The 47,021-nt window shown below is 61.5% G+C and carries 36 protein-coding genes and 1 pseudogene (1 of these 37 cut by a window edge); 24 read left to right on the top strand and 13 right to left on the bottom strand.

Annotation, left to right across the window (positions count from 1 at the left end; genetic code table 11):
• Window positions 1-411: 411 nt before the first annotated feature.
• Window positions 412-627, bottom strand: coding sequence for a hypothetical protein (locus JKG68_RS07270; RefSeq protein ID WP_202057458.1), 216 nt, complete (start codon window positions 625-627; stop codon window positions 412-414).
• Window positions 628-766: 139 nt separating this feature from the next.
• Here JKG68_RS07270 and JKG68_RS07265 point away from each other — a divergent pair, with 139 nt between their 5' ends.
• The 3 genes from JKG68_RS07265 to JKG68_RS34495 all read left to right on the top strand — a co-directional run bounded on the left by JKG68_RS07265 (window position 767) and on the right by JKG68_RS34495 (window position 3,106).
• On the top strand, window positions 767-1,018 hold the full coding sequence (locus tag JKG68_RS07265; RefSeq protein WP_202057456.1) for a DUF6894 family protein: 252 nt from the start codon (window positions 767-769) through the stop codon (window positions 1,016-1,018).
• Window positions 1,019-1,767: 749 nt separating this feature from the next.
• Window positions 1,768-2,262 (top strand): c-type cytochrome, encoded by a 495-nt coding sequence (locus JKG68_RS07260; protein ID WP_202057454.1) that lies wholly within the window; start codon window positions 1,768-1,770, stop codon window positions 2,260-2,262.
• Between the two features lie 673 nt (window positions 2,263-2,935).
• Entirely contained in the window at window positions 2,936-3,106 is a 171-nt protein-coding gene (locus JKG68_RS34495; RefSeq protein ID WP_312890744.1) for a type II toxin-antitoxin system Phd/YefM family antitoxin, read from the top strand.
• Window positions 3,107-3,412: 306 nt separating this feature from the next.
• Here the strand turns inward: JKG68_RS34495 and JKG68_RS07250 are convergent, their stop codons facing one another.
• The gene (locus JKG68_RS07250; RefSeq protein WP_202057452.1) at window positions 3,413-4,312 is read right to left on the bottom strand and encodes a LysR family transcriptional regulator; all 900 of its coding nucleotides are present in this window, start codon (window positions 4,310-4,312) and stop codon (window positions 3,413-3,415) included.
• Between the two features lie 151 nt (window positions 4,313-4,463).
• Here JKG68_RS07250 and JKG68_RS07245 point away from each other — a divergent pair, with 151 nt between their 5' ends.
• The 9 genes from JKG68_RS07245 (at window position 4,464) to JKG68_RS07205 (ending at window position 15,105) form a co-directional block, all read left to right on the top strand.
• A complete protein-coding gene (locus JKG68_RS07245) occupies window positions 4,464-5,804 on the top strand; it encodes an ABC transporter substrate-binding protein (RefSeq protein ID WP_202057451.1) in 1,341 nt (446 codons plus the stop codon).
• Window positions 5,805-5,868: 64 nt separating this feature from the next.
• Window positions 5,869-7,428 (top strand): argininosuccinate lyase, encoded by a 1,560-nt coding sequence (gene argH, locus JKG68_RS07240; RefSeq protein WP_202057450.1) that lies wholly within the window; start codon window positions 5,869-5,871, stop codon window positions 7,426-7,428.
• 4 nt (window positions 7,429-7,432) lie between these two features.
• Entirely contained in the window at window positions 7,433-8,491 is a 1,059-nt protein-coding gene (locus JKG68_RS07235) for an ABC transporter ATP-binding protein (protein ID WP_202057448.1), read from the top strand.
• Window positions 8,484-9,380 carry a carbohydrate ABC transporter permease gene (locus JKG68_RS07230; RefSeq protein ID WP_202057447.1) on the top strand — a complete coding sequence of 299 codons (897 nt, stop codon included), beginning with the start codon at window positions 8,484-8,486 and terminating at the stop codon, window positions 9,378-9,380. Before JKG68_RS07235 ends, JKG68_RS07230 begins: the two co-directional genes overlap by 8 nt.
• Window positions 9,377-10,279, top strand: a complete 903-nt coding sequence (locus JKG68_RS07225) for a carbohydrate ABC transporter permease (RefSeq protein WP_202057446.1) — start codon at window positions 9,377-9,379, stop codon at window positions 10,277-10,279. Before JKG68_RS07230 ends, JKG68_RS07225 begins: the two co-directional genes overlap by 4 nt.
• Before the next feature lie 36 nt (window positions 10,280-10,315).
• Window positions 10,316-11,422 (top strand): mandelate racemase/muconate lactonizing enzyme family protein, encoded by a 1,107-nt coding sequence (locus JKG68_RS07220; protein WP_202057445.1) that lies wholly within the window; start codon window positions 10,316-10,318, stop codon window positions 11,420-11,422.
• Window positions 11,423-11,430: 8 nt separating this feature from the next.
• Complete coding sequence (locus JKG68_RS07215) at window positions 11,431-12,678, top strand: MFS transporter (RefSeq protein WP_202057442.1); 1,248 nt, start codon at window positions 11,431-11,433, stop codon at window positions 12,676-12,678.
• Between the two features lie 129 nt (window positions 12,679-12,807).
• Window positions 12,808-13,947: an NAD(P)/FAD-dependent oxidoreductase gene (locus tag JKG68_RS07210; RefSeq protein ID WP_202057440.1), complete on the top strand. Its 1,140-nt coding sequence runs from the start codon at window positions 12,808-12,810 to the stop codon at window positions 13,945-13,947.
• A gap of 774 nt (window positions 13,948-14,721) precedes the next feature.
• On the top strand, window positions 14,722-15,105 hold the full coding sequence (locus tag JKG68_RS07205; RefSeq protein WP_202057438.1) for a hypothetical protein: 384 nt from the start codon (window positions 14,722-14,724) through the stop codon (window positions 15,103-15,105).
• Between the two features lie 18 nt (window positions 15,106-15,123).
• Here JKG68_RS07205 and JKG68_RS07200 read toward each other — a convergent pair whose 3' ends face one another.
• From JKG68_RS07200 to JKG68_RS07180, 5 genes are all read right to left on the bottom strand, one after another.
• On the bottom strand, window positions 15,124-15,507 hold the full coding sequence (locus JKG68_RS07200) for a hypothetical protein (RefSeq protein WP_202057436.1): 384 nt from the start codon (window positions 15,505-15,507) through the stop codon (window positions 15,124-15,126).
• Between the two features lie 732 nt (window positions 15,508-16,239).
• Window positions 16,240-16,884, bottom strand: a complete 645-nt coding sequence (locus tag JKG68_RS07195; protein ID WP_202057434.1) for a hypothetical protein — start codon at window positions 16,882-16,884, stop codon at window positions 16,240-16,242.
• A gap of 59 nt (window positions 16,885-16,943) precedes the next feature.
• Entirely contained in the window at window positions 16,944-17,825 is an 882-nt protein-coding gene (locus tag JKG68_RS07190; RefSeq protein ID WP_202057432.1) for a hypothetical protein, read from the bottom strand.
• A gap of 188 nt (window positions 17,826-18,013) precedes the next feature.
• On the bottom strand, window positions 18,014-18,493 hold the full coding sequence (locus tag JKG68_RS07185) for a hypothetical protein (protein ID WP_202057430.1): 480 nt from the start codon (window positions 18,491-18,493) through the stop codon (window positions 18,014-18,016).
• 73 nt (window positions 18,494-18,566) lie between these two features.
• Window positions 18,567-19,400 carry a P-loop NTPase family protein gene (locus JKG68_RS07180; protein WP_202057428.1) on the bottom strand — a complete coding sequence of 278 codons (834 nt, stop codon included), beginning with the start codon at window positions 19,398-19,400 and terminating at the stop codon, window positions 18,567-18,569.
• A gap of 519 nt (window positions 19,401-19,919) precedes the next feature.
• Between JKG68_RS07180 and JKG68_RS07175 the strand changes: the two genes are divergently transcribed.
• Window positions 19,920-20,417, top strand: coding sequence for a hypothetical protein (locus JKG68_RS07175; protein ID WP_202057427.1), 498 nt, complete (start codon window positions 19,920-19,922; stop codon window positions 20,415-20,417).
• A 4-nt stretch (window positions 20,418-20,421) separates the two neighbouring features.
• Here the strand turns inward: JKG68_RS07175 and JKG68_RS07170 are convergent, their stop codons facing one another.
• Window positions 20,422-20,841 carry a hypothetical protein gene (locus JKG68_RS07170; RefSeq protein WP_202057426.1) on the bottom strand — a complete coding sequence of 140 codons (420 nt, stop codon included), beginning with the start codon at window positions 20,839-20,841 and terminating at the stop codon, window positions 20,422-20,424.
• Between the two features lie 805 nt (window positions 20,842-21,646).
• Here JKG68_RS07170 and JKG68_RS07165 point away from each other — a divergent pair.
• The 4 genes from JKG68_RS07165 (at window position 21,647) to JKG68_RS07155 (ending at window position 26,505) form a co-directional block, all read left to right on the top strand.
• Complete coding sequence (locus JKG68_RS07165; RefSeq protein WP_202057425.1) at window positions 21,647-22,630, top strand: hypothetical protein; 984 nt, start codon at window positions 21,647-21,649, stop codon at window positions 22,628-22,630.
• Between the two features lie 320 nt (window positions 22,631-22,950).
• Entirely contained in the window at window positions 22,951-23,082 is a 132-nt protein-coding gene (locus tag JKG68_RS34210; RefSeq protein WP_281399089.1) for a hypothetical protein, read from the top strand.
• Window positions 23,083-23,192: 110 nt separating this feature from the next.
• Window positions 23,193-24,236 carry a DUF4357 domain-containing protein gene (locus JKG68_RS07160; protein ID WP_202057423.1) on the top strand — a complete coding sequence of 348 codons (1,044 nt, stop codon included), beginning with the start codon at window positions 23,193-23,195 and terminating at the stop codon, window positions 24,234-24,236.
• A gap of 100 nt (window positions 24,237-24,336) precedes the next feature.
• Window positions 24,337-26,505: an AAA family ATPase gene (locus JKG68_RS07155; protein WP_202057421.1), complete on the top strand. Its 2,169-nt coding sequence runs from the start codon at window positions 24,337-24,339 to the stop codon at window positions 26,503-26,505.
• Window positions 26,506-28,474: 1,969 nt separating this feature from the next.
• On the opposite strand, the gene JKG68_RS07150 is transcribed toward JKG68_RS07155, so the two are convergent.
• The gene (locus JKG68_RS07150; RefSeq protein ID WP_202057418.1) at window positions 28,475-29,152 is read right to left on the bottom strand and encodes a LuxR C-terminal-related transcriptional regulator; all 678 of its coding nucleotides are present in this window, start codon (window positions 29,150-29,152) and stop codon (window positions 28,475-28,477) included.
• Between the two features lie 1,650 nt (window positions 29,153-30,802).
• Complete coding sequence (locus JKG68_RS07145; RefSeq protein WP_202057417.1) at window positions 30,803-32,593, bottom strand: SWIM zinc finger family protein; 1,791 nt, start codon at window positions 32,591-32,593, stop codon at window positions 30,803-30,805.
• Between the two features lie 974 nt (window positions 32,594-33,567).
• On the opposite strand from JKG68_RS07145, the gene JKG68_RS07140 reads away from it, so the two are divergent.
• Window positions 33,568-34,491 (top strand): DUF1190 domain-containing protein, encoded by a 924-nt coding sequence (locus JKG68_RS07140; protein ID WP_312890743.1) that lies wholly within the window; start codon window positions 33,568-33,570, stop codon window positions 34,489-34,491.
• Window positions 34,492-34,825: 334 nt separating this feature from the next.
• Here the strand turns inward: JKG68_RS07140 and JKG68_RS34655 are convergent.
• Window positions 34,826-34,966 (bottom strand): annotated as a pseudogene (locus tag JKG68_RS34655) (integrase core domain-containing protein); the annotation flags it as partial.
• 807 nt (window positions 34,967-35,773) lie between these two features.
• Window positions 35,774-36,880 carry a GGDEF domain-containing protein gene (locus JKG68_RS07135; RefSeq protein ID WP_202057414.1) on the bottom strand — a complete coding sequence of 369 codons (1,107 nt, stop codon included), beginning with the start codon at window positions 36,878-36,880 and terminating at the stop codon, window positions 35,774-35,776.
• Window positions 36,881-37,492: 612 nt separating this feature from the next.
• Between JKG68_RS07135 and JKG68_RS07130 the strand changes: the two genes are divergently transcribed.
• Window positions 37,493-38,227 (top strand): LuxR C-terminal-related transcriptional regulator, encoded by a 735-nt coding sequence (locus JKG68_RS07130; protein WP_202057406.1) that lies wholly within the window; start codon window positions 37,493-37,495, stop codon window positions 38,225-38,227.
• Window positions 38,228-38,398: 171 nt separating this feature from the next.
• Here the strand turns inward: JKG68_RS07130 and JKG68_RS34205 are convergent, their stop codons facing one another.
• The gene (locus JKG68_RS34205; RefSeq protein ID WP_281399086.1) at window positions 38,399-38,530 is read right to left on the bottom strand and encodes a hypothetical protein; all 132 of its coding nucleotides are present in this window, start codon (window positions 38,528-38,530) and stop codon (window positions 38,399-38,401) included.
• A gap of 1,815 nt (window positions 38,531-40,345) precedes the next feature.
• Between JKG68_RS34205 and JKG68_RS07125 the strand changes: the two genes are divergently transcribed.
• From JKG68_RS07125 to JKG68_RS07105, 5 genes are all read left to right on the top strand, one after another.
• Window positions 40,346-41,992 (top strand): PilZ domain-containing protein, encoded by a 1,647-nt coding sequence (locus tag JKG68_RS07125; RefSeq protein WP_202057405.1) that lies wholly within the window; start codon window positions 40,346-40,348, stop codon window positions 41,990-41,992.
• A 218-nt stretch (window positions 41,993-42,210) separates the two neighbouring features.
• A complete protein-coding gene (locus tag JKG68_RS07120; RefSeq protein WP_202057399.1) occupies window positions 42,211-43,629 on the top strand; it encodes a glycosyltransferase in 1,419 nt (472 codons plus the stop codon).
• 56 nt (window positions 43,630-43,685) lie between these two features.
• On the top strand, window positions 43,686-44,573 hold the full coding sequence (locus JKG68_RS07115; RefSeq protein WP_202057395.1) for a polysaccharide lyase: 888 nt from the start codon (window positions 43,686-43,688) through the stop codon (window positions 44,571-44,573).
• A 173-nt stretch (window positions 44,574-44,746) separates the two neighbouring features.
• Window positions 44,747-45,121: a hypothetical protein gene (locus JKG68_RS07110; RefSeq protein ID WP_202057393.1), complete on the top strand. Its 375-nt coding sequence runs from the start codon at window positions 44,747-44,749 to the stop codon at window positions 45,119-45,121.
• A 1,744-nt stretch (window positions 45,122-46,865) separates the two neighbouring features.
• Window positions 46,866-47,021, top strand: partial view of an RES family NAD+ phosphorylase gene (locus tag JKG68_RS07105; protein WP_202057391.1) — the beginning only. The gene runs 267 nt beyond the window's last position; 156 of the gene's 423 nt are visible here — the first part of the coding sequence; the start codon lies at window positions 46,866-46,868; its stop codon lies beyond the right edge, outside the window.

Here is a 47,021-nt window from a genome sequence, read left to right as displayed (position 1 = left end):
CCTCCAGTTTGCAGCCTTGGATCAAATTTCGACTGAAGCGGGAATCCCTCAGGTCACCTGAATGTCCACACGCCTTAGTTCGTGGGCTACCAGAGCCAGGCGCGAGGCTAGGGCCTCTTCTGCCTGGGCCGTATTCTCCAGAGCTGTCTTATAATCGAGGACTGCCCGTCTCATTTCAGCAGGGTCTCGCATGCCGATGTCTCCTACCGTTGAGCGACCGTCAACTGTGGGGACCACAAGGGCCGGAGAAGGGGCTCAGCAACAACCCCGCTAATAACGGCGAAGGAGGCCAGGATGAGCCCGATCCGTCCGTAAAGTGCAACTCGATCCTTGTGAGGCATAAGGCTCTCCAAGTGGTACACAGGAGAGAGAACGTAGCTGGGTGCGAGCTGGTTGCCAATACGGCCTAGTCTAGGTGGGCTCGGCTCTGCGGCTGGTGCGGGCCAGGGGGAAGGGGATCACAACGCCTGCCACTTTGGGTGCCGGCATGGGCGCGGGTTCGTCCCGTCCAGCCCGCGCCATCGACAGCGCAAGCGTCATCCCCTGCCCTATAGCCTTTGCCAGATCCATGCGGTCGGCATTGATCGAAAACACCCGCTCATAGGCGCCATCGGGAGCGTTCAGCACCAGGTGCAGGCATGGGGGCCGGCAAGAGAGCCATTCTCTTCCCCATATGAACAAGGATGGTGCGTGAACCATAACCAAGGAAAAGAAATGAACGCTTTGCTGCCTCCAGACTTTTGTAGGAGAAGCAGGGGTACTCCTCATGGCTTCACGCTACTACTTCAATCTCACTGATGGTGATGAAGTAATCCGTGATGACGATGGCATCGAAGTTCCTGACATGCGTATGGCTCTGGTCCATGCCCTTGAGGTTATCGAGGAGCTCAGACGGGAGGATATCTTGTTTCTGGGTGACTGTCTGGGGTGGAGGCTCGACATCGTTGATGGTTCGTGCAACCTGATCCAGAGCCTTCCGCTGGACAGTGCTGCACCAAAGCCAAGTTCTCACCATTGAGCAAGCAGTATCGCTTCCATTATTTGGCCACGACAAGGCCCTACAAGCTTGTCGCTTCGAACCATGATCGATAAGGAACATCTCAGCATCTATCTGATTTACTTCGGTTCAATCCGCATTTGCTGAAAGCAGGCGCCTGAACTTACTTGACCCAGTTCTGAGGGAACCTGATGTGACTGAGGACGAGATTGAGGCTGTTGCTGAGGAGCTTGCGAAAGCAGGCGGCGTGTCTTGGTACCCGGGCCGTGAGCGCGGGACGCTTCTGAAGGTTGTGTCGGATCGATACCGCGACCGGGCTCGGTTGGCCATCGCAGCTCTTGATCGCTACAGAGCACAAAAGGCAGGCGCTGCTTCTACAGACAGCGCAGAAGCCGAACTGCCGCCAGTTCCTGCAAGAGAGCCGACTGCCGCCGACAACAGCATTCGCGTTGGCGTCACTGTGGTCTACCGTCCGCCAGGCGAGCAGAGAGCCTATCCGTGCCGGGTTGAAAAGGTTGAAGGAGGCCAAATCTACTTGGTGCCCCACTTACAGGCTTGGACCGGATGGGTTCCTGTAGGGAAGGTCTCGCCTGTTGCCTCCGAAGAGGATTCTTCTCAGTAGAGGAAAAGGAAGGACTTCGCTCGGCTCAAGCCCGCCCCTAGAGTCCTGCTCCCGCCTGAGCGGGGTTTCTTGTTACGTCTTATGCGCACTTTCCCGCAGCCCCGCTTCTGGCATTTTGGCGGAGTTCAACCTTTGACAGGGGAACTCCATGAGACACATCGTATGGACTGCTTTCATAGCTGGCAGCGTACTCATCTCCAGCCTACCAGCCGTTGCTCAGACGCCAACGCAAAGAGGCGAGTACCTCGTCACCATCATGGATTGCAACGGATGCCATACCCCGGGTACCTTCCTTGGCAAACCTGACATGCAGCGCCCGCTGGCTGGGTCAGAGGTCGGCTTTCAGATCCCGGGGCTTGGTATCTTCTATCCCCCGAACCTCACACCTGATCCTGAGACGGGCCTGGGCAAGTGGAGCGAGGCTGACATCATCAAGGCAGTACGCACCGGAGTTCGCCCAGACGGTCGGCAACTCGTACCCATCATGCCCTACCATTCTTACGGCAAGCTTACAGACGCTGATGCCAAGGCTCTTGTCAGCTACCTGAAGAGCATGAAGCCGGTCCGCAACCAGGTTCCCGGCCCTACTGGCCCGAACGAGAAGCCGAAAGCAGCATATTTGACCGTAGTCATGCCCCAGTAGCCACACAAAGCAGACGTTTAGGCATGCCGAGTACCCTGCGCGTGGAGCAGGTGAGCTGCAAATTCCTGCTCCAGCATATGGCGCCGTTCGGTTCTACCCCAGGCGGGGTTTCCTGCTGTCGAATGTGGCTGCCCCCATGCTCCTGTGCCATCAATTGAGCCCCAATTCCTCGTCAATCATCAAAACATCCGGGCTGTACAGGGGATCTATCTCATGACGCGGCTCCTTTCAGAGAAGGGGTGGCACGCTATCTCGGACAAGCCCGGATCCCATGTCCTCGGCTCGATCCGCTCCTGCACCGCCCGCAACCGCTCGTTGTCTTGGCGCAGATCGTCAATCGATTGCGCCGCTCAGCAGCCTCGTACAAAGAGACACGCCTCCCGTCCGAGGGGCGTGGTCCAGGCTCCACCGCACTCTGTCACCCCACAGTGGTGCCTGCATCGCGCTGACGTTGTGAACACGCTGGAGCACACATGACATGGCATCGATCTCCTACTATCATGGTGGCCGCGCTGCGTGACCGGGTACCGGATAGTCCTTTGGCTCCGGCTAAACTCCCCAAAAGACCAGGAGTGACAATCCATCGGAACAGGGATGCCGTTCAGCACGCATCGCCGAGCCGGATCATGGACAGCCCTGGCTGACCGGGGGTGCAGATCCACCGGAGGCCAACTTGGTTTCCACGTTCAAGGGAGGCGCGAGGCGGATCGTGAACATCCATGAAGCCAAGACGCACCTGTCACGGCTCATCAAAAAGACGGCCCGCAGCGAAGCGATGGCGATCGCCACGGCTGGCAAGCCCCTCGTCAAGGTAACGGCGCCGGATAGGTCAGCGGCAGGATAACATTGCCAGTTTGGCTTCTTGGCTGGGCAGATCTACGTGCCTGATGGTTTCGACAGGATCGGCAGCACGGAAGCCGAACAGCAGCTCTGGGGTGAGACCGATTGAAGGTGTTGCTGGACACCCATCTCCGGCTGTGGGCAGTTGGCAATTGCAGGCTGCAAAGGCCTGCGCCACCGCTTTGGCAGAGCGACCCCGAGGATCAGCCCTCCTGCATCGGAAGGTGGTGTCCGGCGATCTCTCGAATCGGTGACACCCAGGCACGAACCTAACAGACCTTCGATGTCGTCCGCCGGTGGCCCCGACCGGCTATGTCTCGCCAGACAGCCCGCGCAGGATCGCTGTGGCACGGGCCGCAACCTCGCGGGCCGCGCGACTGAGGGGCTTCTGCTGTCCCGTGACGAGGACCACATGCCGGTTGATGGATGGGTTGCGAATGACGCTGCTCGCGAAGATGTTGTCTTTCTTCTCATTTGCGATCGTGTGCGGCGCCTTGATCATGTAGCAGCCGCAGTTCAGCGTCATCTCCTTCTGGGCGAGGATCGAATCCGCTTCGGCCACAACGGTGAGCTCCACTTTTCTTCGCCGGGCCACAGCATCAACGGCCATTCTCAACCCATTGGTCAGCGCCGGCAAGACGAGTGGAAACTCCGCCAGGCGATCGAAATCGATCTCATCCGGCACATCCCACCGCGCCGCGACGCCCGCGAGTACCAGATGGGAATGAAGCATCAAGCCGCCGCTGTTGAGGGAGCCCTCCTTATACTTGCTGTAGATGCCTACATCGACGACGCCTTCCGACAGCCAGTGTTCAATCTGTTCGCTGAATCCCTCATAGACCCGCAAGCGGATTCCTGACAGCTCGCGCCGCAGCTGATTGAGCAGTTCGGGAACGACGGATGGAATCAGGGATGGCGGCAATCCGACCGCAACACTCCCGCTCGGAAGCCGGCTGAAGGCCCGCAGGTCCTCGGACATCTGCTCGACCTCCCGCAACAGGGGTTGCGCCCGCAGCAGAGCCTCCTGGCCGAGTTCCGACAGGGCTACCCTGCGTCCGGTTCGGTAGAACAGTGGCCCGTCCCACGCTGCCTCGAGCTCTCCGATAATCCGGCTCACGGTCGGCTGGGCCAAGCCCAGCGACACAGCAGCCTTGGTAAAGCTTCCCAGCTCGGCGGCGCGGGCGAAGGTTCGCAGATGCTCAATGTCCATGATCAAGACATCCGAATTCTGGATATCCGATATATCTACCATGTACTGGACGTATCACAAACCTTCAGTACCATGTTCCTTAACAATAATGCCGGGGACATATCTGCAAGGATTGATTTTAAGGCGATACAATAACATCGGGAGGAAATCTATGCGACGCTTTCAAGCGCAGGCTGCTGCATGTGTTGCAGGTTCGCTGATACTGGGTCTCGTCTCCACATCAGCCCTGGCCCAGACCAAAACCGTTCGGTTTCTGCACAACGAGACCGATCCCCCCAGCATCGAATTCTACAACAAGGCCATCAAAGAGTTCGAAGCGGCGAACCCTGACATCAAGATCGAGATGGAAGCTGTCAGCACGGACGGACGCCTTCAGAAGGTGCTGGCCTCGATCAACACCAAGACCATGCCGGAAGTCTTCAAACTGCTGCCCGAGGAGCGCTTCGAATTTGCCCGGAAGGGCTATCTTGTCCCCCTCGATGACGTGGTTGCCGAGATCGGCACGCAGGATTATGTCGAGGGCTCCCTGGTGCCGGTCGAGGGCAAGACCTTTGACATTCCCTATACGCTTGGCAATTACGGAGTGTTGTGGCAGCGGGATGATCTCCTGAAAGCCAAAGGGCTTGAGACCCCGAAGACCTGGGATGAGCTCAAAACGGCCGCCAAGACCCTCACCGAAAACGGTAACTTCGGCTTTATCTTTCCGGCAGGCAAGAACCGGATGGCGAGCATTTATCTCTCCGCAATGATCTGGAACGCCGGCGGCACCTACTTCGACAAAGACCTGAACGTGACCTTCGACAATCCAGGAACCGTCAAGGCGCTGACGTTCCTGAAGGAGATGGCGGCCTACTCGCCATCCGGGATCGGTTCCTACTCGTACGGCGACATGATCAATGTCTACCTGACCGGCAAGATCGCTCTCGATATCTATGCCCCTCGCCTGGCCGCCAATGCAGCCGCCAATACGCCCGATCTCTTCAAGCAGACCAGCGCCAAGCCCATGCCGGCAGGTCCCAGCGGCGTTGCAGTGAAGTTTGTCAACGCCAACAGCTTCGCCCTGGCCTCGCCCACCGTCGGCTCCAAGAATGTCGATGCCGCTCGCAAATTTCTGAAGTACATCGTTACGGGCGAGCGCCTGGAGCGATTCTCACTGACGGCCTACCCTCACCTCATCCCGCCGCTGAAAGGCGTGCAGGAGAAGGTGATCAAGGCCGGGGCCGCCGAGGTTCTGGGCGGCCGTGAAGACATGGGGCGACTGTCCTTCAATACATCCAACTCCCTCGACTTCGAGTCCGAGGCGGGTGCGGTCTTCAAGGATGGCAAAGTGATCCGCTCCGGGGTGGTCAATCCCTATATCGGCTCGATCGTCGCTCGCGGGATACCCGCCGAGGTCGTCCAGCGCGTTGTTCTCCAGGGAGAAGATCCGGCCAAGGCCGCGGCGTGGGGACAAGAGCGCATGAAGCGCATCGTCGACGACCTCAAGAAGTAGCCGCAGCAAGCAAGAACCCGGCGTCCGCGCCATACGACGCGGACCCCTTTCTCGGAGATTGTTCATGGCCCAAGATCAGGCGGCACCGCCGGTCGTATCGCTGCGCGAACGCGTCAAGTCCCCGCCGGCGGAGACCATGGTCGAATCCTATTACGCGCCGGCGGTCGCGGCCGGCATCCGGTTCCAGTTCGAGCCCGAGGTGAAAATCCACCTGGCTCATGCCCTCATGCTGGCCGAGCGCAAGATCGTGGACCGCTCGGACGTTGCGCAGATTGTGGCCACGCTCATGGCGCTGCGGCAGACGGGTGTGTCTGCTCTGACCATCGATTATCGCCAGGAGGACCTCTACTCCTATATCGAGCGCTTTCTCGTCGAGCGCCTCGGCCCTGCCACGGGCGGACGCCTCCACACGGGCCGCAGCCGCAATGACATGCATACGACCTCGTGGCGCCTGGCCTTGCGCGCCCGCATCCTCGACCTGATGAACACTGTCCTGCGTCTGCGCAGCACCCTTCTCGCTCACGCCGAGACCCATATCGACACGGTGATGCCCGGCTACACGCACACGCAGCATGCGCAACCGATCTCCTTTGGCTACTACCTGCTCTCTGCCGCCGACCTTGTCGAACGCGACTTCCGCAGGCTCGCCGGCGCCCTGTCGTGCTGCGACCGGAGCCCACTTGGATCCGGCGCCCTCTCGACCACGGGTTTTCCCATCGACCGCGACATGACGAGCCGGCTGCTTGGCTTTGCAGGTCTTGTCGAGGTCGGCTATGACGGCGTGGCCATCCGTGACGACGTGCACGAGACCATCGCGGCCGTTGCGATCCTGATGACGGGCATCTCGCGCGTTGCCACCGATCTCCAGAGCTGGAACACGATGGAATACGGCTTCATCGAGCTCGATGACGCCTATTCCAGCGTCAGCAGCATTATGCCGCAGAAGAAGAACCCGCAGGCCCTGGAGCATGTGAAGGCTGTGGCGGCAATCGCCATCGGGGCCCTGAATACCGTGCTGGCCTGCAGCAAGAATACCGCTTTGGCCGACGTCAACGATGGCGTCTCGGCACCCAATGTTCCTGCCCTCGAAGCCATCGAGCGGGTCATCAGGTCGCTTCTGGTGTTCGACGGGGCCCTCTCGTCGCTCAAGGTACACGCGGACGTGATGCGACGCTCCGCGGAGGTGGGCTTTGGAACGGCGACCGAGCTTGCCGACATCATCGTGCGCGAGACCGGAATGTCCTTCCGCATGGCCCATAATGTGGTCGGCCGCGTCGTCCGTGAGACGATCGAGGCGGGCCGCATTGCCACCGACATCACCACGGCGGACCTTGATGCCGCCTCGCAGGCCCTGTTCGGGCATGCGCTCGGCATTTCCGACGGCAGCGTCCGCACGGCCCTCGACCCTGCGGAAAACCTCAAAACCCGCACCGTCACCGGCGGCCCGGCCCCGGAACGGATGCTCGACATGCTCGCCCGCCGGAGGGCGCGCCTTGAGCATGACACGGAAGAAACGGACCAGGTCCTCCGCCGGATCGCAGACGCGGATGCGCAGCTTGAAGCGCAGGCCCGGCAACTGATTGCCGATATGGGCTTGCCTGTTCAACCCCAGATCGCGAGATAATCCAATGGCACGACTTGAAATCCGACAGGTCAGCAAGATTTTTGCGGATCACACGGCCGTTTCCGACGTCAGCCTGACGGTGAACGATGGCGAGTTTCTGGTTCTGCTCGGACCATCGGGGTGTGGCAAGAGCACGCTGCTGCGCATGATAGCGGGACTTGACCTGCCAACCTATGGCGACATCGTCATCGGCGACCGGGTGGCGACCAGGCTGCAGCCGAAGGACCGCAACATCGCGATGGTGTTCCAGAACTACGCGCTCTATCCGCACCTGACCGTGTACGAGAACATCGCCTTTCCGTTGCGGGTACGTGGTGCGGATTCCCGGCTCGTCGACGAGAAGGTGCAGTGGGCCGCTGGCCTCGTGGGGCTGAGCAAACTGCTGAAGCGCAAGCCCCGGCAGATGTCGGGCGGCGAGCGGCAGCGCACGGCCCTGGCGCGCTCCCTTGTGCGTGATCCGGATGTGTTCCTCCTGGACGAACCGCTCTCGAACCTTGACGCGAAACTGCGTCATTCGGCCCGGGAGGAGCTGCGCCAGTTTCAGGACCGCGTCGGCGTGACATCGGTCTATGTCACCCACGATCAGGTCGAAGCCATGGGCCTTGGCGACCGCATCGTTGTCATGCAGGCCGGCACGGTTCGGCAGATCGGCACCCCGGAGGAGATCTACCAGCATCCCGCCGATACGTTTGTGGCCACCTTCATGGGCTCGCCGCCCATGAACCTGGTGTCGCAGGGAGATGTCACCCTGGGCTTCCGCCCCGAAAGCTTCCTGCCCGAGGGCAACTACCCGGCAGGAAGCGACATCACGCGCATCAGCTTTCGCGTCCATCGCGTCGAATATCTGGGCGGCGACCGGCTGCTGTACGGCCACGTGTCCGGCAACTTGCCCGAGACACCCGCCATCGCCCGCATCCCTTCAAGCGTGGCCTATTCGCCCGTCCTCGGATCGGAAACTGCCTTTGCGGTTGCGTCGGGCGATCTGCGGCGCTTCGAGACGGCAAGCGGCAAGGCGCTTTCGACGGCAGTTCCGGCCAGTGAGCGGAGGCTCGCCCATGCTTGAGACCCGCGCGGCCCTCGAAGGCGACCGCACCCTCGCCTATGCGACGCTGGCTCCGAGCGTCGTCTTCCTTGTGCTGCTGGCAGGCGTGCCCACCATCACCGTGTTCGTGACAGCCATGCAGGATATCGGCATGGGCGACATGTCGGGCCCTTATGTCGGGTTCGAAAACTTCGTCTGGGCGCTGACAAGCGAATCCTTCTACACCGCCCTGTGGAACACGTTCATCTGGGTTTTCGGCAGCGTGTCGATCGAGATGGTGTTGGGTCTTGGTCTGGCCCTCCTTCTCAACAAGACCTTCGCCGTTCGCGGCATCGCCCGCGCCGTCATTCTGGCGCCGTATCTTGTCCCCACGGTCGTGGCCGTCCTCACCTGGCGCTATATGTTCCACGACATCGTCGGCATCATCAATGCGGGTCTCATCGCCACAGGGCTGATCGACAAACCGCTGCTCTGGCTCAACAGCGAGTCTCTGGCAATGACGTCCGTGATCCTGGTGGGCGTATGGAAGTTCTTTCCCTTCGCGGTCATCGCCCTGCTGGGCATTCTTCAGGCCATCCCGCAGGAGCAATATGAAGCGGCAAAGATCGACGGCGCCAGCAGCATGCAACAATTCTGGCGCATCACCCTGCCCTATGTGATGCCAGTCTTCCTGCTGACGGCGCTTTTGCGCACCATCTGGACCTTCCACAAGTTCGAGATCATCTACCTGATGACGGGGGGTGGCCCTCTCGACGCAACGACGACGCTGCCGATCCTCGTCTACCTGAAGGCATTCACTGATTTCGAGTTCGGGCGCGCGGCGGCCGTGGCGATCCTGACCTTCGGCATTCTTGGCATCCTGCTCGGCCTGTATTTCATGCTGATCAAGCGTGCGGAGGCCCGCCAATGACGTCCGCGACCCTGTCCGTTGCCTCCGCGGCGGAGCGCCCCCGCCGCAACTACGAGATGGCCGATGTGCACCATCTCGCCTCGCGCATGATGCTCTACCTGCTGGTCTTCACGGCGGTCTCCGTCGTCGGCTTTCCGCTGTTCTGGATGGTGCTGTGCTCGTTCAAGCCCGGCGGAGAGCTTTACGCGACCCCGCCCACCTTCCTGCCGCAGGAGTGGACCCTGCAGAACTACCGCGACCTGTTCGTGCAGACCAACTTTCCCACCTATTTCGCCAACAGCCTCATTGTGGCGGGCGGCGCCACGCTTCTGTCGCTCGTGATTGGCGGCTTGGGCGCCTATAGCCTGAGCAGGTTCAAGTTCTTTGGCATCGCGGCGTTCTCGAACGCGGCGTTGGTTTGCTATATGCTGCCGGAGGTTCTCATCGTTCTTCCGCTCTACATCTATGTAGTCAAACTCGGTTTGGCCGACACGCTGATCGCGCTGATCATCGCCAACACCGCCTTTACCCTGCCGCTCGCGCTTTGGTTCATGCGCTCCTATTTCAATGCCATTCCGGTCAGCCTTGAAGAAAGCGCAATGATCGACGGATGCACGCGCCTGCAGGCCATGTACCGGGTCACCATTCCCCTCGCTCTTCCAGGAATCGTTTCGGTGGGTGTTTTCGCCTTCAATCACGCCTGGAACGAGTTCCTGTTTGCCCTCGTGTTCACCTCCTCCGAGCGCAACAAAACGCTGCCGCTTGGTCTCGCCACCTGGATTGGACAGGACAACATCTACTCCTGGGGCATGCTTCTGGCTGGTGCCGTCCTCGTCACCATTCCCGTGGTCCTGTTTTACCTGTTGGTCCAGCGCAAGCTGGTCGTCGGCCTCTCCGAAGGCGGCGCCAAAGGCGAATAGGCCGCAAACGCATTCCTGCTGAGCTCCGAGGTTCCCATGAAGATCACCAACGTTACCGTGATGGCCGTCGAAATCCCTCTCTCGAAGAACTTCGGCGGCAGCCGGTACAATGTCACGAAGCGATGCACCATCATCACCCGCATGGAAACCAGCACGGGCCTGATCAGTGAGGTCTATAACGGCGACAATCGGGACCACATGCGCGAAGTGGTCGACATCGTCGAGAAGGAGCTCGCCCCATTGGTGATCGGACAGGAGATCTTCGCCATCGAGCGCATCTGGCAGAGGCTCTTCAAGCAGGCGGAGTGGAACCGCGACCGCAAGCTGGTGATGGAAGCCATTGCCTGTATCGACAGTGCGATCTGGGATCTGATGGGCAAGGCCGCCGGCGTCAATGTGTGCCGGCTGCTCGGCGGCTATCGGCAGGAGTTGCCGATCATCTGCATCGGCGGCTACTACGAGGAAGGCAAGACGCTCTCCGACCTCGGCCAGGAGATGGGGCAATTGAAGGATGCGGGTCTTGCGGGCTGCAAGGTTAAGGTCGGCGGATTGTCCGCCGAGGAGGACGCCCAGCGCGTTGAGGCCGCCCGCAAAGGCGCCGGTGACAGCTTCCTGATCGCGGTCGACGCCAACCGCGGCTGGCCGGTTTCGGAGGCCGTGCGCTTCGCGCGCATGATCGAGAAGTACGATATCGCCTGGTTTGAGGAACCATGCCATTGGTATGACGATGCGCGCATGATGGCACAGGTGCGCCGCTCCACGAGCATTCCCATCAATGCGGGCCAGAGCGAAGCCACAAGTGCCGGCGTTCGACGCCTCGTGGCCGAGGGTGCGGTGGACATTGTGAATTTCGACGCATCGGAGGCTGGCGGCATCACCGAATGGCGGCGGGCGGCCGCCCTTTGCGCTTTGCACGACATCGGCGTCGGGCACCACGAGGAGCCGCAGATCGCTCTGCACATGATCGCTGCGATTCCCAACGGGGTTTGCGTGGAGTGCTTTGAGCCAACGCGTGATCCGATCTGGGCCGAGATGATCGCCAACCGGCCCAACCCGAAGAACGGGATCATCCAGGTGCCGCAGGGGCCCGGCTTTGGCCTTGAGCTCAATTGGGACATGGTTCGGCGCTTCCAGGTTCACTGAGCCCGAACGTGACGGCGTTCGATCATGCCGTTCCAGCCGGTTTGAAGGCCCGAAGCCATCGGGTTCGTTTGGCAAAACGCATCCGGCTGTCCTCGGCCTTCGTTCTCATGGCCATGTCGGGGCTCGTTTGGACCTCGTTTAGCCTCTTTCTTGTTGCCCTTGAAGGGGAGTTTCATTGGTCGAGAGCCGAGATCTCGGGCGCCTTCAGTGTCTTTGCCCTGACCAATGCGCTCACCGCCCCGGCGTTCGGCTATGTGCTGGGCCGGTGGGACAGCCGCCGTCTGCTCGCGGCGTCGTCGCTGGTCCTGGGGCTCGCCCTGTGCGGGCTTAGCCTTGTCGGATCGCCCGCCGCCTATTGGATGGTGTTCGGCGTGATCGGCGGCATCGGGAGCCACTGCATAAGCTCATACGCCGTGTTCGCTGTTCTGGCAGGCCGCTTCCGGGAACGCCCTGCAACGGCCATGGCCATCGCCGATGCAGGGTCGGGCCTCGCGACATTCCTGGGACTTCCCGTGATCCACTGGATGATTGTGGAACTCGGATGGCGCGTGGCCTATCTCATTCTCGGCAGCTCGGTGGCTCTCATCGGCGGTGCTCTCCATCTGCTCGCCATGGATCCGCTTCGGCGGACGCACCGGCAGCACAGCGCTCGGCCGTCAGTCCGGCTGCCCCTTGTCTCCCTTCTGGCGCTTGCAGCAGCCTATTTCTGCGGTTCAGCGGCCTATCAGGGGCTCACCACTCAGCAGATTGCCCTTCTGGATCACTATGGCGTGGCCGAAAGCCTTGCCGTGTGGGCCGTAGCCTTGGCCGGCTTGGTCCTGTTCATCTGGCGTCTCACATCAGGCCATCTCTGCGACCGGTGGGGCCCAGGGAAGGTGATGATAATCGCAGCTGCCGGGGTGGTGACAACGTTTGCGTCGGTTGCCATCGGCGAGGCGCTTGCAGCGCCGGGCGCGCTGCTGGTCCTCCCGATGGCGGTCGGCATCGCGTTCGGTGGGCAGCAGGTCCTCCTGGCAGCAAGCGCGCAGCTCATGACTCGTCCTGCCAGCCTCGCGCGCGTGCTTGGCTTCTGTCGTATGGCCTCGGGCCTGGGGATGGCGGCCGGTCCACTCCTCGCCGGCTACGCTTTTGACATGACCGGCCAGTATGGATGGCCGATTGGTCTCCTGGCACTGATGTCTCTTGGACACATGGCAGCCTATACGATGGCATTTGGCTTTGTGCGCGCGAAGCACGACCCCATCGTCACTGCATAGAAGCCATGCAGCCTTGCTGCGCAGCGCGAAAGGCCACTCCGTGTCACCACACTGCTTCATTTCATTCTGTAGGCACCGGCTCGGCCCCTTTGTCCAAGAGCTGTGCGGATTTTCCAGGGAGGGACACCTATGACGGACGCCATTATCATCGGAGCCGGTGTTATCGGCACTTCGGTCGCCTATCGCCTGTCCCAAGCAGGCATTCAGGTCACGGTTCTCGAAGCCGAACGGGTCGGTGGGGGAACATCCGGCGCGAGTTTCGCCTGGACCAATGCGAACAACAAAGTGCCGCGGCCTTATTTCGATTTGAACGTCGCAGGCATGCGTGCCCACGCGGCGCTCGCCGATGAGTTTGCGCAAATTCCGTGGCGGCATGGCGGTGGCCGGCTCGAATGGACGGACGAGAGCGGACGAGCAATCCAGCGGGAAAAAGTCGAGCGGCTTCGCTCGTGGGATTATGCGGCCGAATGGCTCACCGGCAAGGACGTTCACGAGATCGAGCCTGATATCGATTTGGAAATGATCGGTGACGCGCCGGTTGCCTACTATCCCGAGGAAGGCTGGCTTGATCCCGTGGTCTACGCTCAGGCCATAATGACAGCGGCCCGCCGCCTCGGCGCGAGGCTTGAGATCGGTGTTCGTGTGAATGGCGTCGCGCTCCGATCCGGCCGGGTCACTGGCGTGCGCAGCGCCGATGGACGCGTTTTCCATGCTGACTGGGTTATCAACTGCGCGGGGTGCTGGTTGAACGAGGCTGCGGATCATGATGCTCTTCAGGTACCGCTTGCCCCAACAACCGGTTTCCTTGTCTTGACGCCGCCGGTTCCAACGCAGATATCGCGGGTCGTCTGCACGCCGGTGTGTGATTTTCGCCCGGACGGAGCAGGGCGCCTCATGATCCATTGGGGACCTGCTGACGCGACGATCACGCCCGACCTTGCCGTTAATCCCGGTATGACAGCGGCTGAGGAACTTGTCCAACGCCTTGCACGGGTGCTGCCGTGCATCGGAACTGTGGAGCCGGAGGCCGTTCGGGCCGCAACGCGTCCAATCCCAAAGGACAGCTACTCGGCAGTTGGTCGGGTTCCCGGCGTAGACGGATACTATGTTGTCGTCACCCATAGCGGCGTCACCCTCGCGCCATTCCTTGGGATCGCGGTCGCGGATGAGGTTGCCTACGGTCGCACCCGACCAGAACTGGCCCCCTTCCGTCCTGGCCGGTTCTTCGAAACGCACGGGGCCGTCGGTCAGGCCGCGCTTCCAGCATAGCCCGTGGCGAGGCACATTCAACAAAAGCAAAGTTTGCCGGAAAGGCAGCACGAAGGTCTCATCCGTCCCGTGGCCAGGCAATCCGGGACAGGGGACGGATGAGAGCATGTTCGGCGAAAGGAGAGTGATGCCTCCGCAACAGGAGAACTCAAGCGAGCGGTTGACTCGCCTGCAGCCCATGCTCGTGTGTTTGCGAGAAGGTGCCCTGCCCTCCTTGACCTTGCAGAACGATCTTGCCCGTCAGAGTCCGTTGTCGCGGCTCCTCGTCCCAAGCGGCAATGGTCGATCAGCCAAGCACCCTTCCCATCGTATGCGCAGGACGATGTTGCCGAACTACATCCGCCTCCATCGACGCCTTGCCCAATGGGCAGCGGCCGCTTGGTCACCCGGATCTTCTGAAGCCGTTGCGTGAGGCTCCTCGGATCCGCTGCCGCAAGAGGCCGAGAATCCCCGGCCCACAGTCGTGCCGTTGCCGCCCTTTGGGTCATGGGTCAACGTTTCCCGTTGCTCCTTGAGCATCTCCAGGGCGGATCGCGCTGTGCAGTTGTGCTGTCACGCAGCGGACGAGGTGCGGACGTGATGGCCGGCGAGGTCGGCAATGGCAATGGCGGTAGCGCCACCTCCCTAGGGCGCCCGCCTCACTCTGCAAGCGGCATACGCCCGGAACTACCCAAATGGACATCCGTTTACCCAATGTGGATTAAAACTATTCCTCTAATGCATCAGGGCCCAGCACGCTGCAGCCCGCAGGATAAAGGATGTGAGGTGTAGGCAATGACGGATCTGGAACGGATTAAGAAGGCCATCGTCCACACGTTACGCGATGAGGAGTTGGCGTCATTCGCCTGTTACGAGGCTGACGCCTATGCCAAGCTTTGGCCCTACATCGTTGTCGTTGATGACTGGGATGTCTGGAACGAGAGCAAGACAGCCCTCAACCTCCAGGTTATTCGCTGGCTTGAGGAAGAGGATGTTCCCTACACCTTCCACCAGTTTCATCGCGGATGTGGTCTGGTCGGATTCAGCGATCAGGAAACAGCCTCTCGCTTCGAGCTCCGGTGGTCGGGGCGGAGCCGAGTGACATCGGACTCTCCTCAGGGATGGAACCCACACCCTCTGAAAAGCACCTTCGAACCCTGTTCCACGACGAAGCCGTAGTGAGGAGCGCGAAGCATTTCAATGCGGCCTCTCCGGCTGATCTGCGGGAAGGGCAAGGTGGGCACTCAAGATACGAACGATCTCGGCAACATCATTCCTGGGAATCGCGAAGGCGAGTGGTCCATAAGCCGGATGATCGAACGCGAGCAGCGAACCATCAAACTGGGCAACCTGGGCATACCACACCGGATCGAGAATGGTCTCAACCGTCTTCCCGGCAAGAGGCTCCGCCGGTAATCCTCCGATCATCTGGCGTCGTGCTTTTCCGAGCAGGTTGATCACCTTTGTGAGTTGTTCAAGCTCCAACCCCACTGGAGACGATGGCCCATCGACGGGGCCGATCTCAAGGGTCACACTCTTTCGATCATCAGCAACTCGGACGCCGACACGGGCTTGAGCCATGACACACGCCTCCTGCTCACTCGCGAAGGGTTCAATCAGCCTACTAACGTCTAGATTGCCTTACCGATGCAGCAAAAATGTGGGCTTCCTGGAGCTTCTGGTGGCAGTCATAGAGCCGGTGTTAGGAGAAGCCCGCAACCGTGAGACCTGCGCAACAGGGAATAGGCCACATGCGAAACCGGGTAGCGAGGTGTAAGGGCATCGTAGGGGCGATATCCCCCTCCTGCCGTTTGACCTGTGCCGCCCGGAGGTGATCCTCCCGGCTCTTCTCCGTAGTGCGCCCTTCATGCGTCGGGCCTAAATTGTCGAGGTCACAGCCCCCGAGTTCTAGGATCCGAATGTGCACGGCGACCCAGCACTCGGCACACCTTATCGATCTTCTGCTCGCACCGCGTGAACATTCCACCGATGCTGTCCCATACTTGCCTCTGCCGCTTCGGGATCAGCTTGCGCCGCGGTGTGTGCCGACCTCCTCGCTCTCGGCAAACAGCATCAGCGGCTCATGGCTGGTCGCTGTTAGGCTCAGAGCAGTCCCGCACCGGACCTGGAGCAGGATTGTATCGGGGTCGGTGCCCCGCGCGGTGGACCAGACCCTCCCAACCCCGGCACACTGCGTTCCAGCGGCCGATCAGATTCGCACGCTTCTGTTCGCGTATGGGATCAACGGAGACCAACCGCGCCTGCACCCCGGGCGAGGCTACCGTCGCCCGGGGGTCTTGAAGGTCTTCGATTTTATGGCCGCTGGCCGCCCCTTTGCCGAGGGTTTCTCCTACCAGCCCTGACACGCGCTGCATCGAGCCAGACGATTTTTCCTGCGTTGCGCCAGGCATCCACCCACACCGCAAAGGCGCGTTGCAGCCAAAGGGCCGTCTCACTGATCTGGGAGGGATCACTGGGTTCGGCGTAGATCGGCATGGCTAGGACCTGAGCCTCGCTGTCGCCTCCAAGCTCGATCTCGTACTGGACACGACTGATCGTGATCGAGGCGCGAGCGGGATGGCGGATCGTCCCACCGATGTTTCGGGTGTCACCCGTCCCCTGCATCTTGCGGACGGCAGCCGAAACCACCATCGGCGCGATCACATCGAACCCATCTTCCCCGAGGGCAGGACCGACCGCGATGCCCGAAGGGTCGAAGCCAGCAGCCTGCGCCTCGGCCCAGGTGGTCTGGACGAACTCGATGTACCCGTTGATGTGCCCGCGAGCATGATCCCGTGCCTCCTGGGAGGCAAAGGCTTCAGGAAAGCTGGTCTGGCCCATGAGGTAGTCCCTCAATCCATCATTCTCATCGCAGCCTCTGGAGAGCCTCCTCTCGAGGAGATCTGGCGTGTGCACAACAGGGCGCAGGTAGAACAGCGTGTCAGGGGAAAGCGGCATCGGAACCTCCGGTCATATGGATTTAACAGTCTTGGCGTGTGGGTTGTTGAGTGCCCTTGTCAGCCAACACCACGGGCACGCGAACCCGCGAGCGAGGCCGGTGCCGGCGGCAAGGTTCGTTCGCCCCTGGCCCGGGTCTTTGGCGGCAGGCTGCTCCTGACCACAAGCGCAGGCACATCTGTCGCTGGCGAGCCTGCTGATCGTGCGTGCCGCGTGACAGAGGTCGCGGGAGCGGCTTGCGCCTCGGCTCCGGGCAACTCGTCATCGGTGTGATCGTCCGATGACATTCCATTGAACTGCGGATCGTTCAGGGCTTCGATCACCTTAGCCGGAGCACGTGCCATCTCTGTGGCGATCAAGCCCGTTGAAAGATCATCTGCGGATGGGCCCAGGCTTATCTTCAGGGACTCCCCCTCCCCTACGGGCATATCGGCGCCGGTCTGAATCGCGGCACGGGCCAGCCAGCCACCCGGCGGCTTGTAGGGCGCTATGGTGCCTCCAACCGGCCCAAGGATCGGCTTGAGCTTTGCCGCTGTGGTCCAGCCGACATAATGCGGCAGAGGCGACTGGGTGGCGAACGGTCGCAATTCCAGATGCTCCAGTTGCCGCTTCAGGTCGTCGGTCGGCTCCGTCTCCAAGATCGCCATCATGAGCTTCGGCTGCGGCAGGGTCAGGCCCTTGTCGATCTCATCCTCAAGTTGCTCAAGGATCTGCGCTCCCGCCAGACGGGCGAGCTCTCGCGTCTCAGGTGTGTCGAGCACACTCATCCCGTGCAGGAGCACCCCCGTCACCAGGCTAGGATCATTGTTGCAGAGGCCCAGCAATCCGAGGAGCTGAGACACGGCGCCCACCAACTGCGAGGCATCACTGGTGCTCTTGGCCGCCCTCTTCTTGGCAGCCTTGGCGTAGTCGATGAGCGCGATGTCGTTGCGTGCGGCCATGACGAAATTCTCCTCATTAAGGATTGACGGTTCGCTTGAAACCGTGCGGTCGGTGATTGGCCCTTGAACCTTGCGTCCAGCGCCAATGAGGTGTGTTCCCTGGAGCGTCGGGGAGTGCCAGAAGACCAGCGGAGCGCGGGGGACAAAGCTGGGTTTTCAGCCGGAGATTTTCTCCCGCTCAATTCACATCAGGGTGGCTTGGCCTGCCTTGGTCGACGCGGCTTCACAGCCCTCAAGGGTGTCGGGGAGTGAAGCGTCCCAGCCACCTGCCCAGAACGTCTTGGTGGCCCTGATGGTTGACGTGCGGGAAGCCTCAGCGACACCCCGTGCCCGGGCGCGCGCGCGCGTGCGGCACCGCACGGGCCGACGACACCTGCAAGGCCCTTCAGGACATCGCAGCCCCAGTGGGCCACTGTTCCCCAGAATTGCCGGACCGTTCGCGGCATCCGTGAGATGCTCTGCCAGGCCCGAACAATCCATGGGTTGTAGTCCAGAACGAGATCAAGGTCCTGGCCTGCTCGTGCCAGTGCGCTCTCGATCGGGCCGCTCGCGGGCATGGTCACCACAAGCAGGCCCTCCCGCTCCTGGATCGCCTGGGCAATCACCTCGGGCGGATGCCAGCTCTGCCCCAGGGTTTTCAGCCCTCGCTCGACGTGCTCAGCCGTCACTCCGCAGAACCAGCGAAGGGCCACCCCGCGGCAGGTTTCTCGCTCATGCGCGATATCAGTCCAGCTTCGTTGGTCAATCCGCATCGGCTGGAAATCCGAGTTGCCGCACGATCTCCTGGCGTGCCTGTTCAAGGACGGCGGCTAGTTCCCCCTGCCGCGACCTGGCGACGGCCCTGGGAACCTTCCAGTACTCGGCCGCCTGCGTCGCATCCATGTCGGCAAGGGTTTCCCAGGCGACGTCACTGTCCCGCATGGCCAGGGCCAAGCCAGTGGGAATGGCGTGCACATGCAGGCTGCCGCCGCGCTTGATGGTGGGCCCGAGAATGGCCTTGGCCTCGGCGGCGTTGTCCGAATCCGGGTCAAGCCTGCTCCAGTAGGAGTTGGCATCGTTGACCCCGATCGCAATCCTAGCCTTGGGCATCGCACGGCGGAACGCCGCTTCCGTCTTGGCCGCAAGCCTGATCATTTCGCGGTCGTTCCGGACCATGATGACGATCACCGCCGGTCCGCCCTCTGGCAGCTCGGATTCCATGTCGACCCTGCCGAAAAAGGCAGCCACGCGCTCGTCGACATTAGCGCCCGTGTCCCACAGCACCACCTCACCGGCCTCGAATCCGCGCAGCGTACTCTCGTAGCCTTGGCTCAGCGCCCTGTCGTCCGCCTCCGTATCGTTGCGGAGTTCCGCTGCGGTGGGGATGTTGACGGATGTCACGGTCACATGACGGTGAGCATGACGCCGCTGCTCATCGAGCTCAATGATGCGGGTCAGAACACCGCTCAGGGTGAGCGCGGTGCACGTCAGGCCGGTGGCCGTGGTCTTGCCCGCGCCGCCCGAGGTTCCGACGAAGACGATCAGGCTCGGCGGCGATGTCGTGATGGGCGCCTCCCGGCGCAGGAAACTTTGCATCTGTTTGATCCCCTCTGCGGAGTTTTGTCTCTCCTGTTTGGCAAATAGCCAGACATTTGAACCATTGTCAAGCTGGTTGTGTTCGGGCCACAGCCCTAGGCTAGTGTCAGCTGCATTCACAGGAGATCACGGGTGGACCGGAGTGAGCCATGGGAGACGATTGCGCGGCGCACAGCCATACGGTTGGAACAAGCTGGACACGGCCAGCACAGAGCCATTCTTGACGAAATCGCGCGGGAGACCGGTTACGTCACCTCCAGCTTGCGCAGCATGGTAACCGTCCTGCATTTCCTGGGGTTCCTCGAAGCCCATGATGCTGATCTTGCAGCGGCCGCCCGCAGCTTGAGCTATATTGTTCTTTCCATCATCGAGCGCTGGTGGAGGCACGATCCGGAGGGCGCTGAGACTGCCTTGATGTCATTTCTCCGCTCTCCGGAACCGGTACGAACGCTGGCGGATCGAGAGAAGGCTGCACGGCGTATGAATGGCCCAGCCGAGCCAAGCTCCAACGATGCTGGCTTGGCTAAGCCGGCACCGGATGCAACCGTGTTCTTGTCCCGGGCCCCAACTCCACGGATTCGAGCCGGCAACCATGCTGCCCTGCTGTCAGTTCTTCATGATCATCGGTTCGTTGATGGGGCCCAGGTCCCGGATGGGCGTGGCCAGCTCCAGGTCCACCCCAGGAGAGGGGCGCATGGAAGCTGGAGCGGGCAGCGTCTGGAATGGCGAGCGGCAGATGAACTGTGGCGCCGGCGCAAGGTCGGTGCGGTTGGCTATCTCGGGACGCATCCGGCGGTCGCCGCCTTCGAGGTGAGGTCATCCAGCAGCCCCGACATCCTCCGTGATCGCGCACCCGAACTGATCCTGCGTGGACATGGCCTGCGAGCCGCCGCTGATTGCGTGCTGATCATCCTGCCTGATGCGAAGGCCGCCGAAGTTTTCGACCGGATCGACCTGGGAGCCCCCTATGTCAACGGGAGCTGCGATGTTTGGTGGCTGTACCGCGACCCTACATAGATCCTTAATGCGATCCCGGCTGACCGAATTTCTGCGCCCGTGCCTTGAGACGGGCAAGCTGTTCGCGGCGGCCTTCGCTGTCAGGCGCCTCGTCAGGGCCGGACCGGGTTGCCTGACCTCTGACAGCCGGATTGGACGGCGCAGGCGCGGAGGCGCCTGGCCCGTCCGCCGACGCACCCATCTGAGCTTTCCGCGCCCTTGTCACGGCACGGCGAAGTGCGCTGAGGGTCACATTTGGCGCGGTTTCGCGGGTCAGGTGGAGAATTCGCTCGAAGATCCTTTCGGCTGTGTGCCCGTCGGACCGGAGCGCGTCGAGTGGCCCCACATACTTATGCATCACACGTGCAACGATTTTTGGACCCAATGGACCGGCCAGGTCCTTGGCGATCAACTCCGCAAGCGTGATCGGATCTGGTGGGGTCATCAAACCTCCCTGTGATCGAGCTTCAAGATGGCCACAACGATGGGCAAGCGGTGCCAAGCTCCAGAACGTCCCGTGCCATCGACCCTGCCCCTTGATCATCCGGATAGTGCAGCTAAACTGCCTCCGTCTTTGATCTCCATGGGCCGATTTGCAGAAGATTAAACTGAATTGGCACCTGCTGCAGAGCAATTAAGACATTTCGCGACATTTTTCCACTAAATAAGACATGTTTGGACATCAAATCCGCTTCCTAGGTTTGGGTAAGTTCCTCTAACTTCGATGTTTTCCGGATCACCCGCCCCGTTGATCACAACATTGTGATCAACGGGGCGGGTTGCGCCATGTGCAGCCTGCAGCTGCCTCCTCCAGCCCAACATTCCAAGGCACTGATTGGTTTGTGTCTTGCTCCGAGTTGCGGCAGGCTCGGTGATGTTCGAATGCGCGTGATGAGATGCTGATAGTCTGGCAGCACTCACCTCGCCTTCAAACACCAGCTATGGAAAGCGATAGGAAGGGCATTTCAGAAATGGTTCATCGGACAGTCCTGAGCAAAGTTCGAAGCCAGCCCGCCGCGCCTTTGCCGCCGTGGGCGCCAGCCGATCCCACTCTCGATCCTATTGCCAGCGCCTCGACACTGATACTCCAAGCAAACGTCGCCCGGCCACTCGAAGAAGCTCCTGTACAGGCTAAAGCGAAGAGTAACGTAGGTGATCGGGGCCCGCTGAGGCTTGCCAACTCGCACAAACCCCCGAAATCCCCGAGCGCAAAGACCCGGACGTCCTACGCGGCTCGGGCGCAGGGCCTCATGAAACGCTATCGCGTCGAGACCCTCGAAAAGAACGAAGAGCGGCCGACGCTTGCAGGCTTTGTCGATTGGCTGGCCGACAGAAAGCCGGAATTCGGCACGGCAACATGGCGCCTGTACAAGGCGTCCGTCGTCTGGGAGCTTAGGGTCGCCGTCGCCGGCTGCGAGCGGGCATTGGCGCAAGGCGAAAACACCGCCCGCGAAACCCGCCGGATCGCGAAGCTGCGGGAGGCTCTTGAGCGGCTCCGGCGCGAAGGCCAGACAGGAGCAAAGACCCGCACGGACCGTACCTCCGCCACGAAGTGCAAGCGGTTCCCGCAGCAGGCTCGCGACATGATCCGGGCGGCGCTGGTCACGTCTAAATCCGGCTATGCCTCCCCGCTGCGGGACTATCTGCGGGCAGGCGTGCTCGCGGGACTTCGCCCGCAGGAATGGCCTGGCGTCGAGCTCAGGCCCGCCCCGGACGGATGGGCACTGGAGATGGTCGTGCGCAACGCCAAGCATGACGAAACGCGCGGGAATGGCAGGTTCCGGACGCTGCGCTGGCGAACCCTCAGCGAGGAGGACCGCCAGATTCTGGTGCGCTGGGTCACCCACGCGAAGGGCGCATCCCGGAACGGGTCCTATGAGGTGCTGCTCGAAGGCCTTGCGCGCCTCCTGCGCGATCACTGCCGCGGTCTCTGGCCGAGGCGGAAGCAGCACTACACGCTGTACTCCTGCCGGCATGAATATGCGGCCCAGGTCAAAGCCGGCTACACCGATCCCGCCGCGGTGGCGGCCCTGATGGGGCACGCATTCGACGCAACGGCCAGCAGTCACTATGGGCGCCCGCGCCGCGGTGGAGAGAAGGCAGCGATCCCTCTGCCGGAGCCGGATCCGCAGGAAACCACGCGGGTTCGCGGCAGGCTCGGCAAGCAGCTGGCGAGACTGCACGCTCACCGTGCGCAGGCCGCAGGCGATGTTTCGGCCCCCGACTTGTCCTGAAGAGCTTGGCGGTCGGTCGCATCTCCGCCTCGATGCCCGGACCCAGCAACGTCGGTCGTCAGAGCATGCTGGAGACAAACCACCCGATCAGGATCGGGAAAACCGCTGACCAGGGTTTGTAGACATGCTCACACGAGGCCGGGAGGTTCGGCAGGGGCTGTTAACCATACGCCGAATCTCGTCTTGCCCCCGGCGCCCTGTCGTGCCACGTTCAGTGTGCAGCCTCAGCTGCTGGTCACCCCGAAAGGGCGGCCGCTACTAGTGGTACCAACACCGGTAGCGACCTGACCATTAACCCTCATCCGTAGGAGATGAAGATCATGGCTGGCAACAGCACTAGCGCCTTCCGCCTCAGCGCGGAAGCCCAAAATGTCCCCGCCGACCGCTTCCGGTCCGCGGCCTCCCCCTCCTTCGTCGGCAAACCCGTGTTCGGCCTCAGGCGCTTCGCCTGAGACCCACGGCTTTCTTCCGCACATCCCACGCGACGGGCTGACGCGCTGATTGCGCGCCTTCCGGCTCGACCGGCGCCTAGCCCTGTTCGCGGCTGACTTAGGAGCACCACATGTCGCTTTCGTCCACCCTGCGCTCCGTGCGCAGCTTCTTCGGCTCGACCCCGGACCAGACCGGGCCGAGCCTCCCCCAGCCGTGCCCGGGCCTGCCGATGCAGGTGAGGCCGCTCACCGGCACCCCCGCTGGCGCGCGCCTCGTCACCTCGCCGGCAAGCTGTCTCATGGTTGGCGTCGCGCCAGTCTTCGAGGCCGCGCACCTGTTCGCCGTGCCTGAGTTCCAGGGCCCGACCTGCTATGGTCTTGCCCACCACGGCATGCTCGCTGATCTCGGCGTGGCCGAGATCGACGCTCCGCAGCTGAGGGTCGGCGAGACCATCCGCATGCCGGGGCGCTACGCCGACCACCGCACCCAGCCGCCGCTGCCAATCGAGGACGTCCTGCTCATCGGCTCCCGCGACCGAGACTCCTTCGGCCGTGACGAGGTCGTGGCGCTGCAGGAGGTCCTGACCGAACTGGCGTCCGCCGCCGGCCGCTATCAGGTCACTGGCGCGCCGCCGACCCGATCCTGGCTGCGCCAGGTCAACCCCGCGCTCGTCGAGCGCTGGCTTGCCGACCTCCGGCCCATGCTGGTCAGCGCCGGCTGGATGGTGTTCGAGCCGCGAGGACCGCTGCTTCTGCCGCGTGGCAGGGCGTTCGAAGCCCCGACACGGGAGGTGGCCGCAGAGCCCCAGCCTTCCGCCGGTTCTCCGCCCGCCGTTCCGTCAGGCTTCACCACGGCCTTTCCGCCGGAGCTCCTGGCCCAGGCGGAGGCACGACGCTACAGGCTCCACCACCAGGGAGCGACGGCACGGGTCTGCGTGGTCGAGGACTGGACGATCCTTGAAAAGGGGTCGCTCGTCCGCCGCCGGGATCGCTCGGGCATCCAGCTCTGCCTCGCGCGAAAGCGCAACCAGCTCATCGGGCAGGGGCTCCTGCGCCGGACCAGGCGAAAAGGCCTCTTGCGGCTGACCCAGGACATCGCGCTGCCCTCGCTGACCAACGCAGCGCGCGTGGTCACCGGGGACAACGTGCCCCGGACGCTCTGGGTCCCTGCCTGACCCTGCTCCCGCGGCCTGCCTGAGCAGGCCGCTCCTCTCCTTAATCCCTTCCCATAGCGACGCCGCGCGCGACCGCGCCGGCGCTCGCCGGAGCACGCCCATGTCTAGCGACACCATCTCGACCGACACCCCTGCCCGCCTGCCGCTCACGGCCGAAGCCCCGGATCAGGCCGCGACCCCTGCCTGTCCGCCAGAGCCGGCTGCCGGCCCTGCGCCCGCCGACCGCCTGCCCCTGCCGGAAGTGAGCATCGCCGCCGCTTCTACCGACGACCTGTCCCTGAGCTTTGATGACTTCATGGGGATCGCGACGGAACCGGCCGCGGCGTCCCAGGCTGCCAGCACCCCGCGCCAGGCCAAGCCTTCCCCTCTCCGCCTGATCGTCGACACAGCGGTCAGATCGGCCTTGAGCCGCACGGTGCTGGCGAAGCTCAGGAGCCTGCAGCCCGTCGTGATCATCCTGCAGGTGCCGAGCCCCGCCTGGGTCGATCCTGTCCGGTATGCCATCGAGACCTTGGCCGGCGGCGGCATCGAGGTGGTGAAGGCTGCGGCCCGGCCGAAGATGACATCCAACGGCCGCGATGACCGAGAGGATGACGCCGTGCGGGTCATCGCCATGGGCAGACCCGTGATCGGCATTGCGCCCTCACCGGATTACCTGCCCCGGGTGCTGACAGCAGCCGCTGATCATACCATCGCCGTTCCGGCGCCCGACCCTGCCCTGATGCGGCAGGTTCTCGCCCGCTGGTGCGGGACGCAAAAGCCGGTATTCCTTCGGCCTGAGGATTTGGCCGGGCTCGACCTGAGGGATCTGGCAGTAGCGCTGCGCCCGCACACGACGCCCCGCGCCTGTGTGAAGCGCCTGAGACGGGCCTCCCGGCTGCGGGTCGGACCGCCTGAGGCCGACAAGGCGCCTCCGCTCCAAGCCTTGAGCGGCTATGGCAAGGCCAAGGACTGGGGGATGGGGCTCGTAGCCGACATCGCGCGGGTAAAGGCCGGCAGGCTCGATCCCGCAGAGCTGGAAGGTGCTATTTTTCTCGGCGCCCCCGGGACTGGCAAGACCCTGCTCGCCCGCAGTATTGCCAGCGAAGCAAGGGTGCCGTTTCTGAGCACGAGCGTGGCGCGTTGGTTCGGGAGCACGGAAGGTTATCTGAACAATATCATCCAGGAGATCGACCGCTTCTGCGATGCCCTGCTGCAGGCCATCCGCAGCGGCAACGCCCGCACCGCCATCGGCTTCCTCGACGAGGTCGATGCCCTGCCCAGCCGGGCCAGGCTTGGACCACGTAATGCCGATTTTTGGACGGCGGTCATCACCCATTGCCTGATGCGATGGGAGGAGTTGCGCCGGGCCGGCATCATCCTGATCGGGGCGACAAACCATGCGGATCATGTCGACCCCGCGCTCCTGCGCCCAGGCCGCTTTGACCGGCAATTCGAGATCCTGCCGCCGGACGAGGCCGGGCGGCTGGGCATCCTGAAGATGCACCTGGGGTCCGATCTTGCCGATGCCGACCTCACGCTGGCGGCGCGCCTGAGCCATGGGGCTACGGGCGCGGTGCTCGCCGGCCATGTCAAGGGCGCCCGCCGCCGGGCCCGAGGTGCGGAGCGTCCCCTGTCGCTGGACGATCTCCTCGCCGAGATCGCGCCCGCCGACTTCCGCACGGCGGAGGAGATCCGGACCATTGCCCTGCATGAGGCCGCTCACGCCGTCAGCGCCCATCGGCTTGGGCTGGCCGTGGTGCAGGTCTCCACCTTGCCCTCGGGTGACGCCGCCGGCGCGACGACGCTGCGCCTGTCGGGCGGCATTCCGGATCGTCCCCACCTGGAGCGGCGGGCGCTGGCGCTGCTCGCGGGCAGGGCGGCCGACGTGGTTCTCGGCGCCGGTCCCAATGCCGGAGCCGTCCAGGACCTGCTCGAAGCCACCCGGGTCGTCACGGGCCTGCACGCCTCCTTTGGCCTGGGAACGAGCCTCGCTCATCGGGTAGCGCCCGTCGAGGCCGAACGCCTGCTGCAGTGGGATGTCAGGCTAAGCGAGCTTGTCGAAGCCGACCTCCAGCGTCTCATGCGTCAGGCAGAGGCCCTGGTGCGTGCCGACCGGAATGCCATCCTGGCGGTCGCCGAGGTGCTGAGGGTGCGCCGGGTCCTCACCGGAGACGAGGTGGCCGGGATCATGGCGGCCTATCCTCCGCGCCTGCGGATCAGGGCGGGGCGCGCCGTTAGGGCTTCGCTGGGCAACGAGGCCGGTCCCGGGCTCGACCGCCCGGCGTGAGCTGGGCGACCGGTCAAGGAGACGGATCCCGCCTGTCGCCTTCGTCACGCCCCGGGATGGAACTTGCAGGATCTGAATGGTCTACAATCTGCCTGCGGCTTGCCTGCCCCCTCCGGGGGAGGCGAGCCGGGCATCGATGGGCCCAATACCATCGCCAACGCACTCAATCTCAGCGGCTGGCATGGCGGATGTCCGGATGACGCGACAGGTGGACTGGGCCGTGGCATCACAGCGGGCGAGCTTGGACTATAGCCTGCAGGCGCCGCTCGCCAGCCGTCAGATGGGTGTAAACTCCGAGGCAGGGCATGATGTCATGCGCGGAGTACGGCGCCGATACCGTCCTCGACCCGGGACGAGGCTCGCATGAACATCGTGATCCAGGCCCATGCCCGTCCTGCGCGAGCCGAGGCCGCCGACAGGATGCGAGCCAAGGAGCCGGTGGTGACGGGAGCGCCGTGAGCCCCGCCTCGTGCGAGTTCGTTGAGCGTGTCTTGCAAGCACTGAACTCCACTGCTCCGGCCACTTCGTGCCTTGACCATCTCCATGTCGGGGCGTTAACGGGTGCCTTTGGCATCTCCATCGAAGTGCTCGGCCGTCCGGAAGGAATGACCTCAGCACCGTCGCGGGCCCGAGTGCCAAAAGCTGGTTCAGGCCCTGCGCGTCTTTGCTGCTGCCAAGGAGGGCTCGAGTCCAGACAGTGCTCCAGGTATAGGGTGTTTGTGGCTGCAAAAACTCAGCCGACCTCCTCCATGAGCTGATGTGATCGCTCAAACAGGCCTCTCACCGCCTGATCAGCCTGATCACCTAGTGGCAGCGAGCCTGGTCACGAGCGCGCTGTGGTTCCGCTGGGACACTCCCCTGCCGGTCGGTGGGACATCCGCCTGCCCAGACGGCGTCAACCCAAAAAAGATGAGTTTGCTTTCGACTTCCGGCCGCCCCCAGTTGATACAGCCGATGCCGTGTCTCGGGCCCGCCATGCCGGCCTGGGTCGATCCCGGCCTCGCAGGCAATCCACAACGGTGATGGGCGGAGCGAGGCTTAAACACTGCGCGCTGAGCTGGAGCATGATCCCGCGGTCACATCTGGAGGCCTCCCGCCTCGGGACATGGCGGCCCTGACACCTGTGGCATTTGAGGCCAGTTGGGCTGCGTCAAAGACTCAGGCCTCCCGCAGCCCCACCAAGGACGACGCGTAGATGGCAAACGGCACTTGGCCCAGCTCGTCGTTTACCGGCACCCGGTGCGGCAGCCCCTCCATCCCAGGGCCGGATGAGATCCATGATGCGGCTGACCTGGCCTGTGCCGGCTGCGGCGCTCGGTCCGCATTCAAAGAACGAACCAGTCAAGCGATCCTGCGCAAGATTGCCAGCGGCATGACCTCCGCGGAACGTGCCAGCAGCGATATCGCCGTCCAGTGTTGGAGGCCTCGACCGGCCACCCCCAAGGAGCAATCTCCTCGTGACCGGCGCGGTCACCTGGATCGCGAACCACAGGCGAATTGATTCAGATTGGCGGGAAGCATCCCCGGCACGGCGTCGATCGGCACACAGCTGTGCAGGTATTACCCGATGGAAACCAGACCAATTGCAGCGCATTATCGAGCGATGATGCCTAGGCTGCAAGCGTTCAACCCGACAAAATCTGCAAACAGTCGGTGCGCCGTAAAGATATAGGAAGGGCCGCCCCCCTTGTTTTGTGGTGTAGGCAGCCCTTCACTGATATCACTGTATCTGCCCCCAGAATACAGCGTGCCGGCAAGTGTGTTTTTACATGAAAATACTTTGGTAATGTGCGCGGCTGCTGTTCTGATAGCCTATTGGCATCTCACGACTCAATTCGGGCAAATGGCCTAATGCTCCTGCTGGGACGAGCCTAATCCCCGTTCGGTGCTCTAGCCGGAGCGGCTGAGGAGAAAGGATGATCTGGAAAGATCGTGCGTTTGTTCCTGTCGAGAGCTCCCGGGTGGATTGTCACATCCCCGACTCGCGCAGGTGAAACTGTTGTGCGCCCGCCGCAGCGGCTGCGGCTCTGGTGTTGACACCAAGCGCCCGAAACAGGCCCGCCATGTGAACCTTGATTGTTCCCTCCCCCAAGCTGAGCGTTCGGGCTATTTCCTTGTTTGACTTACCCTTCAGGAGGAGTTCAAGCACCTCCCGTTGGCGCGGGGTCAGGTCGTCGGGGACGCTGGTTTTTGACGGCTTTGCACTAAGAACCGGCCCTTCCGTTGCCAGGGATGCCGTGCTGACAATGGATGGAGGAACGTAGATCCTCCCATCGACAATCATTTTAAGTGCCAGCGTAAGCTCATTGGGGCTTTCATTTTTCGGCACGTAGCCATGAGCACCAGCATCCAATGCCATGAGAATGTCGTGCCTTCGCACTGAGGTCGACACAACGGCGACGAGAACGCCGGGGAAGCAATCGCGCACGCCTGTCAGACTGGAGGCGCCTTGGACGCCGGGCAGATTGAGTTCAAAAACGCTCAGCCAGGTGTGGGGTTGTCTAATGAGATGATCGAAGGCTTCATCAAGGGTGGTCGCGTGATAAACAACTGAGAAACCAAGTCTCGTCGTCAGGATAGTCTCAACAGCAAGCCTAAAGTACTCGTCTGGATCGGCAATAAGTGCTGCTCGCCGTGGCTTATCCATGCCAACCCCTTTCGAGATAGCTCCGAAGGATCATGTGAGAATGCCTTTAGCACTGCCACGGTTCCATAGGACAATATACCTCCGCTGGCGTGTGGCTTTACCTGAGGCACCTGGAGCCTGCCCAGGCTCGCGTTCGAGGGAGGTGAGCTCACCAAAGCCATAGCTCACTGGACTGGCTCGAGACCGATGCTGTCGAGCATCCACGACCCTCAGTAGCCACCTCTCCCTTATGATTGCTGCATGCACCGGTGAGGATCCCTATTCTCGCCGGCTAAATGAGGCTGCTAGCACCAGACAGAGCCAATCACACCCTGGCCCTTGCTCGTCGGGTCTGTGAGTCGCTCAGTGGAGACGGACCAGGTTGAAGACGAAGATGAGGATCACAATAGCGGACAACAGGCCAAATAGGTCACAAGTCCGTCCAGCAATATCTTTGGCCGGGTGCGTTTTGTCCGGAGCGTGCATTGCTTCAGACCGCCATGATCCACACGGCGTTGAACACGAAGCCAAAGACGAAGCTGTTTACGGCAAGCTTGAACATAATGCGATCCTCAGGGTCCGGCAGCTCATTTCGGCCGCCTAACCGATTAGGCCAGATGGTCTAGGCCATATGGTAAATAGGAATCTATGGTCTTCAGCAAGACCCTACTCTGATCTATCGGCTATTCAAAAGTATAAGGGCTTCGCGAGGAGGCCTGCCCTGGGGGCCTGCACTCTTGGAGCGGGCCTGGACGTCATCCGTGGCGCGACCTTGGGCCGTGATGTCGACCGATGAAGGGGCACCTTCGCATCCTTCACGAGAAGCGCCACGGTCTCCCAGCGGCGCGTAGCGATGGTTATCTTCGCCTCATCCTACTTTTGGGAGCCCCGGATGGCAGACACCGAACGGCTCACAACGCGGGTATCCGGTAAAGGACAGGTTATCCTTACCAGGTCGGTCCGGCAGCAGCGACGCTGGAAGCCCGAAGCCCGTCTTCTGGTCGACAGCACATCGGATGGCGTGCACCTGAAGGCCGCGCCGTTGTTTGCTCCGACTTGGCCAGAGGACGTGTATGGATCCTTCGCCCGCGAAGGATGCCCCGAAGATCCTTGAGGAGATGAGGGTCAGCATCGTTGCTGAAGCCAAGCGGCGGCATGGGCGCGATTGATGCCAATGTCGTTCAGCACCGGACCGACGATCTTCCGGAACAATCCCACCAAGCAAGAGCCCTCACCGACAGCCATTGGAGCTTTGTTGCCATGATGGTCGTTCTCGGAGCGAAGGGGACCTGTCCGGCGCATGGCAATCCCCTCACCTCAGGCAAGCGCCGCCCTCCAGGGCTAAAGCAGGGTTCCCACGGGGTGACACTGGAGGACCCGGCCCTGGCGGTGCTGGCCTTAAATTTGAGAACCGGGGGAACGGCACGAACGCTCTTCATCCGGCATGAGCTGAAGGCTGCGCCGTCTTTATCGATTTTGATCGATAGGATGCGAGAAAGCCCGAGCAGCGCACGAAGAACGCGGTTCGCCAGCCTTAGTCACCGTCAACCGGGCGCGCGTTCAAACGGTTGGACGGCCACACTCCCGAAAAGGGACTAAGGAAGAGCCAGGGACCAACGTGATGTCCTCTTCTGATGCAGGGGCTTCAGTGCGGGTTGCGCTGTTCGGCCCTCAAGGCCCGCCTCGCAGGGCCTCCAGGAGCGGGCGCAGCTTGTATTTCCGGCGGTGCCGCTCGATGAGCCCCGCGATGGCGGCGGTCCATTCCTCGAACCGGCCGGCCGCATCATAGGCAAGCGCCGCCTGTTTGAGCCACTCGGCCGCCAGATCATAGGCGTCGGCAGCGCCCGCCTCCATGATGCGCCCTGCGTTCCGCGTGGCGAGCCGGATCACCCAATCGGGATGATGGGTGCGCGCGGCCGCCATGAGGCGCATCAGAACAGGGTCGGACGTGTCGGCCCCGTCGCCGGCGGCGCGCACGGCGTCTTCAATTAAACCCTCCTCAAGCAGGATCTCCACCCGGTCCGGCGCATACGGAGCTGTCGCGAGGCTGGCGAGCAACTCCTTGCGGGTTTTCTTCCAGCGTCCGCCGGACCAGGACTCCACGGCCCGGAAATCTGGAAGCGATAGGGTGAGCTCAAAGGCCGCCCGGGCAGCGGTGAACGCAACATCCCGGCGTCCCAGGGACCCCGCATAGTCGCGCAGCCAATGCGCCAGCGGCGGCGCCGAGCCGCGCGGCTGCCAAGGGCAGTCGCCGGCCTCAGCCAGGGCAAGCCGCAATCCGTCCGCTGCGATGGCGAGCGCCTCTTCGTGCTGACCGGCTTCCCGCAGCACCCTGGCAAAGTCGAGCGCCTCGTGTGGCGCCGCGAAGGAGCCTTGGGCATAGGCCACGGCCTCGGGTATGCGGCCGAGCCGGACCAGCATGGTAGCGGCGCTCGTTCGCGCGCGGGCCGCCCGGGCTAGGTTCAGGTAAGCCTCCCACCGGCCGCTTGCGTCGAGAACCCTGAGACGCACCGTGGTTAGGTCAAGGTCTTCCTCAGCCTCTGTCTCGGAGGGCCAAGCCTCGGCTTCACCCGTCAGAACAGCCTGAAGCGCCAACCCATCCCAGCCGGCTTCAAGCGCGCTGATCGTAACGCTGAAGCCCTCATCGAGGCCCAAATCAGCGAGCTGGTCCTGCCAATCCGCCACTGTCATGGCGAGACTTTCCTGCTCCTCAGGTGTGAGGTCGCTCATGAGCACCGCCTCGGCGATCATCCGGCCGAGATCGGTGAACAGCAAGTACACATCCTCGTCGGAATCGCTCGCATAAGCGAGCCAGTCTTCCACGAACGTATCACTAAGCGCCTCAAGGATGCGGAGGGCATTGCGGCCATCGCCGGCTTCGAGGAATGGCACGGCCTTCCCGACGAGGGTGCGCAGTTCCGCGGCATCCCCGAACGGCCGGTAATCGTCCCAATAGCGCCGCTGCCGGAAGTGTCCCTCCAGCACCGCATGGGCCCGGGCGGCGACGGGCCCGGGGTCGACAAGCGTCCGACGTCCAGCGACCGGCAAGACCGCGAGTTCAACCTCCACCCACCCGGCAAGGTCCGGATCGTGATCGAGCCGTTTGACAAAAAGATCAATCAGCCTGTCACGGTCAAGCCCCATCAGGAGCTCCCGCAGGGGCGGACGTTCCATCACGGCGTCAGGATCATCGGCCCATGCCAGGAGTGTGGCCACGATGTGCTTGCAACAGCCACCCCAGTCATATGGACAGGTGCAGCTTGCCTTCGCAATCCCACCGTCGTGAAGCCGGATCGTCACCCGGTAAGGGACGCTCTCGCTGCCCTCCACCTCGGCGGTAAGTTCGTCCCCGCGCCTGACGAGAGCTGACACCGCGCCATGGTGCCAGTACTCGCGTCCGCGTTCGAACACTTCGCGGCTTGCCAGCCCGCGAATGGCTGCCTCGTCAGGGGGTCGCACCACCTTCGGTTCCTCCCTCACCGGTTATCTAGCCACAGCGCAAGGGTTCCGTCGAGACACCGAGCTCAGCGAACGATCCGGCCGGTCGGGGCCGAGGGCCCAAACTCCAGGGCCCCTGTGGTTCCATTGAGCCGATCTGAACAAGGCAATGAAAGCCTGCGGCAGGACTTTAAGGTCGTTAACCCTGATGCCTGTCTCGGACACCAAATCGGCACTGACGCGACGAAGCCGTTTGTAGTGTTCGGACCCGCGCATTCCGCAGCCCTCGCTGGACAAATTGCCTCCGGCTCTCCCATGAGGATGCCGCGCCGCCCGCGCGAATATGCCCCACCATGCCCTCACAGCCTCATGCGCTCGTTTGCCCTGCAGAGGGCCAAGTACCAGCTGCATTTTGCGTGAGCCGATGCCCGGCTGCGGGTCGGGTGTAGCGATCAATCGAGATGGGAAACCCTGCTGTTTGACGGAGGGCTTGGTTTCCTTCAGAAGTTCAAGCTTTGCATACCTCTAACAAGGAGAGGATTCTGTGACGGCTCCTGTCCCTCATCATCAGTTTGCCTGCCCATCCTGTGGCAGCCCCTCCATCGCAGTTCCGGATGAGATCCATGATGCAGCAGAACTGCACTGCGCCGGCTGTGGATTACCGCTTGGTTCGTGGTATGCTTTCAAAGAGCGGACGCGTCAGGTCATTCTGCAGGAAGTTCGCAGTGGCGCCGTCTCCGCCGATCGCGCCAGCAGCGACCTGTCAATTGAGGGTTCAGACCAGCAAGTGGGCAGCCCTCAGTTCCAAAATCGATTGCCTTTGCTGACGGCATGCCCTTATCAGCCCCACAGTGGGAAATGCCCTGCTGTTATTGACCGAGGGGATCCTGTATCGAACCTAGAGAGATTGCATTGCCCCCTCTGAACGGGCCCACTCTTCAAACAGTGTCTTGCAGAGGATCACTGTCGAGCTATCAGCGAAGGGCGTTGGGCGTGACATGAGGCAGTGCGGCGCACCAGGACCTAGCCCCGCCCACTCCGATACACCGGCCTGCGGAGCCTTTGCTCCAGAGCTCCGCGCTAGGAGACTGATGATGCAACCGTGTTCCATATACGTCCTGTACGCAGCGATCCTCGTATCTGGGTTGATCCTTTCTGCCTTCCCTCTTCGGGCTGAACCGCGTACCGCAGTCTATGTTACGAGCCGTGCCTGCCAAACGGAAGGCTTGCTATCCCCAACTGAGTGCCGCAATGCCTTTGCCAATGCGGAGGCCGAGTTCGACAACAGCATTCCAGTCTTCGACCGCCAGGATGAGTGCGAGCGGCACTTTCGCCGCTGTGCCATCAGCTTCGCCGAGGCGCCCAACCTGAAAACCCTTCGGTATGGCCCCATTATGAAAGGGGTGCAGGTGAGCGTGATCTCGGCGCGCGAGCGGACGGTCGTACCGGTTCTTGATGGCAGCCACCCAATGATCCGCTTCAGTCCCCGCTCCGTCACCGAGCGTCAGGACTCCCGCTTGTCCGCCCAGTCCCACGATGCCTCGGCGCGAATGGCGGCGGCTGTGCCGCCCCAAGGGGAGCAAACCCGGGGAGAGGAGACCTGGACTCTCAGGGGCATTGTCCATAACGATCCAACCCAGCCTCTGCCCTCATCCCTGACGCCGAAGCTCCTGGAATGGTGCCGCCGGTTCTGTGACGCGTTCACAGGACGCGCGGGCCGCGGCTTCGTGGCAGGCCAGCCGGATCCTGGTCTGTTCTATCCTCACCTGAGCGCCGGTGCGCAATCCGGTGAACCTCTGACGACACTCCGCTTCCGCCCATCGGTGGGTCCAGTTTCATTGTCACCGCCCCATTTCGCGCTCCCGTGGGAAGCCGGAAGCGACGCGCAACCCATGAGATCCAAGGAGAGCTTCAGTCGCTGATAGTGCAGCGCCATCGGCAAAAGGCGCGTCCCGCCAACAACCACAAGCCCGTTAACTTTGTCAGAACACCTCGTCCCAGTCCCACCGTGAGCTTCGCGGCTCACCGCATGCGATCACTTAACCGACTCAACCACCTTCTCCTGGTGTGCGAAAAAGGTTCGCATCGTAAGCTGCCCCGGAGTCCCATATTAAATGGTGGAGTTCGGCACAGCGCCTGAACGGATCATAATGTGCACATCGGCTCGATAGGATAGCCCGCCCCGAGTCGATAAGCCGGCTGTGGTGTCAACTCAGGGTCGGTCCGCGGCACCAGCTTGGAAGCCTGCACCAAGACCTCTGGTGCAGGTAGCCGGTAGCCCAAGGATGAGTGCGGGCGCACCGTGTTTTAGTGCCTGCCGCCAGCTCTCGATAATCACCTTTGCCCCTCAAGGGTGTAGAAGACCTCCCTTTTCAGCGGCTTATCGCGCAGCTGACCTCCGTCACGCCGATCTGCCAAATGGCATCTGCCACAGCCCCGCCTTATGCCGTCAGGATATTTACCTGCCGCAGCTTGGCGACGATCTCCTCTGCCGTGTGCCTCCTCATGCCATCTTCAATCCTCCTTCGGCTCACAAGCCATACTTTAGGGAGGACCAGCTTTTTGGCGGCCAGACCAGTCCGCTGCGTCACTCACCAATAGCGGCAGGATCCAACCTTCTGCGTGAGTAATAGAGCCCGTACTGCGTATCTCTCGTGGATTCCCTACGATCAAGCTCTGCAAACAACGCAAGAGCTTTATCGTATTGGGTCAGATGATACAGTGACCAAGCACGCACAAGACTTAAGCCTTGATCCTCCGGTACGATGAATGACCGCTGGTTCAAGACTGCAAGGGTCTCCCTGTATTTCCCATCGTGAAACAGCGCCAGCGCCGTTTGGCTCAAATGCGAGGCTGAGGCTTCCAGAGCCCTCCTGTCAGCAGGCTGGGATGATCCACCTTGGGTCGTACGGTGGCTCTCACGAGGCCAGGACTGCGCTGTTGCAGGCCCGATCCAAGATCCTCCAATAACAAACGTAGCGAAGGTCATGCATATCAGGGGAGCGGTGCGCCTCGGTTGCATTGCGGATATTCCGTTTGTGTAGAGACAATTGCCTGCTGGCAGGAGCTGTCGCATAGCAGTTCACATCAGGCTTCTACAAGGCAGACTGCGCCTAGCAGCCCCGGAAAACAGCTTTTTGCGTCCACCCACACCCATGTGCCTGCGCTCTCCGACCCCGCTACGCCGCCAACCCTCGTTCATTCTCAATGAAGACGAGAGAGGCTGATGACATTGCCAAAGGTGCGCCCAGTCAGAATATCAAGCGCCTCAACGCGGTTACGACCCTGTCGTTTCGCTTCGTAAAGAGAGCGGTCAGCAAGGTGCAGCGTATCCCTTAAGGTTCTCCCGTCTGCCCACACAGCAAGCCCGGCGCTGAAGGACACAGGCCCCACAACTGAGTGGATTGATGCATTCACCGTCCGACGTAGATGATCCGCAAGGCTCATCCCCGCTTGGAGGTCTGTGTCAGGTGCAATAATGAGAAACTCCTCTCCGCCCCATCGTCCGATGGCATCCGTTGGGCGAAGCTGACGCTTGATCAACTTGGCTGTCGAACAAAGCACATCGTCACCTGTCAGATGGCCGAATTGATCGTTGACGCGTTTGAAGTGGTCAATGTCGAGCAGAATAAGAGTGACTGGTTGGGTTGGAGCCTCACCATAACGGTCCAGTATTGCTTCCAGCCCGCGACGGTTGGGAATGCTAGTAAGCTGATCCGTGTGCGCAGTGCTCTCCATCTTGCGAGCAAGCTCTGAAGCCTGGACGAATTGGTCCTTCAGCATGATGAAAAGCGACAATGTGAGCAGAACCATGAGATGGACTGCATAGCCATTGATCAGCAAAGCTCCGAGAGGGACATCCCAGAACTGCCCGCCTTTTGTAGCAAAGACGGCAAGAGGCGCTAAAATCGAAAGCAGAAAGACGCTTAGCCCAGCAAAGATTGCTCGTTTCTTTTCAAAGAATATGAACGCAACAATATATAGTATTGGCATCCATTGCAGGGTGTTTGCAACAGTATAGAGATTGCTCCCGGACTGCATGATGGAAAACGTCGTAACAGCAGCAATGAAGTAAAGTCCAGTTCCGAAGTAGCAGCCCAACTCTACATAGGAGCGATGCGACGGCGATAAGACTGATGCTAACAAACCAGTGGCGAAGATGGCTAAAAGAGCCGGGTACCCGTAGCGATCCATCTCGCTTATGAGACCTGCTCTCGTTTCGAACCACCACAAGGCTCCAACACAGAGCATCCCGCACACAATCACAATCGCTAGAATTGTGTGGCGCCTCTGGGTGAGCGGACCATCCATATGAACCTCAGGAAAATGCAGATGAGACGCAGGCGCCTTAGAATGAGGGTAGGTGTACAATCCTGCATCATATGCAGACAACAAAGTCATTAGGGCATTTCAGCAAAGCTTGTCTGGCAACTCTGCAACGGAAACCCGTCAATGCATGACATTCAGCACCTCGGACATCCTCAAGGCGCGCGTGAACAGCGACAAACAGAAACCCCGCCCAGGGGAGATCCGAGCGGGGCTTCCTGTTGCCTCAGCCTGATACACAACGCAGGCCATGTTCTGTGTAGCAGCCGGGAGTAAACGGCCCGTTGCTTCTACTCACATTGATGGTGCCAGCACTTCTTCGGCTCAGTTGGGATTTTGCATCGGAGGCAGCGAGGCTCGGTCCCGAACGAAGGAGACGGTGAGGCCAATTGGCAACACTCACTAAATCCTTCTTGAAGTTGCTACTTTCGAGGAACCAGGACTTAGTCGGCTTGTTACTGCCAAGCAAGTTCAGGTCACATGGACTATTCCCGGGATACAGCACTCGTCCGCCAAGGCTCCTCGTCAGCGAGTGCTGGTGGCTGGCGCGGGTCGTTTCGGACGCACATTGCAGAACATCAATAGGGGCTAATAAGCATGAACCATGACGTCATTTACAATGAGCAAATCCTTCCGATTGCTCAGAATGCATCGTCGTATGTGACAACCGTTCTGATCTGCCAGAATACGCTCATCCGCAGCGGCATCAGCCATCTTCTCTCAGGAACACACTTCGTCATCTCAGACGATACGCTCGAACACCCGTCAGAGCTGCCAATCCTCTGTCTCATTCACGCAGATCAAGCGGCTGATGGCCTTTCCGAGACAGTTGAGGGACTGAAGGCGCAATGGCCTTCCGCCCGTGTGGTTCTCCTGACCGAGCGCATCGAACCCGCAGCCATGATGCAAGCCTTCCAAGCAGGCCTGGACGGGCTTTGCTCGACAGCCCTAGGTCGCGAGCCTCTGATCAAGGCGCTTGAGCTGGTGATGCTGGGTGAAACTTACATCGCGCCTGCTTTCACCCTCAGCCTGGCTGATGAAGCCTTCCGCCTCCAGCAGGCTCGTCCTGACGGAGCTATCGTCGTTGGCCCTGCGGCTACAGCGGTTGCCAGCATGCTGTCGCCACGGGAGGCCCAGATCCTGCGCCACCTGACACAGGGCGCCTCCAATAAGCACATTGCGCGGGAGCTTGGGCTCGCTGAGGCCACGATCAAAGTTCACCTCAAAGCCATTCTGCGCAAGGTGAGAGCGGCGAACCGCACCCAGGCAGCCATGTGGGCGCGGCAACACATGAGCCTCGCCGCAAATGATAGGTTCATTGCCGCTGAGTAATGAGGTGCCTGTCCACCTCCGGTGGAGCCCCGTTCAGGATAGAGCCGAACGGGGCTCCATATAGGGCCTAGTACGTAACGTAGCGTGCCTTGTGTATAGCTAGGGAGGGTAAACAGCCCGTTATTCCGAGCCACAGTGACAGCGACTGTGCCGCCCTGTGGATGGCTTTTGTCAGACAAGCATGGCGACATAGGCAAGAAGGCTAATCCCAACCAGCAGGCTGCCCCATCGACACATGGAAGCCATAGCATCATTGACGGGTGTTACTTCACGAACGGTCAAAACGGTCTCATCATCGTCCATAAACGCCACCAAACTGCACAAGTAAGAGGAAACGTATGCGTTATAGGTCGCTGGCGCTCGGCTGAAAGTGAGGCTCCATGCTATTTTCGATCTACTTTACCTTTGCCCAGTGGTAGAGACCTCGACATGCGAGCCCCTCCTGACGTGAGACGAGCGACCCTGGCCTACAAGGCCGCTCTGGAGAATGCAGCCCAGGCACAGGATGACCTAGCCTCGCAGCTGGCTCTGTTGGCCGGCGAACTAAAGCAACAAGGACAACATGAGCTTGCTGACATGCTTCGGCAGACAAGCCATGAGCACAGGGCTTCCAGCATCAAGAACCGTGCGCTCGCTGTCTCTCTAAAGGTGCCTGGCTAGGCGCACTCTCTAGCACCGCTACACGCCCCCCTCTGACCGATCCGGAAACGGTTCGCAACAGGCACGGGACCGAAGCTACGAGGAGGCAAGGCATGCGCCGATTCGGAGCCTTTGAGTTGCGCATTAGGCCGGGACCGCCAAACACCCCTTAGAGGCTTACGAGCAACTATCTTACCCTTTTTGAGCTGAGAGGCTGGTGAGCAATTATCTTTCCTTTCGCGTGAGACGGCGCAGCAGGATGCCGCTCATGGCGAGATAGAGCAGCATCTCGCCGGTCTACGCCAAGCGTCCGTAGTCCTTCGCCAGCCGCCGGTTGGTATCTGTCCATTCGCGGAATTTTCACCGCGACGTCCTGCAGGGCTGCGCTGCTATCGTAACCATAACATCAGATCCAGCTGGCGCGCGAGCCTTTGCCCCGCTAGCAACGAGCCGAGTTGTCAATGGAATCCTACGATGCGCAGCGGCCCCCACGCTGATGATCTGTGCCGGCGCCTTGAAGACTACGTCACGCTGGCCGCTCGCGCAGGCCCGAACTTCAGTGATGCACTGCAGGAAGCCAAGCGCGTGATCCTTGCGCTGCAGACCGACCAGACTGATGCAGGCGTGAGCGGCGACGCGGTGAGCTCCTCAAGTCTAGGAACGCTGAGCAAGGTTCCAGCGCTCGGCAGTCGATCGGATCCAGCCTATGCAAGCAGGCTTGTGCACCGCCTGCGGGAATTGTCGCGATGGGGTGGCGCGCGGCAGATGGGAATTGATGACCTTCTGCGGGAGGCCTCGGAGCGTATTGCCGCCCTCAACCCCGCTTCACCCGAAATCATTCCGCCCCTGCAACTCGCAAAAGCTTCGCAACAGCTCTTCAATCAGTCGCGAGAGGATGACGTTCAGGTGTTCTCAGGAACGCCGTTCGCTTCTTCCCAACGCCGGGATCAGACAGTCCCCCTTAGTACGGCACAAGTGGCTCCTCGTTCCAGCAAGTCTGAACGGCCAATCGTTGTGCCCCTGTCCCGCGCTAGCGCGGTCGGATCATCAACCCAATCGGTGCTCGGTGCTGAACCGCGAGGCTCATCCGTCCATCCGCCACAAACCTTGAATCTGGGAGACCGCCTGAGTGCTGATCGCATCGACCCTCAAGATCCGATCAGCCCGCCTGCCCCACTTACCTCGTCGGTGCCCTCCGTTTCCCCAGATATAGCAATTCCGGCGCCACCGCCCCGTCCGCCGGAGATCTCTGCGGTATGCAATGAGGAAGAGCAATCTGGTCAACGGGCCATCCTGGAGATCTCCTCTGCCCTTCCGCCCATAGGCTCGCACGAGGCGCCACGTCCCGTGCCCTCCCCCGATGATCAGCTCTCTCAGCTCGATGAGCCACTGCCCCACTCTCATATCACCCGGATAACCTCCCCTGAGGACCGATCCCCGGCTGGGCTCGGTCCTTTCAACGCTTCTGAGCCGGCTGATATGAACCGGCCCACGTCCTTGAGTGTGCATCGGGGCAGCCAGTCCAGCGCGCCCGTTCGCATCTACAGCCCGAGCGGGAAGCGCGTTCACCCTCGCTTCGATGTGCCTTTTACCGTGGAGATCGCAGGCTCACGCTATCCTGGCACCAACCTGAGCCTCGGAGGCATCGGACTTGCAGGCCCGAGCCTCTCGGCCTCGGAGGGCGAAGTCTTCAAGGCTGCCATGTCGTTCGCCTTCGCCACCCATGAGGTCAGGGTTCCGGCCCACTTGGTTGCTGTGCGATGGGACGTATCGAACCGCGCGACCGCGTTCCAGTTTCTTGATCTGAACATGGATACCGCGCGGGTTTTCCAAACAATCACGGATAGGTGGGCATCGGGCGATCTCCTGGCTCTCGAATCCATCATCACGCCTGACGGGCACAGTTCGGCGCTCACCTTGCCCAGCAGCGCGCTTCGGGGCCTGCGTCGCTTAGGCCTAGTAATCCGCTACAGTGCAGCCCTCGCCGCCGGCGGCGCGATGGCCTGGTGGCTTGGGGGCCTGCTCTATGATCGCTGGGTATCAATCGTTCCTGAGCATGCGGCCGTCGCCAGCGAAGCCATACTGGTCCAAGCTCCTGTGAGTGGTTATTACCGGGAGCGAGCCTCGCCTGGGTCGCACCTCAGGGTTCATGATGAAATCGGAAACCTCGTCCCGCTGAGCCCCCCAAAGGCGCAGGCCGAATGGCAGATGCAATTGTCTACCTTGAAGATGCGCCTCGAAGGACACACGGCAGCCCTTGTGAGAGCCAAGGCCGCCCATGAGAACGTCACCAGGACGCTGGGTGCTGAACGGGACCGCGCCCAAGTCGAGCACCGCTGGCTCCTCAGTCAGATCTCGGGTCAGCGCAAGAGCCTGGAAGCTGTCAGAGCTGATCTCAAACGCGGCAAGGTCAACTCGGCACAGGTTGCCGCAGAAGAGGCCCGCTTGGCTCGTCTAGAGCACCTGCTTGTGCAAGCCGAAACCGCAGAGACGCTGGCCGCCGAAAGGTTGCACGGCGCTGAACTCGGCTTCTTCCCAGCAGCGGGACGAACAGCCGAGCGCTCTCCGGCGGACCTTGAACGTGACATCCGGCAAACCTCCGGTGAAATTGACACCCTCGAACGCGCCTTGTCTGAGGCGTCCGCCAGCACCCCTATTCGCAGTTCCTGTGACTGCGTCCTGCATGCAGCCTCTCGCGAGGGAGAATTTATCGAGCGGGGCACGCCGCTCGCCCACCTCACGCCTGCCCGCGGATCCGCCGAATCCGGAGCCTGGCAGGTCGATGCACTTCTCCGGCCGGACCAAGTGCAAGCAATCGCCATGGATGATCCGGTCGAAGTCAGCCTGGGATCCTCATCGGCACCGGCGGGAGGTCGTGTGACTGGCATCAGCTATGATCTCCCTGCAAAGCGCCGAATTGGGCTCCCATCCACCCTGTTACAAGCGGGGCACTTCGCACTTGTGACAATCGAGGTGGCGGGTCAGCCGTTACCGGCACCCGGGACTCCGGCGCGCGTACGGTTTCAGCCCGCCCTTCGCACTGGCCTGACTCTGGTGGATTCCCTCGCCTCGTTGCTCAAGCCTGAGCCGACGTCCCCCGGGGTGCTGGACGCGTCAGCCCAATGACGGGGCAATCTGCGGCTGCCCGTTCAGGAGAACGTCTCCCGGACGAAGCAGCCCATTATCCAAACATTGGAGACAGCGTTTCCAAACCAGGAGGGATTTCGGTGACCGGGCCATCGGTTGAACCCGTCCAGACGCATAGTACCCGGCCTCCAGTTGGCCGTGAGCACCTTGAGCACTCCTCGCGTGCAGCGCTGACTTTTGGTTGGGTGATGTATGGGGTGACCTTTATCGTTTTGCTCTCTCTGTCTCACCATTACACTGTCCCTGTAACGAAGATCTGGCTCCTCGGATTCGGGATCATCGGGTTCTGGCGCTGGTCGTGGGCCGCCATGCATATGGCGCGCGCGCTCCTCTATAGGCACTTGGTCTTCCCGCGGATCCGGGCACAGGCTGGCAGGGCATCGAAACCGCCGCAGCTGTTCTTCGTGATCACCAGCTACCGGATTGCAGCGGTGCTAAATCATGCGGTCTACCGGCGCGTTCTGGCAGAAGTCGCCTCGTTTGGGGTCCCAGCAACCGTGCTGGCATGCATTACGGATCCGGCCGATGCTGCGCTGATTACCGATCTGGTGCACCAGGCGCGGGACCTTCCGCCCGGAACCTCAGTGATTGTCATCCCCCAGGCCGGTAAGGGGAAGCGGCATGCCATGGGTGAGGCTCTGCGCCTTATGAGAAAGCAGCATCCCCCGCGCGGCTCCATGACCATTCTCATGGACGGCGACAGCATCTTGGGCCAGGGTTCCCTGGCACGAGCCTGCATGGTCCTGGCGTCCCAGGCCGATGTCGGCGCAGTGACCACGGAGAATGTGCCTTGGGTGAAAGGCACTGGACTCGTGCGGGAGTGGTACCGCCTGCGTATGGCGCAGCGGCATAGCTACATGTGCTCGCTTAGCTTGTCCCGGAAACTCCTCGTGCTAACCGGGCGCTTTTCAGTCTTCCGTGCAGAGATCGCTACCTCAGCGGACTTTATCCTGGCGATCGAACATGACTCGATCCGGCATTGGCGTCTCGGGCAGATCAAGATGCTGACGGGCGATGACAAGAGCTCCTGGTATGCCGTGCTGCGCCGGGGCTGGAATATGCTGTACATCCCCGACGCCGTGATCCACCCCGTTGAAGAGTTGCCCGCTGGGAACGTGTTGAGTGCGACTACTGCATTGATGACCCGCTGGTACGGCAACATGGTTCGATCGAACGGCCGGGCAATCGCCCTCGGTCCCAAGCATTGTGGAATGTTTCCCTGGCTCTGCTTCGTCGACCAGCGTCTGTCGATGTGGACGGCCCTGATCGGCCCTATGTCAGCGATTGTGTTGTCGTTCAGTTACGGCGCTACCATCTTCTGTTCATACCTGCTGTGGGTACTTGTCAGCCGGGGATTGATTTGTCTGGCGCTCGGCCTGACCAGCGGACGATTTCATCCTCTCTTCCCCTTCATCCTGTACTATGGGCAGGTGGTTGGATCCCTGATCAAAATCCGGGTGAGCTTTCAGCCTCATAGGCAGCGATGGACGCGGCAGAAGGTTAGCGCTGGCTCGGATGATGCGGCCGCAGCTTTGAGAGACTTGTCGTCGGCACTGCTCGGCTCGGTTGTCATCGTGCTGGTTCTAATGACCCTCATCCTCTATGCCGCAGGATAACACGCCTTCCCCTGCCCTTCCCACTCTCGATACTAGCCTGAAGAGGAATCGTCACGATGCTGCCGAACTGGAAATCCTGCAGGTGGGCGCATGTCCTTCATGTCATCTCTGCGGAGATGCCTCGCAGCGTAACGCGCCAGTACCTATCACCGATTGGCCTGTTTGGAGCGATCACCATGCTGACGCTGATGCCCGCAAGCGCGGCCTGCCGCGGTTCGTATGCGCATCAGGACACTATCGAGTTGGCTAGCCTCATACCTGAAACCAAGGCGCGCTCCAAATTCTCCCACGTCTGGGGTCGAGAGAACATCAGCCTCCTGTCAGGAGAAGCTCCCGCTGGAGTAACCGTGGTACGAGTGGGGTTTCCGCGCGGATCCGTGAATCCTGGCAATCCCTCCTATCCTTCTGGAGGTGCTGGCTTCCTGTACCGCCTGAAAGCCGGGGCGGAGCGTGCCTGCCTAACCTATCGCGTGCGCTTTCCGCAGACCTTCGACTTTGCCCGTGGGGGGAAGCTGCCCGGTCTGTTTGGTGGTCAAGCCCCTCGCGGATGCACCGCGCGCGATCTCAGCATTGGCTTCTCAGCGCGGCTGATGTGGCGCACGTCCGGAGTTGGAGAACTCTACCTCTACTCCCCCGACCGGTCTGCCCGGTGTGGCGATAGCATCCAAGCCGGCGCGTGGACCTTTCCGGTCGGGCGCTGGGTTACCGTGCAGCAGGAGATTGAGCTCTCACCTAACGAGGAGCATGGGGATGCCGTCCGGATTTGGATCGATGAGGCTCTCGTGATGGAGCAAGCCGGCCTGCGCTTGCGCGACAATCGCGAGGTTGCCATCGCCGGGCTGCTGTTTTCGACGTTCTTTGGTGGGGCCGATGCCAGTTGGGCCAGCCCCACCGATCAATTCGCCGATTTTACCGGCTTTACAATCAAGTGGAGCCCCCAGTAGCCAGCAGGGCGCACGCGTCCGTCAATAGGGAGACTATGGATCAATCCTATTGACCACGCCCAACGGTTATCCTGGTGCAGCGAGTGAGCTGCGATGCCCACCGCTGATGCGGTATCTTCCCACGCGACACTTCTTAGATCACTTATCGTCGAATTCGAATGGACGTATCTACCATGCATCACTTGTCCGCGCTCTTCAGCCTCAGTTTGGTTCTTTTCGCATCAGCTGCCCCGCATGTTAAGGCGCAGTCGTTGGCAGGCACAGGGTTTGCCTGGTTTGCCTCTGGAACAGGAGATACCTGCCAAATTCTTGGCGGGGATCATGGAGAGAGGTTGATTTTCAAGTTCAGGTCGGGCGTGCAATACGCCTTTGGCTCATCCCAAGCCTGCCCCTCAGAGCTCCCGCTCGACGGCCCAACTCGGATCTATCGCATCCACAGTTCTTCCATCAAGCCGGGAGAGATGACGCTGGTCGATCAGCGTGGCATGGGATGGAGCGTGCGAAAGGAAATGCCGGGTGTCTATAAGGTGCGCCGAACCACTCAATAGCCATGCCACTCTAGGCTGCACGTCGCAACAGTGATCAGCAAGCAGCTAAGGTCGACGGGTCTGATGGGAAAAAATCCCATTCTACGACGCGCAGCTTCAGTCAACAGAGGGATCTATCCTTGATGTTTATGACACCTGCAACGATGTTGAGCCCGTGCGGGTTGACTACATGCTTGGTAGTGAATGGCCAATTATGTGTGAGACGTCTGTTACACGCGAACAGGGAGGCACACTCACGTTATATGGCTGTCGCTCTGGTGACTCCTTGGGAACGCCTGCCGCGGGCGAAGCGACCGGGCCAACACCCGATGAAGGAGGCCTCGATTTCCTGATTTGTCTCACCTGGATCCTCATTCTCTGCCGAGGGCTCCTTATCACTCGACCGGGAGGGCTGCGCAGCCGATAGCAAACTATACAATCCAGCTCCCACCTGAGCTCGACGTTGGCTAATTTTCGGGTGGTGGGGGCAGGTGACGAAGCAGGCGTAGCGGCTAGGTGGATAGTGTCCCGGCCATAAGACCCTGCCATGCCGCACCTGCCCGCCCGCTTTTTCCGGATCGTCGCACTTGCGCCCCTGTTCGTCCACCGCTCCCAGAAGCACCCTCAGCTTCTACTCATCGGCGCGCCCCTGGTACCGAGTCAAAGGACCGTAGCTAGCCTGCTTCGATCGCAGGGCTCAGCCGTGAGCGGCACTTCGTGAACTACCATCGGGGTGCTCAGCCGGGCGGCGTGGTGCCCACGAGCTGGCGCACGCATCCTCCTGGGACTGCTCGTTGACACCTTCGTGCCGGCCGGCCCGATGGTGATCGCCATTAACGACACAATCGAGCGTCGCCGTAGCCGACGCATCAAAGCAAAGGGTATTTATCGCGATCACGTACGCTCCTCGGATGCGCACTTCGTCAAGCCAAGCGGCCTACTCTGGATGAGCCTGATGCTGCTCGCACCCATTCCAGGGCCGGGCGCGTCTGGGCCCTGCCGGTCCTGACGGCGCTGGCGTCCTCCGTGCGCTCCTGCCAAGAGCGGGGTCGTCGCCACAAGACGCTCCTCGACTGGGGCCGGCAGATGGCCCTGCAGCCCCGCCGTTGGTTCCCCAAACGCGACCTCGTCCTGGTCACCGACAGTGGCTTTTCCGCTCTGCTGGTCCCTCATGCTATGCGTCGCGCCGGGATCAAGGCCATTACTTGGATGCAGCGCTTTACGAGTCTGCGCCAACGCGGTTGCCGGGCACACTCGGACGCCCGCGCAGGAAAGGTGCCCGTCTGCCCACACCGGCGGAGGTCCTCGCTGACACGAGCACGCACTGGTAGATGGTGCATGTGCCAGGTTGGTATGGATCCGGAGAGCGCACGATCGATATCACTTCAGCGATCTCTAGGGCCAGTCAATAGCTAATGTTTTTTGTCAGCACGACGGGATTGCCAATCAAGGATGAGAGCCAAACTGAGGGCGAGAATGCAAGCCGTTGGAGCTATCATATCGAGAGGGAATTGGCTCATATGCGCCTCAGGTTTCATCTGGGCCGCTAGTATAATCGTTCTTTTTCCCAGCCTGACATTCGGCCAAACGGTCTATGTCGACTGATCTAGGCCCACAACAGGTTAGGTCCCGCGGCCTCGCCAGCGCCCTAGCGGGCCGAGTACTGTGCGGCTGTCATCGATGCTTCCCAGTTTAAGTTGATTTTGGCCCTGGCCCTGGCACCCTACCAACCTATCGGTCTGACGGCGCGCGTAGCCGGTTCGGCGTGCTTTATGTCAGCCTGAGCCGGGCCGGTGCGTTGGCGGAAACGCTGTTCCGCAACCCGCAACGCCTGATGGTTGCCATCTCGGATATCGCGGATCGTGCTGCAACGGAGCTCGCCTGCCGCCGTGAACTGCGCGTCGTAAAGCTCTACGGGTCC

The organism is Microvirga aerilata, assembly GCF_016743775.1.
Taxonomy (GTDB): Bacteria; Pseudomonadota; Alphaproteobacteria; order Rhizobiales; family Beijerinckiaceae; genus Microvirga; species Microvirga aerilata.
Note: the sequence above shows the minus strand (reverse complement) of the source record. Positions and strands in the feature narration are given on the sequence as shown.

Excerpts from the sequence above, each read along its gene's own strand:
- argH (WP_202057450.1), top strand. The coding sequence starts at position 5,869 with ATGGCCCAAGATCAGGCGGCACCGCCGGTCGTATCGCTGCGCGAACGC.
- JKG68_RS07155 (WP_202057421.1), top strand. The coding sequence starts at position 24,337 with ATGTCTAGCGACACCATCTCGACCGACACCCCTGCCCGCCTGCCGCTC.
- JKG68_RS07125 (WP_202057405.1), top strand. The coding sequence starts at position 40,346 with ATGAACCGGCCCACGTCCTTGAGTGTGCATCGGGGCAGCCAGTCCAGC.
- JKG68_RS07205 (WP_202057438.1), top strand. The coding sequence starts at position 14,722 with ATGACGGATCTGGAACGGATTAAGAAGGCCATCGTCCACACGTTACGC.
- JKG68_RS07165 (WP_202057425.1), top strand. The coding sequence starts at position 21,647 with ATGAAACGCTATCGCGTCGAGACCCTCGAAAAGAACGAAGAGCGGCCG.
- JKG68_RS07210 (WP_202057440.1), top strand. The coding sequence starts at position 12,808 with ATGACGGACGCCATTATCATCGGAGCCGGTGTTATCGGCACTTCGGTC.
- JKG68_RS07180 (WP_202057428.1), bottom strand. The coding sequence starts at position 19,400 with ATGCAAAGTTTCCTGCGCCGGGAGGCGCCCATCACGACATCGCCGCCG.
- JKG68_RS07260 (WP_202057454.1), top strand. The coding sequence starts at position 1,768 with ATGAGACACATCGTATGGACTGCTTTCATAGCTGGCAGCGTACTCATC.
- JKG68_RS07190 (WP_202057432.1), bottom strand. The coding sequence starts at position 17,825 with ATGGCCGCACGCAACGACATCGCGCTCATCGACTACGCCAAGGCTGCC.
- JKG68_RS07170 (WP_202057426.1), bottom strand. The coding sequence starts at position 20,841 with ATGACCCCACCAGATCCGATCACGCTTGCGGAGTTGATCGCCAAGGAC.
- JKG68_RS07115 (WP_202057395.1), top strand. The coding sequence starts at position 43,686 with ATGCTGCCGAACTGGAAATCCTGCAGGTGGGCGCATGTCCTTCATGTC.
- JKG68_RS07250 (WP_202057452.1), bottom strand. The coding sequence starts at position 4,312 with ATGGACATTGAGCATCTGCGAACCTTCGCCCGCGCCGCCGAGCTGGGA.
- JKG68_RS07195 (WP_202057434.1), bottom strand. The coding sequence starts at position 16,884 with ATGCCGCTTTCCCCTGACACGCTGTTCTACCTGCGCCCTGTTGTGCAC.
- JKG68_RS34210 (WP_281399089.1), top strand. The coding sequence starts at position 22,951 with ATGGCTGGCAACAGCACTAGCGCCTTCCGCCTCAGCGCGGAAGCCCAA.
- JKG68_RS07230 (WP_202057447.1), top strand. The coding sequence starts at position 8,484 with ATGCTTGAGACCCGCGCGGCCCTCGAAGGCGACCGCACCCTCGCCTAT.
- JKG68_RS07150 (WP_202057418.1), bottom strand. The coding sequence starts at position 29,152 with ATGGATAAGCCACGGCGAGCAGCACTTATTGCCGATCCAGACGAGTAC.
- JKG68_RS07130 (WP_202057406.1), top strand. The coding sequence starts at position 37,493 with ATGAACCATGACGTCATTTACAATGAGCAAATCCTTCCGATTGCTCAG.
- JKG68_RS07220 (WP_202057445.1), top strand. The coding sequence starts at position 10,316 with ATGAAGATCACCAACGTTACCGTGATGGCCGTCGAAATCCCTCTCTCG.
- JKG68_RS07225 (WP_202057446.1), top strand. The coding sequence starts at position 9,377 with ATGACGTCCGCGACCCTGTCCGTTGCCTCCGCGGCGGAGCGCCCCCGC.
- JKG68_RS07160 (WP_202057423.1), top strand. The coding sequence starts at position 23,193 with ATGTCGCTTTCGTCCACCCTGCGCTCCGTGCGCAGCTTCTTCGGCTCG.
- JKG68_RS07110 (WP_202057393.1), top strand. The coding sequence starts at position 44,747 with ATGCATCACTTGTCCGCGCTCTTCAGCCTCAGTTTGGTTCTTTTCGCA.
- JKG68_RS07265 (WP_202057456.1), top strand. The coding sequence starts at position 767 with ATGGCTTCACGCTACTACTTCAATCTCACTGATGGTGATGAAGTAATC.
- JKG68_RS07200 (WP_202057436.1), bottom strand. The coding sequence starts at position 15,507 with ATGGCTCAAGCCCGTGTCGGCGTCCGAGTTGCTGATGATCGAAAGAGT.
- JKG68_RS07235 (WP_202057448.1), top strand. The coding sequence starts at position 7,433 with ATGGCACGACTTGAAATCCGACAGGTCAGCAAGATTTTTGCGGATCAC.
- JKG68_RS07140 (WP_312890743.1), top strand. The coding sequence starts at position 33,568 with ATGAGGCAGTGCGGCGCACCAGGACCTAGCCCCGCCCACTCCGATACA.
- JKG68_RS07245 (WP_202057451.1), top strand. The coding sequence starts at position 4,464 with ATGCGACGCTTTCAAGCGCAGGCTGCTGCATGTGTTGCAGGTTCGCTG.
- JKG68_RS07135 (WP_202057414.1), bottom strand. The coding sequence starts at position 36,880 with ATGGATGGTCCGCTCACCCAGAGGCGCCACACAATTCTAGCGATTGTG.
- JKG68_RS34205 (WP_281399086.1), bottom strand. The coding sequence starts at position 38,530 with ATGGACGATGATGAGACCGTTTTGACCGTTCGTGAAGTAACACCCGTC.